Origin of the sequence: Paenibacillus terrae (assembly GCF_005217525.1) — a bacterium.
Taxonomy (GTDB): domain Bacteria; phylum Bacillota; class Bacilli; order Paenibacillales; family Paenibacillaceae; genus Paenibacillus; species Paenibacillus terrae_C.
Window position 1 is genome coordinate 12,916 of the sequence record NZ_PNXQ01000015.1, and the last position, 57,671, is coordinate 70,586.

Consider the following 57,671-nt stretch of genomic DNA (forward strand, 5'->3'; position numbering starts at 1 on the left):
TGGCTTGCTGGCAGGCATCGGGGCCCTGGCTATTCCGGGCATCGGACCCATTCTCGCTGCTGGACCTATCGCGGCTACCCTAACCGGAGCGGCTGTCGGAGCGGGAGCAGGTGGCTTGGTCGGTGGACTGGTCGGGCTGGGCATCCCTGAAGATGATGCGCGTCAATACGAGACCTACGTCGATCAGGGCAAGATTTTAGTGCTGGTGGATTACGCTGATCATCACAGGGATGTGTATGATATTTTCCGCACCAACCGTTCTCTGAATGCGGATCGTTACAGAACGTATGATAATACGGTAGCCGATACCCGGACAGATGCGTACACGGATACCAGAAGGAACCTGTAACTTTATAGCTTACGCTTACAGCAGCAGTCTCCCCGAAAGGGAAGGCTGCTGCTTTTCCATATGTATGCCCGTTGATAAACCAGAGATAAGCGAAGCTTTGCTTGGATTGTCGTTTATCCTTCTATATATTTTTACAGAATTGTCGTTATAATAGACTTATATATTTCTAGACATAACAGGAGAGTGACATGAGTCAAAAAGAGAGAATTTCCGAAGTCGCTTTGCTGAGAGGGCTGGCTTTTGCCGCCGTTGTTCTTCAGCATTCCGTCGCACATTTTGCGGTTGCGCAAGGGGCGCGCATCCAGGACGGAGTTTTGATGACACTTTTACTGCTGTGTTCTAAATTTGCAGTTCCCGTGTTTGTGTTTATCACCGGGATGGTGTTATTTTACAATTATGATGGACCCTTAAAGTATGGAACTTTTTTACGTAAAAGGTTCATGGACATCATCGTGCCTTATATCATATGGTCTCTTTTGTACGAATTGGGAAATCAGCTTGTTCAAAGCGGAGGGCATCTTCACCCGCTAGATTTTTTCCAGAAGCTTTTGAATGGGAAAAGCAGCTATCATCTGTGGTATATCGTGATGATTATCCAGTGTTATGTGCTATTTCCTGTGTTTCGTTATGCTGTCCGCCGTTTGTCAGCGTTATTACCGTCAGCATGGCGACCCGCTGCATTGGCTGGAGTCGGCGTGCTGTACATCATGCTCATGCTCGCGGTGGGGCCGATGTACCGATGGATGGATGGGCTCCGGCTTCCGGTAGTTACTTCCTGGTTCACCATCTATGCTGACCGTAATGTGATTTACTTTTTCTTTTATTTTGTGCTAGGCGCGGCAGCCGGGATGAATGTCCGGCGCTGGAATGCTTGGGTAACTAAGGCGCAAATCGTATACTGGCCGTTGTTTATTGTAATTACAGGCTACTTGCTGTATGAGATGATCGGTCTGTTTCAGACGCCGAGAGGCACGGTTCTTTCCTTTAACTACTTGTCTCTGCTGCGTCCGGTCATGGCTGTATATTGTGTCACGTCTATTTTTGTTGCTTACCGTGTGGCAACGTGGATTGCTCATAAGGGCGGACGTGCCGCGAGGTTGCTGACTGCCATCGGGACGTTGTCCTATGGAGCGTATCTGATGCACGCCTTTATGCTGCGTGTCACGTACTCTTTTGACGAGACGTTGTTTGCAGACTGGAGCCTGATTCTTCGCACGCTGGCTTCGTTCGTCCTTTGTATGGTCTTTTCCGTTGCAGGCACGTGGCTGTTGGCGCGTCTGCCTCTGGGAAAATGGATTGTGGGGCTTCGGATTCGTCCACGCCCGGCCGGAGGTCCGCCAGCCTTGCAAAAGCAAGCCTGATTCGGTAATCCCAATCACATATTTTCACAAAAAGTATCCCGAAGCCCATGTAACAAGGCCGAGGGATACTTTTATTTTCTCCATTTGTTTAATGGCATGCATGCTGTTAGACTTGGACGTGCCTTTTCATTTAAGGTGAATCTATAACATGATAGGGGTGTTGCTACATGAGTGGTCCAGATCCAGGAAGCGTTTTTCCGATGAAAAATATTAGAAGTCTGTGTTTTTTGAAAAATGTAGTGGTTAATCCACAGATCGAAATTGGGGATTATACCTATTATGACGACCAACATAATCCTCTGGATTTTGAAAAAAACGTCCTTTACCATTTTGATTTTATAGGGGATAAATTAAAAATCGGTAAGTTTTGCGCAATTGCAACCCAGGCCAAATTTATTATGAATGGTGCAAATCACAATACAAATGCATTTACCACTTTTCCTTTTGGGGCGTTTGGTGGAGAGTGGGCAGCTGGTTTACCCAATTTAAGTGGAGGTTTCAAAGGGGATACCGTGGTTGGGAACGATGTTTGGATAGGCTACAATGCTACCATTATGCCTGGAGTTCATATAGGAGATGGAGCGATCATTGCGTCCAATGCCGTAGTGACTAAAGATGTCTTGCCTTATTCTATTGTAGGGGGAAATCCGGCCCAATTAATTCGTTATCGGTTTGACGAGGAAACGATTGAACTACTCAAAACACTAGAGTGGTGGAATTGGGATATCCAAAAAATAACAGAATGTATTCCTGTTTTGACAAGTAACGATACGGATGCCTTAAAGAAATTAACTAAGTCTTCATAATCTGTAACTCTATTTTTTTAGTCCTTATTATATTATTTCAATATATGAAAAATTCATAATAGAAAAAGACAGATTCACAGACCGCCACTTCGCCAACTATCTCACAACGCTTCATTATATATCTCCCGCCAACTTCAAACAGGTCACAAGGGAGAGATTGAAAATCCCCCTATCATTAGTGTATGGGCGCTGAGTGGTTTATAATGGAAGGTAAGATATAAGAGAATGGTGTGAAGAGGAGGCCGTGAAATGGCGTTTATGATATCCCAGCGAGCTTTTATCAAAATTTATCTAATCACAATGGTGGAGAAGCATCGCGGTTATGGATATCAGATGCTTGAATCGATGAAGGATGAGTTTAGTGGTTTTGGATATGTTCCGCCTCAGAGTGAAGTCTATCGGGCGCTGCATGAACTAGTGCAGGAAGGCGTCTTTTACCGTACCAAACGGTTAAAAGGCACAGATCCTCGCGTGGATTTTCAGGAAATTGTACTCTATCATTTTACAGATGATGGGGAGGAGAAAGCGCGACTGTACAAGAAGCAGGTCAAAACCGATTTGGACCGTTGCCTGGGTATGCTGCACAAAGCGGAACAGGACAACTATTCCTGACCACGAAAGGATGAGAATGATGGGTAGAAAGCTGAAATGGGGAATTTTAGGCACTGCGGAGATTGCCAAAATTGCTGTAATTCCGGCGATTCAGCAATCCGAGCGCGGAGAAGTACTTGGAATTGCTAGTCGCAATGCGGATAAATCCGCTGAGGCCGCCCAGGAGTTCGATATTCCGAAAAGCTATGGAAGCTACGAGGAATTGTTGGCTGATCCCGAAATCGGGGCGGTGTACATCCCGTTGCCGAACCATCTGCATGAAGAGTGGACGATCAGGGCCGCGGAAGCGGGGAAGCACATTTTGTGCGAAAAACCATCCTCTCTTAGCTCAGCCGGGACAAGCCGCATGATTGAGGCATGTAAAAATGCAGGAGTCATTTTTGCAGAAGCTTTTATGTATCGCTATCATCCGAAGCATCGAAGAATTAAGGAAATCATCAATAGCGGGGAAATTGGCGACATTCGCGGCATTCATTGCACATTCACGTTCAACAATGCCGATCAGGCAGATAATGTGCGCTTCAATAAAAGCATGGGCGGTGGATCGTTGTACGATGCAGGCGTATATCCGATTTCGGCGGCCCGTATGTACTTGGACCGGGAGCCGGAGGCGGTGACAGTACATGCTTTATTTTCACCAGAGCATGACAATGTCGATATGATGGCATCCGGCCTGCTGGAATTTCCGGGCGGGGTGAACCTTACCTTCGATTGTGGCATGTGGGCAGCGGACCGTTCTAATATGGAGGTTCTGGGTAGCAAAGGGACGATTGCGATGCCTAAAATGTTCGGCTGGGAAAGGTCATCTGTCGTACCGCAAATTTTCGTCCATGTCGGCTCGGTTACACGCGAGGAAAGACTTAAAGGCTACAATTCCTTTGAGCTGCAAGCGGATGCTTTTGCCAAAGCGGTGCTTGACGGTGTTCCGTTGCCATATGAACCTGAAGACGCGGTAAGCAATATGAAGGTGATCGACGCTTGTATCGAGTCGGCCCGCAGCCGGAAACGGGTAGAGATCGGATAAACCGGATAAACGAGTCCTCAGAAAGCATAAAAAGCAGCCTGTCACAGGGACAAGCTGCTTTTTTAGATAAACGAATACCTAGGCATACAGAGAAGCATGAAGTCTTCAACGATTACATATGTTCATCGTAATCAGTGACATCGCGTTTGGCGGCTGTGGCAGGCGAGTTGGACGTACCGTATTCTTCCACCGCGTCCCACACGCATGCATCGTCAAACCGTCCTGTATTCCGCTGGCGAACTTCCGCTCAAATGGCTCATGATTATATCTCCCCTTCGTAGTCTGAATGGATCTATACATACTGTGCGTATGCTCTTTTATACCCGCTCACAGGACTGGGCAATCAGCAGAGACTTTTATTCCCCACGTAGAATGTGATATAAAAAGAATAGTGTGTTAAGGAGGGAATAACCGATGGATGAACATATGAAGCGTCGTCTGGATAAGCAAAAGCAGTTGTTTAAGCAACTGGGAATTCAACTGGACGCGCTCTCTATCCATGAAAAACAGTTTAAAAATAAAATGCGCGGCTATGATCCTGATGAGGTGGACGCCTTTCTGGATGAAGTGATAAAGGATTATGAACGCTTCTATGCGAACATAGCCGATCTGATGGACAAGTGGCAGGAGCAGCAGGCAACCATACGTGATTTGAAAAACGCACCCAAGCCTGCCGCCGATTATAACGCACTTGACCGACGCCAGTTGGAGGACATCGTTAAGCAACTGGAATATAGCGTCCGCCAGCTAAAGGTGCGAGTACGCCCTGAAAATGACTATTTTCCGGAGTAAGGTGCAGTAAGCGCTGTGTCGGTGCCTCTCATTGTGGTATGATGAAACTATGCATATGTACACAAATATTAATGAGGCACACATATAAAGGTGGTTAACATGAGTACCCATTTTTCCGTTAGTATCCATTGTCTGCTTCTTCTAGCTGAAGGAGCGCCGGAGCGGATGACTTCGACACTTGTCGCTTCCAGTATCAATACGAATCCGGTGGTTGTTAGAAGAATCATGAGCCGGCTCAAGCAAGCTGGTCTGGTTGATTCCTCACCAGGAGCACGGGGCTTTCGTCTGAGCATGTCCAGTTCAAATATTAATCTTAAAATGATATATGAAGCGACCAAAGACGACGGTCCGCTGTTCGCTATCCATAGTGACAGCAATCACAATTGCGAGGTAGGTAAGAACATCGATGCTTTGCTAGACGGATTATATACCGTAGCAGAGCAGAAAATACAGGCGTTTTTCGAGACGGTTACGCTGCGGGATCTGGAGCAGGCGCTTCAGCAGCGGGTTGAGCAGCAGAGCTCATCCGTGTAAAGACGCTGGTAAGGAGAAATGCTATGAAAATCATCGTACTTTCAGATACTCATATGCCGCACCGAGGAAAAGCGCTTCCTGGTCGGCTTGTACAGGAGCTCAAAGGCAGCGATCTCATTCTCCATGCTGGAGACTGGACGGATTGGTTCGTATATGAAAGGCTATCCGAATTTGCACCTGTGCAAGGGATTGCCGGAAACAATGATGGAGTAGACATCGTAGAGCGTCTGGGCTATCAAAAAATCGTTGAAGTCGAGGGCAGACGGATCGGCATGGTCCACGGTCACGGCTGGCGCGGCTCGACAGAGAATATCGCACTGAATACGTTTAAGGGAGAAACGCTGGATTGCCTGATTTACGGACATTCGCATATTCCAGTTGTCAAAAAGTTGGACGGCTTGCTTGTCCTCAATCCCGGATCTCCGACAGACAAGCGCGGCGAGGACGAATATTCATTTATCGTGCTGACGATTGAAGACGAGCAGATGGATGCACAGCTTGTTCTTTATCCAGATAAGCATGAATAAACCAACAACCGTTGATTAAAGGGGAAGCTATGGCTATTTTTGAATTGGAACCGATGAAGCATCATGTGTTGATCTGTAATGGAGGCACGTGTATGCGGCATGAAGGTGAAGAAGTTACACAAGCAATTCGGGATGAAATCCGTGAACAAAACGCAGAAGCTTATATTCATACGACCAGAACTCGCTGTAATGGCCGTTGTCACGATGCTGCGGTTGTGATCGTATACCCTCAAGGGGACTGGTATGGTCAGATGACGCCTGCTGCGGGTACAGAATTGGTGCAGAAGCTTGTAGCAGGAGAGAAGCTGAAACCATATCTTTTTCATGAGTGTACAGGGGAATCCAGTTCACAATAATTCAACAACAAACTATAAACAAGAACGTGAATAGAGAAAATCTTTGCGGAGATTTTCTTTTTTTTGCGTTTAATCCCTGGCCTGAAAGGTAAAAGTATACTGTGGACACCAATCCGATAGGGAGGGAAGCGAAAATGTCCCCATATGACGATGGCCTGCACCATCAGGATGTAAGAAAGGGACAAGCGGGGAAAGAACAAACGGCGGAGCCCATCATGAATCAAGGAACTGGTAATATTTAAAAAGAAATCTCTTGACCTTAAGACAAATACAATATATATTTAGTTACGAAAAGTAATTAATTTTTCTCAGGAGGTAACAAAAATGGCTAAAGATTTCTTCACAGCTCTGAAAGAAAGACGCTCCTATTACGGTATTAGCAAAGAACAAGTAATTTCCGACCAACGGATTCAAGAGATTGTAGAGGAAGCTGTTAAATATACACCTACCTCTTTCAACTCCCAAACCTCACGTGCAGTTGTACTGCTCGGTGAGCATCATGACAAACTGTGGAATATCACAGAAAATATTTTGCGCGAAGTTGTAGGCAATGAAGAGCAATTCAAATCTACTGCTGAGAAAATGAACGGCTTCCGTAGCGGTTACGGTACTGTATTGTTCTTTGAAGACAACAATGTAGTGGCTGGATTGCAACAACAATTTGAAGCTTATGCGGACAATTTCCCAATCTGGTCTAACCAATCCAGCGGCATGCTGCAATTGGTTGTATGGACAGCTTTGGAGCAAGAAGGACTGGGCGCATCCCTTCAGCATTACAATCCTTTGATTGACGAAAAAGTGAAAAATGAATGGAATATTCCTGAGCATTGGAAGTTGATTGCTGAATTGCCATTCGGTAAACCGACATTCCAACCAGGTGAAAAAGAATTCCAACCAATTGAAGAACGCGTAAAAACGTTTAAATAAGCCAGACGATGCTACAATGATTCAGGTTTGGCCTGCAAAAAGCACTGTGGATTTCCACAGTGCTTTTTGCTATTCCATTTTTAAGGAGTGAGCTTCTGGATATGTACTTTTTTCTTTTTTTGTGAAAGGGATGATTCAGGGGTTAATTCAGGCGGAAGCGGGTGATGCTACGTTTAAATTTGTATGAGAGGGTTACATAGGTGTTATTGATGAGGGAGGAAAAATATATGCCATATGATTGCATTATTGTTGGCGGAGGGATTGCCGGGCTGCAAGCGGCTATTCAATTGGGAAGATACAGCAGTCATCGGGTTCTGGTGATAGATTCGGGCTATGGTCGGTCCACGTTGTGTCATCAGTATCATAATATTTTGGGCTTTCCTGACGGGATTTCAGGTGAAGACCTGCGACGGCTTGGACGTCATGAGGCAACGAAGCTAGGAACTGAATTTGTTGAAGGTAAGGCGGTGAAAGCTGCCAAGAGAGATGAGCTTTTTGCCATTCAAGTGGAAGAGGGAACGGTGTATTCCTCAAAGACGCTGCTGCTGGCAACGGGGCTGACCGATCGCTTTCCAAAGCTGGAGGGGCTTTTGGGCTGCTTGGGCAATAGTGTGTATGTCTGCCCGGACTGTGACGGATACGAGATTCAAGATCGCAGTACGGTTGTGTTGGGAGCGGGAAAAGCCGGAGCTTCCATGGCTCTGATTTTATCGGCGCGTACGGACCACCTGATTTATGTGAACCATGATCGTTCAGAGGTGCCGGACGAGTTGATGATGAAGCTGTGCGAGAAAGGAATTGGATACAAGGAGGAGATTATTTCCAGGATCATGACCGAGGAACCGGGACATTTTGAAGGAGTTCAATTGGCTAATGGAGAGGTTGTTCGGGCAGAGCGAGGCTTTTTAGCCTTTGGAGGCAACCATGTCCATTCAGAGCTGGCCGAGCAGTTGGGCGTGCACTTGCTGGATAACAAGCATATTGAAACTCATCCACGAAGTAAAATGACCAATGTAGAGAATGTATGGGTAGCCGGAGATTTGGGAGCGCATGCTGAGCAAGCGACTGTTGCGATGGGAGAAGGAGCAATGTCAGCAATCTGGATACACAAAGTATTATCCGGTATGAAAACAAAAATATCGCAGCTCTAAGAGCTGCGGTTTACAACGGTGGACGTGTACCTGTGTGAAAATGAAGGCCGAAGCGTTCCAATTGCTCGCTCATGCCGTACTTGCGCAAAATTTCCGTTTGTTTGTTGCCAATCAGGTCAAAATGGGGATAGGGCTGACGCTGGTGAATATATTGGGGGTCCAAACCATTATGGCTGCACCATAAACGCAGCTTGTCCAAATTGGAACAACCCACCTTGGTTACGGTTGTAATACCTGGAAAGCGATCATCCAGCCAGTAATGAGTCAGATAAGCAATTTCGCCGCGACTGACCTCTCTTTTCCAGGCTGAAAGCTCCTGTCGGTTAATACCAAACGCCATCGAGTTCATCCTTCCTTGGTTTCTTCCGAAATCATGAGTGGTCGGAGGCGTACCATTATTTTCGTATTATTGCCCTGTATTACGCTTCCTAAAGGGTAACACAATAACAGGAGACCGTGTATGACGAGCTCCTGTTAGCGGTTAGAGCCATCTTTCGGCCCAGATCTCTACACCATTCAATGCATCACCGAGCTCCTTACCCTTGCGGGTCAGCGAATACTCGGTGCGCACGGGCCGCTCTGTAATGACATGGCGAAGGATCAGGCCGCTAAGTTCCAACTCTTTAATGCGTTCATTCAGCATACGTTTGCTAAGATCAGGTATAGAAACATGAATTTCACTGAATCGTTTGGGATGTTCCATCAAAGTATGGATGATGAGAGCGGTCCATTTTTTGCTGATGATCTGAAAGGACTGTTCCACCTTGCCGCACAAAAGCTTAGGCTGCCTGTCGTCGCTCATCTGAATCCCCTCAATTTCATTGGTTGTTTTAAACAGTATACTAAAAGTAACTCTGTTTACCAATAGTAACTATCTTGGCTTGTGTCAACTGTGACATTTTTAACAGTTTTTTCTCATTCCTTACGTCAATCATACCACAGAAAACGTTATCATTACAGGAAATATCGAATGTTCACGATTTCGCTAAAATTTGATTGACTTGCCCCTTATTTTGGGTGTATTATGGGTTACGTTAATTCCTCAGGTAACTTTTAATAACCTCATCTTTTATAATGGGAAGAAGGAATAATTCATGGATTCAATGACTTTTGTCTTATTTGGAGCGACAGGGGATTTGGCTAAACGTAAAATCTACCCTGCCTTGTATAATTTGTTTGTCGAAGGTAAAATTCCGGCTTCCTTTTCTGTAATTGGTATGGGGCGTCGTGAAGTGGCTGACGAACAGTTTCAAAGTAACGTAGAACAATCCATTAAGGATTTTTCCAGGCACGTGAATAATGACCGTGCACAGATGGATCAGTTCTTGAGCGCTTTCCGCTACAGTGCATTGAACGTCAATCACCCTGAAGACTATAAAAAGCTGTTGCAGCTTGCTGAGCAACGTGAAAATGACTTGGGAATTCCGGGGAACCGCATGTTTTACTTATCGGTGGCACCGGAATTTTTTGATGTGATTGCCCTCAACATCCGGGAAAGCGGTTTGGCTGATACGAAGGGCTGGAAACGGCTTATTATCGAAAAACCATTCGGACATGATCTGGAATCGGCACGTGAGCTGAATGATCGCTTAAGCAGAACGTTTGCCGAGGATGAAATTTATCGTATTGACCATTACCTGGGTAAGCCGATGGTGCAAAATCTTGAAGCCTTGAAATTTGCTAATCCATTGCTTCAGGGTGTGTGGAACAATCAATACATTGCCAATGTGCAAATTACCGCTTCCGAAACTGTAGGCGTCGAGGAACGCGCAGGATATTATGATCACTCCGGAGCTATTCGGGACATGGTGCAGAATCACATGCTGCAAGTGCTAATGATGGCGGCTATGAATAAGCCGGGGCATGTAACGGCAGATCAGGTGCGTGACGAAAAAAGTAAGGTTATGAAGGCGTTGCGTGCGCTTGATCCTTCCGATATTGCTTCCAGCGTGGTGAGAGGCCAATACACGAACGGTGAGATTAACGGAAAAGCAGTTCCTTCCTATAAAGAAGAGCCGGACATTGGACCGGACTCACAAAATGATACTTTCATTTCAGCTCGTCTGTGGATTGACAATGAGCAATGGTCAGGTGTGCCGTTCTATATTCGTACAGGTAAACGCATGAATGAAAAATCCACTCGTATCGTCGTAGAATTTAAAAAGGATAGCACAGACCCGTATGCGGCTCAAGGACAGCCATCCGAGCCGAACTTGCTTACGATTCATGTGAACCCGGATGAAAAGGTAACACTGCGTCTGAACAGTAAGGACCCGTTGAATAACGGTCAACTGGAGACGGTGCTGATGAATTACACATCAGAGGCCAAGGAAGTACCGGAAGCTTATGAGCGCCTCATCTTTGATGCGCTGCGCGGCGACTCCACCTTTTTCGCCCACTGGAATGAAGTTGAGCTTTCATGGATGTGGGTACAGCCAGTGCTGGAAGCATTTGCTCGCGGCGAAGTTCCGCTTCATACGTATGCGGCAGGCTCCTACGGTCCAGAGGCTTCTGACCAATTGTTGGAGGAACAGGGCTTTACATGGTGGCTGGATCAAAAGTCAGAACGTTCTGAAAAAGCGGTTGTTCGTTCGTAAACATGTACACATCACTACATTGAGAATATATTTTTGCTACGGCAGGAGGCCTTTACAATGCAAGTTGGATTAATCGGTTTGGGAAAAATGGGCTTGAACCTCGGAAAAAACTTGATCGATCACAAGCATGAAGTTGTCGCTTACGACGTCAATGCAGCAGCGATTCAAGAAATGAAGGATTACGGTGCTACAGGTGCTTCCACACTGGAAGAGCTTGTGCAAGCGACCCAATCCCCAAGAGTACTGTGGATTATGGTTCCCCATCAAATTGTTGATTCCGTGCTGGAGCAGCTTCAACCAATTTTGTCCAAAGGGGACATTATTATTGAAGGTGGTAACTCTCATTACAAAGAGTCGATTGCTCGTCATGCCCGTCTGAAGGAATACGGTATCAGCTTCATGGATGCCGGTACCTCCGGCGGTATGGAAGGTGCACGTAGTGGCGCTTGTTACATGATCGGCGGCGACCCGGAAGCATGGGCGTTTGTTGAGCCTATTTTCCGCGACACAGCGGTGGAAAATGGTTATCTGTATGCAGGTAAATCCGGTAGCGGACATTTTCTCAAAATGGTTCACAACGGTGTGGAATATGGTATGATGGCCTCCATTGGTGAAGGCTTTGAAGTGCTGGAGAAAAGCAGCTTTGACTTCGATTATGAGCAAGTGGCACGCGTTTGGAACAACGGTTCCGTTATTCGCTCCTGGTTGATGGGCTTGACCGAGCGTGCATTTTCCAAGGATGCAAATCTGGATGAAATTCGCGGGGTTATGCACTCTTCCGGCGAAGGTAAATGGACGGTTGAGGAGGCATTGGACATTCAGGCGGCTACTCCGGTTATTGCGTTGTCCTTGCTAATGCGTTACCGTTCTCTGGATGCAGATACGTTCAACGGGAAAGTCGTTGCCGCGCTGCGTAATGAATTTGGCGGTCATGCAGTAGAAAAGAAATAGTAACGATATAAGTTAGCATTGATCCCCGCAGCTTCAAAACTGCGGGGATATTGCTATATGTTCTTGGCGTGCACTTTTTGCTTTATGCATATTTTTCCTTGTATATCCGCACAATAGATGAAAAAGAAGGCGGAAGGATGAATAGCATATGTGCAAAAGATTTTCGTTATCGGCGGATTTGGACGAGGTAAGGGATCATTTTGGCATCCAACGGGTGATGTATTATTATAAAACGCGTTATAACATGAGCCCTACCCAGCATGTTCCCATCGTCCTGCATCAGAATGGAGAACGGGTGCTAGATGAATTTCGCTGGGGATTTATCCCCTACTGGGGCAAGGATTGTGTCAACGCCGATTTGAATACGGTACGAGTGAATCCTAGTTACCGCAAAATGGCCGAAACCCGGCGCTGTGTCATTCCTTGCAACGGCTTTTATTATTGGCGAAAGCTCGGTAAACGTATGTGTGCGGTGCGGGTGGTGTTGCCGGGACAGAAAATGTTTGCGGTCGCGGGATTGTATGAGGTATGGCAGGATAGCCGTAAGGAGCCGCTGCGTACCTGTACGATGATGACGGTGCAGGCCAATGCGGATATTCGTGAATTTGACGGCCGTATGCCCGCCATTTTGGAACCCTCGAATATGGATTCATGGCTGAACCCGTCTATTAAGAACATAGATGAGTTGCTGCCGCTGCTGTGTACGTATGAACAGGGCGATATGAGCATCTATCCGGTGACCCCGCTGGTCGCCAATGATGAACACGATAACCGCGAATGCATTCAGGAAATGGATTTGCAATGGTCCTGGATCAAGCCTTAAATGAATATGGAGAATTTTCATTCACTACAGATCATAAGCTTCCCGCCGCCTGCATAGGTATGTATTGGGGAACAAGCGTCATGATCCGGGGAGAGGGGAAACGGCCGAAGGAGTATCTCATATGGGATGGAGGCGATTGGAATGAGCAACGATACACTCATCCAACTGCTGGTGCTCATGGTGACGATCATCGGTCTGGTCCAAAACCGGTAAGTGGCAGGTTCCAGAAGGCGGGAGAATTGCCCTAGGCAATCTTCCGTTTTTTTTCGTTTTCCTTTCAAGTGCGGCAACAAGAGATTTTTTTAAAATGCTCGCAGATGGAGGGAGTTTGCGGTACAATAGATGCTAAGCTACAGGTGACAAGACACCTGAATATACGGCTATATATGATGCATTTTTAAGGGAGAGCGAATCATGAGTGAATTGGCTTCATTACCACCATCCAAAAAGCGAAAGCTGCTGTTTAGCGCAGGACTCAGTTGGCTCTTTGATGCCATGGACGTTGGGTTGCTTTCGTTCATAGCCGCAGCGCTGGCTAAGGAGTGGCATTTGGGATCAGAGCAGGTTGGTCTATTGACTGCGATGAATTCGATAGGGATGGTGTTCGGGGCCGCTTTAGCGGGGATTTTGGCTGATCGCTACGGCAGGCGTGCAATATTAGTGTGGACGCTGTTGATCTTTTCTATTGCAAGCGGCTTGTCAGCTTTGGCGACTGGGCTCGGTGTACTGTTGGTGCTGCGCTTTATTGCGGGCGTAGGCTTGGGAGGGGAATTGCCTGTAGCTTCGACGCTGGTGTCGGAATCAGTGCCGGTTCAGGAACGGGGAAAAGCGGTCGTTTTGTTGGAAAGCTTCTGGGCCGCGGGTTGGATTCTTTCAGCGCTTATTGCCTATTTTGTTATTCCAAAGTACGGCTGGCAGATGGCTTTTATTCTCGGCGCAGTACCAGCCCTGTACGCCCTTTATTTACGCAAAGCGGTAGAGGATTCACCACGATACAAGCAGCAGAGTGTCAAGCTTCCACTGCGTGAAAGACTGGCTTCCATTTGGACAGGGCCGAACCGCAAGTCCACGCTCATGCTGTGGATTTTATGGTTTACGGTTGTATTTTCCTATTACGGAATGTTTCTGTGGCTGCCAAGCATTATGTTTATGAAGGGTTTTGAACTGGTTAAAAGCTTTGAGTATGTCCTGATCATGACGCTGGCGCAATTGCCAGGATATTTTACTGCGGCATATCTGATTGAAAAGCTGGGCCGCAAATTCGTGCTGATCGTCTATTTACTGCTAACGGCGGTGTCCGCTATTTGGTTCGGTACCTCGGAAACTGCAGGAATGCTGCTGGCTGCTGGTATCTGCTTGTCCTTTTTCAATCTCGGCGCGTGGGGAGCCATGTATGCCTATACCCCGGAATTGTACCCAACAGCGGTCCGTTCTACTGGTGTGGGTATGGCGGCTGCATTTGGCCGTATTGGTGGCGTGATCGGACCTTTTCTGGTCGGAATGCTGGTCGGACAGGGCATGGCGTTGCAATCTATCTTTGTCATTTTCTTCGGAGCGATTCTGATTGGAGCGGCGGCGGTATGGTTGCTGGGGACCGAAACGAAGAATCGGGAGATCGACTAACCTTTACATTCACCTCTATAAAGATTCATAATATAAGAGAGAGGAGTGACCTGAAATGGAGCATACCTTTCTGCTCAAGGCAGACTGGAACGGGGGGCGCAACAGCGATGGCCATATTGAGGCCGGACAGCTGCGGACAGCGATTTCGATCCCGGCGGAGATGGGCGGTCCCGGTGTGGGCACCAATCCGGATGAAATGCTGCTAGGCGCTGCCGCGACCTGCTATTTGATTACATTGGCGGCGATGATGGAGCGTGCGGGTCTTCCGGTGGCTTCACTGGCACTGGAATCTGAAGGCATTGTCGATGTAACGAACAATATTTTTACATATCGTCGAATTATCCATCGTCCGCGAGTTCATTTGGCCGCCGATGCGACAGAATCGCAGATCGAACAGGCATTGCGGCTGGCAGAGCAGGCTGAGAGCTCTTGTATGATCTCGCGTGCCGTAGCGGAGAATGTGGCTTTATCTACAGAGCCCGTCGTGGATCGCGCCTCTTAGCGCTATTTAAACCAGGAGCAATCATTCCAATTGCCCATTATTTTTCTAATTTGAGGAGGACACAACCATGACAACACAACAAAAATTGCTCGTTTTCGCAGGCTCTTACGCCGAATTGGAAGGCAGCGGAGTTTATGCGTACATTTTTAATGAAGAGACAGGGGTTCTTACATTACAGAATGAGTTCTCCGGATTGAAAAATCCAACCTTCCTGAACGTGGATGTGAAGAACCGGAAGCTGTATTCTATTGGAGAAACGACTTCTGCTACAGGAGCGAAGGTGGGCGAGGCTGCTGCCTTTGAAATTGATCCGGTCAAAGGGACATTTACATTGCTTAACCGGGCGGAAAACGTTGGCGCAACAACCTGTCACATTCAGCGTGATCCATCCGATCGCTACCTGATCGTAGTCAGCTACCACGGAGGAATGGTGGGACTGGTGTCTCTAACCGAGGATGGCCGTATCGGCGAGTTGCTGGATGTTAAACAGCATGAAGGCAAGGGAGCGCATCCTGAGCGTCAGGATCGTCCGCATCCACACTCCAGCTTCTTTAGCCCTGATGGTCGTTTCCTGTTCGTACAGGACCTCGGCCTGGATCTGATCCGTGTCTACACCATTGATGACAGTAAAGGACAACTGGTGCTTCATGGCGAAACGAAAACCCATGCAGGGGCAGGCCCACGTCACTTGACGTTCCATCCGAACAGTAAATTTGCTTTTGTTATTAATGAGGTGGATTCTTCGATTACATCTTTTGCGTATGACGCAGAAGCAGGCAAGCTTACCGAGCTTGAGAGCGTACCGACTTTGCCATCTGATTTTACGGGCGAAAACACAACCGCTGAGATTGCTATTTCGGAGGATGGTGCTTATGTGTACGGCTCCAACCGTGGGCATGACAGCATCGTAGTGTTCGCTGTAGACGCTGCAACAGGCAAGCTGAGCTTGGTAGAGCATGTTTCTGCCGAAGGAGAGCATCCACGTCATTTTGCTTTGACTCCAAACGGTGATCATATACTCGTAGCTAACCGCGATACGAATAACATCGTTACGTTCAAAGTGGACAAGGCTAGTGGACGACTGACCTACACGGGACAACAAGTAACTGTCTCCAAGCCAGTATGCGTACAGCCTTTTTACTTTTCCGTATAGCAATCCGGGGCTCACTTATGTGAGTCCCTTTTGATTTTATGTAAGTCCTATTGTGGGAATCACACCATCTCTGCAACAAGAATCTGGATTTCATAGCAGGCCTCGTCTGGCTGATCTGTAAGAGTGTAATTTGCATAAACTGTTTATTTCTTCAATAGAGAGTCCGATCTGGTGAAGCTCTATGATCGTACCGAGAACTTCATATTGTAATATCGAATAATATCGGTAACCCGTTTTTTTCATCTACCTGTGAAGGTTTGAACAAATTAATCTTGTCATAATACCTCAGTGTGTCCACGGATATTCCACGAAGTTTTGCCATCTCGCTTTTATTTAGCTTCTCTTTACTCATTGGCACGCACCTTATTTCAGTTGATTAATGAATATTATCTGACATGATCTCGATCGAAACATAGAAAAAAATCTATAATTTTGTGTTAAATAAAGTTACATAAAATTAGGACAGGATCTGTTCTGGAAGGGTTTGCTGATAAAGCAGGTTTATCTTCTTCCGCAATCGGCATGTATGAGCGTGTGAAGTTTTTCGCAAATATTATGTTATATTTAATAACTTTAATGTGTGAAATTCAAGGGATCAAGGTCGTTATTTCCGCTTAAAATTCTTTTAATGTTAATTATATTGACATATTTTCCGAGTTAGTCATATAATAAGAAAAATAAACGAATTATATGTTATTAAATATAACATATGTGAAGCGAAAATCAATGAACCTAAAAATTTGCAGTGCGGGTACTTTACGTGGAGTTTACCAATTTGTTATGCCAATGAACGTGGCAAAATTCTTCTGAACTCCAGCCGATCGGTGGTGGTGAATACCTTGGAACTGGAGGATGAGCTTCGGATCGGTACCAGAGTGTATGCACGCAGCGACTTAAAGGATTTGCTCGTAAAGGCGAACGGGCAACGCTCCGGATCTTAAAAGGAGAAGGTGACTATGATGAAAGATCACATATTGGCAAAAGATTGGATAGCAGCAGTTTATTCTCAGGATATCGGAAGCGAACCGGTACCTGTTACGATTTTGGAAGAGAGGGTCGTCCTTTTCCGAACCCGGGACGGAGTTCAGGCATTTAAAGATTTATGCATACACCGGGGGGCGGCGTTGTCGCTGGGCAAAGTGGCATGTCCTTACCACGGCTGGAAGTATGATGCGGAAGGAAAATGCGTCAAAATCCCTCAGCAGCCAGCAGGACAAACCATTCCTCCTAAAGCTAAAGCAGTGGTTTATTCCTGCACGGAGCAATACGGCATCATCTGGGTGAAACTTGATGCTGGTTCCGGGAACGAAGCTCCGGTCCCCTTTTATGAGGAATATGAGGATTCAACTTTTCAAACCGTACATGCGGAGCCGTATATCCTGCATGCAACTGCGCCGAGAGTCGTTGAAAATTTTCTGGATGCAAGTCATTTGGCTTTCGTTCACGACAGACTATTGGGCGACTCTGATTTTCCTGAAATACCACATTACAGCGTTTATTGGCATGAAAACCGCTACGTTTCCGACGAAATCGCCATTTACGCTGATGCGGACGGCTCGGGAAATTACGCAACGATTTACTATACGTTTGAAATTTTGCGGCCTATGACAGCAAGACTCAAAAAAGTGAACTATGAAAACAACCAGATTCTATCCATGTTATTTACGGCGCTTCCCCACGAAGAAATAAAAACAACTGTTTTTGCACTTATTTCTAGAAATTACGCATTAGACCAGTCTGACGAATATTTTCGGGATTTTCAGAAGCGGGTGATCGAGCAGGACGCGGGAATTGTAGAAAGCCAGAAGCCGGAGGAACTTCCTCTCGACTTACAGGCGGAGCTTCATTTGAAGGCGGACCAAGTCAGCATTGCTTACCGGGGGTGGCTGAAAGAGCTGGGTGTGACCTACGGCAGCGACGTTTCGGTTGTCTCTTCAAAGAACACTAGACTATAAAATCAATTTACGGATAAGGAGAGTGCCATGATGGTACCTAAAGCTAAAAATAACCATTCTGAGGTTCAATTTCCGCGGGATTGCACGTTCACTCCGGAGGATTGGCAGGTGTTGGCCCAATATTGGTACCCGGTGGCGCAGGCAAGCGAAATCACGGATAAACCGGTTGGCGTAAAGCTGCTTGATGTGAAGCTCGTATGCTACCGTAGCAACGGCAAGTTGGTTGTCGCCCGTGACCTTTGCTTCCACCGAGGTGCTCCCCTTAGCAAGGGGTGGGTTGAAAACGGAGAAATTGTTTGCCCATATCACGGACTTCGTTACAACTGCGAGGGCAAATGCACATCAGTTCCGGCGCATCCCGACGCCAAAATTTCGCCTAAGCTGAAATTGATCACGTATCCCGTAGTAGAGCGGTACGGTCTGATCTGGACATCTCTTACGTCCAGCGACGTGCAAATTCCCGAGTTTCCGGGATGGGATGACCCGGATTACCTGAACGTGCTGCCGCCGAGCTTCGACATTGCAGGTTCAGCAGGGCGCCAGATGGAAGGCTTCCTGGATGTATCGCACTTTGCCTTTGTGCATACCGATACCTTCGGAGACCGTGATAACCCGTTTGTGCCTCAGTACACCGTCAAGCGCGAAGGCAGCGGCTTGCTTGCCGAATATTGGAGCACGGTTAGCAATTACGGCAAAGGTCAGGACAATCTGGTCCCGGAAGGCTTTAAATGGCTTCGCGAATTTCGCGTATTTCCTCCGTTCGCGGCTTCGCTTACGGTCTACTTTCCGAACGGCGGCAAGCTAATGATCCTGAACTGTGCCTGCCCAGTATCGGCCCGCTACACCCGGTTGTTTTGTCCGATTTCACGAAATTTTGATAAAGATGCATCCGTTGAAGATACCATCAAGTTCAATTTACAAGTGTTTCAGGAAGATCGAGAGATGGTAGAAGCGCAGACTCCAGAGGATTTGCCACTCGATTTGCAAGCAGAGGTCCATATTCCGGCAGATTGCACCTCTATCGCTTACCGGCAGCTTCTTAGCGAGATGGGGCTCGGCAGGTCCTATACAGCCTAAAGGAAATTCTCGAAAATTGGAAAAGTGTCACAATGGCAAAAATAACAACTGCAGAAGCATATGAAGGGGAGCAAAATGAAATTATCCTTGGATTCTATTAATCGAATGAATAGAGAGCAGTTTGTCGATGCGCTGGGATGGGTGTTCGAGCACTCGCCTTGGGTGGCGGAACGCGCATGGATATCCCGTCCTTTTTATTCTTTTGGGCAATTGTCCAGTAAATTGGAAGAAGCGGTGGAGCAATCTGCGCTTGATGAACAACTTGCCCTGCTCTGCGCTCACCCTGATCTTGCTGGCAAGCTGAAAATGACGGAGATCTCCGTTAATGAGCAGCGGGGCGCTGGCCTGAATGAGCTTTCTCCAGAGGATTATGAACAATTTAGGGCTAGCAATCAGGCCTACAAGGATAAATTCGGATTTCCTTTCATTATAGCCGTACGTGGCCTGAATACAGATTCGATTTATGCTGCCTTGGGCAAACGGCTTGGTGGCGAATGGGATAAAGAGAGAATCCTGGCCTTGAAGGAAGTATTCAAGATTGCCCAATTTCGATTAAGCGACTTGATTACGAGCCCTAACGACGGAAAATTAACTACCCACGTGCTCGATGTGTCATGCGGCACACCGGCGTCCGGAATGAAGCTCGAACTGTGGGAAATCGGCGGTGAGGAGGGACGGAGGCTGCTGCGTTCTGTCGTAACCGATGCGGACGGACGCCTGGATGCGCCTCTGCTGTCATGCGGCGAGTTGAAGGTGGGGCAGTATGAGCTGTTTTTTTACGTTGCCGAATATTTTCGGGAGAAGGGCTTGGCCGAGAAAGAGCCCCTTTTTCTGGAGTGCATTCCGATTCGTTTCGGTGTGAGTGATGCGGGCAGCCATTATCATGTTCCGCTGCTTGTAGCTCCTGGCGGCTACAGCACGTACCGGGGAAGCTGATTAATTGAAACAAAATACTGTATTTTTTGTTAAGTGGGTGCATGGATTATGACGGAGTGTCTGGAGGTTATCATACGTGGAGGCCAAGTCGTTTTGCCAGATGGGGTATATGTTCTCGATATCGGAATTAAAAATGGAAAAATCCACGTACTCCGGCAATTGCTGGAGCCATCGCAGGAATGCAAAGTCATTGATGCAAGCGGACAGTTTGTACTGCCTGGAATGATAGATGTTCATGTTCATTTCAACGAGCCGGCATTAGGTAATTGGGAAGGTTTTGTCAGTGGATCGGCATCGCTCGCTGTAGGCGGATGCACCGCCTACATTGACATGCCTCTAAATGGCCGGCCGCCTACAACTTCATTAAGCGCATTAAATCAAAAATCGGCTTTGGCCTATGGTCAGTCGTACATTGATTACGCGTTCTGGGGAGGACTTGTACCAGGAAATCTGAAATCACTAGAAGCTTTGGCAGAGGCAGGAGTTGCCGGATTCAAAGCCTTTATGTCCGACCCGGGAGGAGAAGGAGAGGACATTTTCCGGGGAGTCGATGATGTTACCTTATACGAGGGGATGCAGCGAATTGCTGCAATTGGCGGTATTCTTGCCCTTCATGCAGAAAGTGAGCCGCTGGTAGCGGGGCTTGGCGCTGAAGCACAGCATGCTGGCAAAACCGGGTTTCGCGATTATGCGGCATCACGGCCGGTACTTGCGGAATTGGAAGCCGTTCATCGTGCACTGTTTTATGCGAAGCAAACAGGTTGCGCGCTGCATTTCGTGCATATTAGCAATCTTCAAGCCGTAGAGCTGATTGATCAGGCAAAACGCACAGGCATGAATGTTACGTTGGAAACTTGTCCGCATTACTTGATGCTGACCTGTGATGATATGGGGTCCCTCGGAACCATTTCGAAATGTGCCCCGCCGCTCCGGTCCGAAGCGGAACGGGAAGAGATGTGGAAGGCAATTGCTGCCGGGAAGATAGACATGATCGCTTCGGATCATTCACCGTGTCCGACCGAGTTAAAGCGATCCGACGACTGGTTTCAAGCTTGGGGAGGCATTTCCGGAGCACAGAGCTCGATGGAACTGATTCTGGATGAAGGGCACCTGAAACGAAAGATTCCTTTACCCTTGTTATCTCGGCTGCTGTCTGAAAATCCGGCCCGCCGTTTTGGTCTATTTCCCCGCAAAGGCACGATTCAAGTAGGAATGGATGCAGATTTGACGATTTTCAACTTGAACAGTCCGTATACCTTGGCCGCGAATGATTTGTATTACCGTCATAAGCATAGTCCTTATGTTGGTAGGCAATTGAACTGCCGGGTAACTGCCACTTTATGCCGTGGTGAAGTGGTATATAGGTTGGGTGAAGGAGTTTCGCTGTCGAGAAAGGGAATGCTGCTGCATCCATTCAAACGTAAAGGGAGGGGATAGATGGTGAACAATGTCATACCACGCTTACCGCAAGAGCTGCCGGATATCAACCGATTAGCTGCTTCTATCGAAGAAACATTGCATTGGTTATCCGAATATGGTGCAGACGGCGGGGGAGGTATTACCCGGTTTCTATACTCGAATTCATGGAAACAAGCGCAAACGGCTCTAAACGACAGGATGAAGCAAGCCGGGCTTAAGGTTTACTTTGATGAAGTAGGGAACCTTTATGGACGAATTGAAGGAACGGAACCGAATCGGGGAACGATTCTGACAGGCTCCCATATAGATACCGTCATAAATGGAGGCAAATATGACGGGGCTTTCGGCATTGCCGCAGGGTTAGCAGCTCTTCAGTTTTTATTGGAACGATACGGAAGGCCGAAATGCAACCTTGAGATCGTCTCGTTCTGTGAAGAAGAAGGAAGCCGATTTCCGTTAACATACTGGGGTTCAGGTAATGTTTCAGGACGTTATTCGGTCGATCAAGTACCGGAAATATGCGACTCCGAAGGCGTTAGTCTAAGGGAAGCGATGATGTCGGCAGGATTTGGTTCCAAGGCTGGGCGCGCTGCAAAACGGGACGATATCCAAGCGTTTATCGAGCTTCATATCGAGCAGGGAAAGGTTCTTGAACGGGAAGAGAAGGGGATTGGGGTGGTCAAAGGCATTGTCGGGCAAAAGCGGTTTACGTGCGAGGTCACAGGTGAAGCAAATCATGCAGGAACGACGCCGATGGCCTTGCGGCGAGATGCGCTTGCGGGCGTATCCGAAATGGTTCAGTTGCTCGAAGGGCTGGCGCAAAGCTACGGCTCCCCGATGGTAGCGACCGTAGGAAGCTTGGAAGTGATCCCTGGTTTATCTAACGTGATTCCCGGCAAAGTCACGTTTACGCTTGATGTGCGGCATTCGGAATCTATGGAATTATCCGCTTTTTGTCAAGCCGTGAAAATAAGCTTCGAAGAAGTTGCAGCCAGACGGGGGCTTATGCTGGCTCTCAGCCAATGGATGAACGCAGAGCCGGTCATGATGGACGTAGAACTGACTCGAATGGTGGAACATATTTGTATGCATAGAAATTTGAGCTTTCTCAGCATGTTCAGCGGTGCCGGTCACGATACGCAAGTGATGCAGTCCGTCTGTCCAACCGCACTCGTATTTGTTCCTAGCCGCGGCGGCATCAGCCACTCTCCCGATGAATACACGTCCACGAAGGAGCTTGCTGCTGGTGTTTCCGTCCTAACCGATCTCTTGTATGTATTGGCCTATGACAGGGGGGAGCGCTTTGAAAACGTATCGTGATCTGTCACCGTCCCCTCGTACAATCATGACCCCCGGACCGGTGGAGGTGGATCCGCGTGTGCTGCGGGCGATGTCGTTTCCGATCTTGGGGCAGTTTGATCCAGAATTTACCGACATCATGAATGAAACGATGGACATGATTAGGGCGTTGTTCCAAACGAACAATCACTGGGCATTTTCGGTTGACGGTACATCTCGTTCCGGTATCGAAGCTGTGCTGACGAGCTTAATTGAACCGGGAGACCGTGTATTGGTTCCGATCTACGGCAGATTCGGCCATTTGTTGGTAGAAATTGCGGAACGCTGCGGAGCCGAGATCTCTACCATGGAGCAGGAATGGGGGCAAGTCTTTGATCCGGAGCAAGTGGTGAAAAGGATCCGTCAAGAGCGTCCTGATATTGTGGCGATCGTCCACGGCGAGACATCGACAGGACGTATGCAGCCGCTGAAGGAAATAGGGAAAGCTTGCCGGGAGTTGGATGTTCTTCTCGTCGTCGATGCGGTTGCGACGGTCGGTGGAACGAAGGTTGCGACGGATGAGTGGATGCTGGATGCTGTGATCGGAGGAACACAAAAGTGTCTTTCCGTTCCGGCAGGCATGGCACCTGTTACCTATAATGAGCGAGCAGAAGCGAAAATATTGAAGCGAAAACGAATCGAACGTGGGTTGCGCGATCCCCAGACGGAAACCGGTTGGAGCGGTAAAAGAATTCAAAGTAATTATCTGGATTTAAGCCAGCTTCAGGACTATTGGAGTCCAGTCCGATTAAACCATCATACCGAAGCGACTTCGATGCTGTACGCCCTGCGGGAAGGCTTGCGTCTCGTATTGGAAGAAGGGTTGGAGCAGCGTTTTGCCCGCCATCTGGAGCATGAAGCGGCATTGGTGGCTGGAATTCGTGCGATGGGATTAACGCTGTTCGGCGATCCTGGCTGCAAGATGCCGATGGTTACGTGCGTAAATATACCGGACGGTGTTGACGGCGAATCTGTTCGGACGATGCTTCTTCACGAATTCGGCATTGAAATCGCCAGCTCGTTCGGGTCGCTCAAAGGGAAAATATGGCGGATCGGCACTATGGGATATAGCTGCAATAAAAAAAATGTGTTGCACTTGCTTGGAGCACTTGAGGCTGCATTGCTCCGTCATCGCGTCCCCGTTCATATCGGAGCTGCTTCGCAGGCCGCATTGGACGTTTATAGCAGAATGGCGAATACGTATGAATAAACCGGTAATCGAAACCAAGGTCATGGTCGTCAGCCCGATCGCTCTCTCTTTCGTCTTACCGACCGCTGAAAGGAATGAGCAATCATGAGCCTAGAGGCTTTAAACGAACGAGTAATAACCGATCTTTCGTATCTCAACTTCAGGGGACCTAACTGGGTTCGCCCACTGAGCCATCCTGAGGGGCATGTCTATGACGTTGTGATCGTCGGCGGCGGACAATGCGGCTTGGGTGCAGCCTTCGGCCTTTTGCGAGAACGTGTTTCCAACATTCTCGTTATCGACGAAAACAAGGAAGGCTCCGAAGGGCCGTGGGAAACCTATGCCCGCATGGTGACGTTGAGAACACCCAAGTATTTGACCTCCATCGACCTGGGGATTTCTTCGCTGACCTTTCGCTCCTGGTGGGAGGCACAAGCCGGGCAGAAAGGCTGGGAAGAGGTGGTCAAGATTCCGCGGGGCGACTGGATGAATTACTTGCGCTGGTATCGAAAGGTCCTTGATCTGCCTGTCCTTAATGAGGTCAGGCTGAAGCTGATCGAGCCCGTGGAGGGTGGGGTTCATCGCCTGTATATCGAAGGGGCGAGAGCGCCATCTGCTCAATTGCTGTCACGCAAGGTTGTGTTGGCCACCGGTATTCAGGGCGGTGGAGAATGGTATGTTCCGCCCGTGATTGCTGATAAACTGCCGCACCACCTATATGCCCACACCTCGGAAATCATCGACTTTGATTCGCTGAAAGGCAAGAGAATCGCTATATTGGGTGGTGGGGCTTCGGCCTTTGATAATGCCAATTTCGCACTAGCGGAAGGAGTGGCTGAGGTCCATATTTTTGTCCGCCGAAAGGAACTGCCTAGGATCAACCCGATCCGTCAGATGGAATTGTCCGGCATGATTGAACGGTTTGCTACGCTGTCGGATGCCGAGAAATATGCGGTGATCGCCCATTTTTTCAAGCACAGTCAGCCGCCGACCAATGACACCTTTGAGCGTGCGGTTTCGTGGCCCGGTTTCCAATTGCATTTGGGTGCGCCATGGCTTGATGTGGAGGCTGCGGACGAAGGGGCGACAGTGACTGTGCCTCAAGGTAAATTCACCTTCGATTTTCTCGTTATCAGCACAGGTCTCCTCTCCGATCCAGCTTTGCGACCGGAGTTGAGGCTTGTCGAAAGCCACATTGCGCGCTGGGAAGACCGCTATAAGGCCCCGAAAGCGGTAGCTAATCCTTTGCTTGATGCACATCCTTATTTGAGTCCGGGCTTTGCTTTCTTGAGCCGCGATGACAAGGACCCAAAACTGCTGAATGGACTTTTTGCTTTTAACTATGCTGCTTTGGTCAGTTGCGGGCTCTCGGCTTCTGCGATTTCTGGCATGAGATTTGCTATACCCAAGCTCGCGTCGGCAGTGGCAGATCAGCTATTCCTTGATGATCGCGAAGAGATTCTGAAAGACTTCTTTGCCTATGATAAGGCTGAATTTGTTGGCGAGTGGCCGAAAAAGGCATGAACCAAGGGTTAAAACTCACACACGGCGGATACTATCGTTTTTATTGGATGAATGACCTTGAAATGAATAGCAGGAGGATGATCCCGTGAGTAATGAAAACTTAATGAATCAAGCAATCCAGTTAGCCCAGCAAAATGTTGTTTCTGGTCATGGTGGTCCATTCGGTGCCATTGTAGTTAAGGCTGGAAAAATTATCGGAAGAGGGGTTAATGAAGTTACCTCGTCCTGCGATCCTACAGCACATGCAGAAGTACAGGCTATACGAGAAGCATGTAATAATTTAAATGATTTTCAATTAAATGGTTGTGTGATCTATACAAGCTGTGAACCATGCCCGATGTGTATTGGGGCCATTTATTGGGCAAGGCCTGATGCAGTCTACTACGCATGTACAAAAGAAGAAGCAGCAATCATAGGATTTGACGACCAATTTATATATGAACAAATTGCTTTGCCTATGGAAGATCGTTCAATAATTATGAGTCAAATATACCCGCCCGAAAGTAAGCTGCCTTTTGAAACATGGAGCACATCAGTTCAAAAAATAGAATATTAATACTGATTATTGCCACCATTGATTGAAGTTCGATGGTGGCTTGTTATGGTGCATGATCGTATGAACACTTCATTAGCATGTTTTTCTGTATGTTCTTCTAATTTAAGATACGAATAATTTCGGCTGAAAAAGGGTACATATGTTATAAACAGACAATGATTAAGCAAATTCAGGACAAGCTTGCGGATTGAATATATTTTACAAGGGGAGGGATTTGCATGAAAATTATCATTACACAAAAGGAAGCCGCCGACAAAGGAATCTGGACAGAGATCATGGGCATGTTCGCTGTAACCAAAGAGGACGAGGTGTGGCAAAATGAAGAGTTTATTCTCACTGAAGAACAGGCGCGTCAGGTCGGATTGATCAAATAATAAGCCGTAAATGGGACATGTAAGCAAGTTTTAAGACCAAGTCTTAAAAAATCGTAACTTCTTTTTTATGGTTCTGATACACTTTTTAACCTTACAACGTTTATAGTAAGTGCATAAGGGTAATGAAGCTTACAGACACCGTGTACATACCCAGACGGTAAGGAGAGATCAGACATGATGAGACTAGCTTCGAAATGGACAGTATTGGCTTTAATGATGATGCTTATGACGGCGGCGGGAGCAACAGCACAAGGCTACACGCCCGTAGTACCTGCCGAAAATCAGGAGACCGTATATATAAACCAAATGGAGATGCGTAACGGACAAATCTATTTGTCGGCAGATCCAATTGAATGGTATGAAGGTAAGGCAGCAGACAAGGCGTTCCTGGAGCATGAAGGAAACACAGGGTTGGATGGAGCACCAGACGGTTACTACATCATAAACAATTCTGTGCAAAATGATGTGTATCAGGTTGCGCCAGATGCTTCGGTAGAGGTACAAATTTATGATCATACAGGTCGTATAGAAGATACAGATGTAAAATGGAACGAATCGATCCCTTTGGCACAATTTGAAAAAGATTTTGCCAAAAAAGATGTATTGGATCTCAGCCAATTTCCATACCATGTGACGTTGCGTGAGGGTAAGGTCGTTAAAATCGTGCAGCAGTTCATTCCTTAACATACAAGGTATTGCATAACAAACACGTGCTTTTCACTGGATTCATGTCAGGGGAGCACGTGTTTTTCATACGTTATAATAAAAAAGAGGATATCCTCCCACCAAGGGGCGAATATCCTCTTTTGTTCATATATATAGGATTAGAACGATTTTGCAGCTTCTGTTGCACTTTGTACAGCGGCTTCAACAATGGCTTGTGCTTGATCTGGAGCTTGGTTATGTCCTTCCAGTACAACCTTCACGATGTCTTTCACACCGAAGAAGGATAAGATGTTGCTCATGAAGTTCAAAGACATTTCAGCAGCAGCAGCAGGACCTTCGGAGTATACGCCGCCTCTTGCATTCAACAGGGCTACTTTCGTTTCAGTTACGAGACCAACTGGACCCTCAGCAGTGTATTTGAACGTTTTACCAGCTTGGTTCAGGTAGTCAATGTAAGTATGCAGTACAGCTGGAATCGTCATGTTCCAAAGCGGGAAAGCGAATACGACTTTGTCTGCTGCCAGGAATTGATCAAGGTAGCCGTTAGCTACGCCCGCCAGGCGAGCTTCTTCAGCGTTCAGCTCCAAGCCTCTAGCGGATTTGAACGTGCCGTTAATCATGTTGGCGTTCAAATAAGGAAGCTCGACGGAGAACAGGTCCAGTTCAGTGATTTCATCGGATGGATGGGAAGCTTTGTAGCTTTCCACGAAGGCGTTATACAATTTAACGGTTGCGGATTCTTCGGCTGTACGATCGTTAGCTTTGACAAATAGTACTTTAGACATGATTTATTTCCCCCTAGGTAAGTTAAGTAAGTCATTTACCTCGTAATATTACAATATAAAGATAATATCTGTCAACACTTTTATATTAAATTTATTTTAACAAGCTACTTTATTTTTTACACTATAAAATTTATGTGTTTCTTTTGCAAAATATCAGTTTTGCGGTAAAATTTAAGTATGAGCCGATTGGAAGAATGGATTCCATAGGCAAAGAATGAAATTATGTTGTCAACAGGATAGACACAACAGATGAACGAAAAAAGGTGAGTAGCTTGAAGATTGGTTTTTTTGATTCAGGATTGGGTGGAATTACGGTATTATCTGAGGCCTTCCGACGGCTGCCAAACGAAAATTTTGTATACTTGGCGGATACGCTTCATGTTCCTTACGGGACGAAAACACCGCAGGAGGTGTGCGGATACGTCAAGGCTTCGGTACAAACGATTTTAAAAGAGGATGTTAAGGCGCTGGTCATTGCCTGTAATACAGCCACGAGCATAGCGGTTGCAGAGCTGAGGAACGAATATCATATTCCGATCATTGGTATGGAGCCTGCCGTGAAGCCTGCGGTGGAGATGAATCGAGCGAATGGTAAAAGAGTGCTGGTGTTAGCCACGCCGTTGACATTAAAACAATCCGGTTATGCAGCGCTGGTATCCAGAGTTGACGATCATGGAAGTGTGGATTCGTTGCCTTTGCCCGAACTGGTGCATTATTGTGAGCAGTTAAATTTTGACCGGGCAGTAATGGCCGAATATTTTAACGGTAAGCTGGCTGCGTTCGATCTGAACTTATACGGTACAGTCGTTTTGGGATGTACACACTATCCTTTTTATAAGGAGATCTTGAAGGGGTTGCTGCCTTCCCATATTCAGCTAATCGACGGGAGTCAGGGAACGGTCAGACGATTAAAACAGGTATTGTCTGAACGCAATTTGCTGGTATCTCCGGCAAAAGCGGGTCAATCGCAGGAGGGACACATTACGTTCCTGTGTACCAGTCAGGATGAGGAATATGTCCATAAAATGGAGCGTGCGCTTGAAATTTATGCGGAGCATGAAAAGATTTCTTTTTAAAGCAGGTGCGACTGGCGAACGGATTGAATCATAGCGATGAATCCCAGCGTCAGTCGCGTAGTGAATCAGAGGCATGGATGAGGGGAGGCTTTTGATGGACGTTCAACTGATCTTAAAGGAGCTTCAGGAAGCAGGTATACTTGAAGGCCATATGCAAGAACTCAAATCCCTGACTGGAGGAACCTCAAGCGAAGTGACTGCCATCATGGACGGAATCAGGCCGCGATATGTGATCAAGCAGAATGATCCGGTGGTAGGAGTTTCGAGCTGAACAGGGAGGTGCTACAGGGATTATATTTTCGAATAGCTACCTGCATTCGGCACCACCCAAAAGATCTCGATCAATATACAGAAGCGTGGACTTATTGGCTGAACAGGGTTCGCTGAAAGGAATAGGGAATATGAGTATACAAGGATGGAATCATATTTGCTTTTCGGTGTCAGATTTGGAGAAGTCGATACATTTTTATCAAAATGTATTAGATGGAAAGCTGCTTGTCAAAGGACGTAAGCTGGCTTATCTGACTGCCTGGGCATGTGGCTGGCTCTCAATGTGGAGGAGGATATCCCGAGAAATGAAATTCATCATTCCTATACGCATGTTGCATTTTCGGTAGCGGAAGCGGATTTTGAGGATATGCTTAACAAGCTGAGAGCTTTCAATGTCACAATTTTGCCCGGGCGAGAGCGGAATGAACAGGACAAAAGGTCAGTCTATTTTACAGATCCGGACGGACATAAGTTTGAATTCCATACAGGGCAATTGCAGGATCGCCTGGAATATTATAAAAATGAGAAAAAGCACATGACTTTTTATGATTGAGTAATATGCAGGGTTCACATCTGGGAGGAATACATAAGTATGTCACTTTCGCAGGAAAACGGCTCCAAGCAAGCACAAGTTGTGAAAACGATGACAGTTTTTGCAATCACTTGGCCGATCTTTATAGAAATGCTGTTTCATATTTTGATGGGTAGTGTGGATACGTTCATGCTGAGCCATGTGTCGGACGAGGTTGTGTCGGCTGTGGGTGTGTCGAGACAACTGATTGAATTTACGATTATTTTGTTCAATCTGCTCGGTCTTGGAGTAGGTGTCATCATCGCTCAGCTATTGGGTGCACAAAAGCATGTGGATGCGAGCCGTGTTACGGCCTCTGCCCTGACCTTCAATCTGATATTCGGTTTGGCGCTGAGCTTGATGTTTATTGTGAGCCGGGATTTTCTGCTGTCCTTTTACCATATTACCCCGACGATTAAGGAAAATGCCGAGATCTATATGATGCTGGCAGGGGGTTCGCTGTTTCTCGAAGCGCTTATGCTAACCGCAGGTCCGGTGATTCGTTCACACGGTTTTACGAAAGATACGATGATCGTGGGCATTGGTATGAACATTTTGCATATTGTGGGGAATGCGTTGCTGATTTACGGCTGGTTGGGTCTGCCGCAAATGGGCGTGGCCGGAGCAGCGATTTCAACGGTAATTAGCCGCGCTGTAGCCTGTGTCTGGATTTTTATTCTGTTATACAAACGTGTAAGTGCGCCGATTCGCCTCCAGTATTATGTACAGCTTCAATGGAGCAAGCTGGTGGCCATCCTGAAAATCGGCATCCCGGCGGGACTGGAATGGTTGTCTTATCAACTCAGCCAAATGATGGTGACCCGGTTTGTTAGCTTCATGGGCACAACGGCGATTGCTACTCATTTTTATACGAATACGATAGTATACTTTTTTATGGTGTTCGGAATGGCAGTGGGTGAGGGGACGGAAATTATTGTTGCTCGCCTGATAGGTGCAGGAGATAAGGAAAAGGCGTATCACCAACTACTGCGCAGCCTGAAATGGTCGCTGGTCATTACGATTGCGGTGATCGTGGTGGTATCCTTTTTCCGGTATGAAGTGATGGCGATCTTTACGGATGAGCCGGCGATTATTCAACTGGGGGCAGCGATTTTGCTGTTCTGTATACTGCTGGAGCCAGGCCGTGTGTTCAATCATGTCGTCATTAACTCCTTGCGGGCGGCGGGGGATGTACAGTTTCCGCTGATGATGGCGATCATCTCGATGTGGGGGATCAAAATTCCGTTGGCATATGTGCTGGGCATTCATCTGGGATATGGTGTGCTTGGGGTGTGGATTGCACATGCCTGTGATGAGTGGGTACGAGGCATTTTCCACTATCTGCGCTGGAAAGGTCGGAAGTGGCAGCACAAGTCGCTGTTGTCCAAGGCTGAGCTTCAAGCGGATTCGTTGTCAGGCTGACATTTGAAGCTGTAGTTGCTCTGGCTCTTTTAACATAGGCATTCTCCATGGATATGGGGGATGTCTATGTTTTTACAAAAATAAACAAAAGGGGATGTTCAAACTTTTCAAAAATTGCTAGAATATAGTAACCTCAAACAAGAGTTTCAGTAGAGGTTTTGCAAGTTTCGGTTTTGAAAGTTTTAAAGACGGATGGTTTCCGATTGAATCCATGAAGGAGGGAATAGGATGGAACGTAAAGTGTATATCATTCCTTACCAAGTGATCAAGCAGGAGCAACAGGTGAATGAAATACCGCGAGGGGTGGAGCTGATTCAGGCCCCTGCGGTGTGGAGCCGAGCCCGAGGCCAGGGAGTGAAGGTGGCAGTACTGGATACGGGCTGTGATGCGGACCATCCTGATTTGAAGGAACGCATTATTGGTGGCCGGAACTTCACGGATGATGATGACAGTGATCCAAACATTTTCACGGATTACAACGGTCACGGTACGCATGTAGCAGGCACAATCGCGGCAGCAGAAAATGGAGATGGTGTGGTGGGTGTCGCCCCGGAGGCGGATTTGCTCATTATCAAGGTCCTGAACAAGCAAGGCTCCGGTCAATACGACTGGATCATTCAGGGCATTCATTATGCGATTGAGCAAAAGGCAGACATCATCTCGATGTCGCTTGGCGGCCCCGAGGATGTGCCTGAGCTTCATGAAGCGGTGCAGAAGGCGGTAGCGAACCAAATTTTGGTCGTCTGCGCAGCAGGTAATGAGGGAGACGGTGACGACAGAACGGACGAACTGGGCTATCCCGGCTGCTATAACGAGGTGATCAGCGTAGGCGCTGTAAACTTTGACAGACATGCTTCCGATTTCAGCAACTCCAATAATGAGGTGGATTTGGTTGCGCCGGGAGAAGATATTCTGTCTACCGTTCCGGGCGGCAAATATGCGACCTTCAGCGGTACTTCAATGGCTACCCCGCATGTAGCAGGTGCTTTGGCACTGATTAAGCAGTTGGCGAACGCGAGCTTTGAACGGAATCTCACCGAGCCGGAGCTATACGCCCAACTGATCAAACGCACCATTCCACTCGGCCATTCTGCCAAGCTGGAAGGCAACGGGCTGTTGTACTTGACGGCAGTCGAGGAGCTTTCCCGTATTTTCGACTCTCAGTGTGTAGCAGGAATACTGAGCGCAGGATCATTACATGTTAAATAAGCCGTAACTGTCGGAAGACAAGAACATGCATTTATAATAATAAGTCGCTACTTTAGCGGCTTTTTTGTTTTCATAGACGATTAGATAATTGCCTCATACAACAATGCAATGAAGCTTTGTTAATGAGAGGAAGACGATTTGGCATGTCTTAATGGTCTCAATCTGAAATACAGCGATTTATCAATCCTATTGAAATAGGGTAGAATAACTACATTAGTATGTAGTCCTTAGGCATCCGCATTTAAAGGTTCTCCAATCCGTATGGATGGGGGAATGGTAAAGAGTTGGAGGATTAGCATGGATCAAATTATTGCAAAAGCCAGTGAGCTAAGACGCACAGGACAGGCAGAGGAAGCGCGTGAGCTTCTACTAAAGGCACTGGAGCAGGAGCCCAATGATGCAGAGCTATGGTATCAGACAGCCTGGACGCATGATGCTTTAGGCCTGGAGAGGGAAGCAGTCTCTTTTTATGAAAAAAGTCTAGGTATGACGTTGTCCGCAGAATCAAGGAAAGGAGCCATTCTGGGATTAGGCAGTACATATCGTGTACTGGGAGAGTACGCCAAAGCCAAAGTCTGGCTGGAAACCGGGATGGACGAATTTTCAGATTACAGGCCCTTTCGGGTATTTTATGCGATGGTGTTATATAATCTGGGTGAATACGGGAAGGCGATGGAGGGGCTGCTCATGGAGCTGGCTGAAACGACCTCGGACTCATCGACACAAGCCTACTCACGCGCGATTCAATATTATGCCGATAAGCTAGATCAGATTGAGACGTAAGTATGAAATGATGAAAAAGACAACAGACTAACCAACATCGAGCATTTTCAGAATTGCATATTAGAAAAGATCGCAGCCGGAGAGCATCAAGCATCTCTTCCAGGCTGCGATCTTTTGGTTTCTGTATAATGTAGAATCTCATTCATAACAAATTCTATTGTACCTTGTTGAGTCATACCCTGTAATTATTGCACACCTTCAGTAACGGCGATTTCTTTCTCCAGATTTTCTCTGGACAGGTTGGCGGTCAAATAATCCGGTGTATCGGGCAGGACGAGGTGCAGATTGGATTTTTGGCAAACACGGATTGTACACTTGTCGACAACAAAATCAAAGACATGCCCGCCTCCGGTGCGTTCGTCGTTAATAAAGTGCAAATGGAACCCGGCCACTCCAATTCCCTGAGCGTAAGCAGGTGTCCAAAACCCGGTAATCACGCCGGAAGCGTCGTTAAAAGAGAACGTTGGCTGTGATTTGGTTACTTCGATAAAAGGCTTGTAAGGCTTCACCTGGTGAGGCACGGTGCGTGTCTTCACTTCACGAAAAGTGCCGTCCATACGGAAGGCGTAGAACAGATTACGACTTGGGAACAACTTTAGCAGCAGGGCTTCCAGCTCTTCACGATACATGGAACGGTCAATAGTGTATGTGAAATCTTCACGGAAAAAGGTGACTGTGGAAAAGGGAGTTGTCTCTTCCGGTTTTACACGATGGGCCGTACCGTCTGGCAGCAAGTGATAAAACTCACCATCAAACGCAATCATCTCACCATTCAGTTGATCAAAGGTACCGAGCCCGAAATCCCCGTGCTTTTGCAGTTCCTTGAAGGAAACGACTCCGTCATAAAGACCATCCAATAAAGCGAGCATCGTGGACGTTTGGTAAATATCATGATCAGCTTCTTGCTTTGTTTCCAGTTCTGCAATGGTCATGGCAATACACTTCCTTTTGTGATTGGATGCATTTATTTTCTTTTATTTTCAATAATAAACGTAAATTTTCAGTAAATAACATGAACAACTCAAAAAACTCATGAAAAAACGTTAAACTTCATTTATTGTCACGAAGTCGTCACGATTGGGTAACAGTGAAGTCAGTTTAACTGATTGGGCAGCAGTTTACGTCCCAACTGGACATTATCCTGATAATCAATCGGAATATCGACGACCACGGGGCCATCGGTATGTAGTGCCTGTTGCAATACGCTTTCCAGTTCTTCAGGGGAATGTACACGCAATCCGGTTGCCCCGAAGCTTTCGGCATATTTCACGACATCTACATCCCCGAATTCTACGCCGGAGGTTCTGCCATATTTAATCTGTTGTTGAAAAGCGACCATGTCGTAGGCACCGTCTCTCCATACGATGTGCACCAGTGGGGAGTTGAGACGTACGGCGGTTTCAAGTTCCATGGATGAGAAAAGAAATCCTCCGTCGCCGGAAATGGAAACGACTTTTTGACCAGGATTGACGAGAGTGGCAGCAATGCCCCAGGGAAGAGCTACACCTAGCGTCTGCATCCCGTTACTGAACAGAAGGCGACGCGGCTCATATGAGCGGAAATACCGAGCCATCCAAATGTAGTGCGAACCAACATCACAGGTGACTGTGACATGATCATCAATCAGGCTGCGCAGCGTACGAATGAATTGCAATGGATGAATCAGATAGTCGTGCTTGCGAGCAGGGACGGCAGCTTGCTCATTTAGATCGTGGCGGAGACGGTTCAGTTGGGCGCATGAGGTTTCAGACAGCTTTAATGCAGGCAATTCTTCTGCGAGACTCCGCACGATCAGAGCTATATTACCGATCAGTTCGTAATCCGGTTGATAATCATGGTCGATATCCGCCTGATGATCATCGAGATGAATGAGGGTTCGGTTTGCAGGAATGTTCCAGTTTTTCGGATCGTATTCAATGGGGTCATAGCCAATGGTCAGCACCAGATCTGCGGCTCCAAGGAGCATGTCACCCGGCTGATTGTGGAACAAGCCCACTCGGCCAAAATAGTGGTCCTCCAGTTCGCGGGAAATGGCTCCGGCAGCCTGGAAGGTTTCGACGACAGGCAGATCTGTGTTCTGAATGAGTGCGCGGATGGCTGCTGTAGCTTCGGGAGTGCTGGCTTTCATACCGAGTAAAAGAACAGGCAGCTTGGCATGGCTGATTTGGCCTGCTACTTGTTTGATAAGCCCGGCTGGTGCGGTTCCAAGCTGTGGAAGGGAAAGCTTCTCAATGGCGGTTACTTCGGATGACGAAGTCAACACGTCCTGCGGTAGACTGACAAAGGTTGCTCCAGGCTGTGCTGAGGTCGCAATCCGAAATGCGTTGGTAATGGCTTCTGGCACACTATCCGGATGCTCCACTTCCACACTGTATTTGGTGATAGGCTCGAATAACCCGGCGTTATCCATGGATTGGTGGGTGCGCTTCAAACGTTCGGATCTTGGAACTGCACCAGCGAGAGCGACGACGGGATCACTTTCCGCATTTGCGGTGACAAGTCCTGTAGCCAAATTCGACGCACCGGGGCCGGAAGTAACGAGACATACGCCCGGTTTACCAGTTAGGCGACCGACGGCTGCTGCCATAAAGGCGGCATTTTGCTCGTGACGGCATACGATCAGCTCCGGGCCGCGTTCTTGAAGGACATCGAAAACCGAGTCGATCTTGGCACCTGGAATACCAAAAATGTGTGTTACACCTTGTTTAATCAAGCAATCGACAACGAGGTCGGCTCCTTTTGTAGCGGTTTTAGCATGGATAGCTTGCACTTTTGTACTCAACGCGATCACCTTTTCTTTGGAATATGATTATGAAATACTTTCAATGTAAAACATTGGTTGCATATGACAATTATAATACAATAACTGGTATTTTCAAGAAGAATATTTTCTGAAAAAGATTGAAAAATAAAAAAACGTTTTCAAATATCGGTTTAAGAGGGTGGATTGAAAAATATATATACTTGGTAATTAAGGGTTTGAAAACCATTTTCACGCCGAAAAATAAGTGAGGGTCATTGTTATTGAAAATGACAAGATGAAGGGGAAGAGGCTTGTGCCGGATCAGCTCGTTTGAAACACGAGTCTGTGCAGACTGGGTTATAGTCTGAAATAAAGGTGGACGGAGAAAACAGATCAGTCGAAGTTGAGGCAGGTATGGTTTTTGTTCCTCCTCATGATAAAAATCACTTTCCTCTGCAAAGGATAGCGGTTACAATGTAATTGTTGTTAACGTAAACATTAAATTTAAGAAGAAGTAATCAACGATGATTCGACATGCAGGTTTCATTTTATAGCGGTATCATCCGATATAGAAGGTAACCTTTGTGCGTTGTAGAATCTATTACTGAATAGCAGCAAAATTGAATTCATTTTTGTTCACGTTAACAATTACTAAGAAACATGATTATAGAAGGGAAGAATGAGCCATGACCAAAGCATTTTTAGACGACAACTTTTTGTTGAGCAATCCGACGGCTGAAATTTTGTATCATCAGTATGCCGAGGATCTGCCGATTATTGACTATCACTGTCATTTAAGTCCACAGGAAATTTACGAAAATAAAACGTTCAAAAACATTACGGAAGCTTGGCTGTACGGAGATCATTACAAGTGGAGACTCATGCGGGCCAATGGAGTGGAGGAGCGCCTGATTACCGGAGATGCGGAAGACTATGACAAATTTTTGGCTTGGGCCAAAACCGTACCTACACTGATCGGCAACCCGCTATATCATTGGACGCATTTGGAGCTTCAGCGCTTTTTTGGTGTCCATGAGCTGCTGAACGAACAGAATGCATCTGTGATTTGGGAAAAGGTGAACCAAAAGCTGCAAGGGAAGGGCTTTGGGGCACGTGATCTGATTGTGAATTCAAAGGTAACCGTTGTATGCACTACGGATGATCCGACGGACCATCTCGAATATCATAAGCAAATTGGCAAACTGGCCGATTTTCCGGTGGCTGTACTGCCAAGCTTCCGCCCGGACAAAGCGCTGGAGATCAATCGTGAGACATTCCAGCCTTGGGTGGCTCGATTGGGTGAAGTGAGCGGACTGGATGTTTCCGGTCTGGAAGGATTTTTGAACGCGCTGGCGAGCCGGGTGCGTCACTTCCATGCTGTCGGAGGACGGGTGTCCGATCATGCGCTGGATACAGTCGTTTATGAAGAAACGACACGTGAGGAAGCGGCAGCGATATACAGCAAGGCGCTGGAGGAAGGCCATGTAACCCCAATAGAAGAGGCGAAATATAAATCGTACGTCCTGGTATTCCTTGGGAAACAGTATGCAGAGCATGGCTGGGCAATGCAGTATCATATTCACGCGTTGCGTAACAATAACACTGCCATGTTCCGTCGTTTGGGACCGGATACAGGCTACGATGCTGTAAATGACGGCTCCATCGCCGGCCCGCTGGCGGCATTGCTGGACGCGCAGGAGCAGGCAGGAGGATTGCCGCGAACGATTTTGTATTCGCTTAATTCAGTTGATTATCCAGTGCTGGCAAGTCTCGCGGGCTGCTTCCAATCCGGCGGAACTGTGGGGAAAATCCAGTTTGGCACTGCATGGTGGTATAACGATCATATCGAAGGCATGCAGGAGCAGATGAAGCTGCTGGCTAACTACGGAGTGCTGTCTCGCTTTATCGGTATGCTAACGGATTCTCGTAGCTTCCTGTCCTACACACGCCACGAATATTTCCGACGTATACTGTGTGATCTGATCGGAACCTGGGTTCAGGAGGGCAAGGCGCCTGAGGATCTGGATCTGCTCGGAGCCATGGTACAAAATATTTGCTACAACAATGCCAAGCAATATTTTAATTTTCCGACAGCGGTTCACAGCAAATGATGATATACAGAATGAACTTGTAAATTCATATTTCAATAGATGCCCTTGCCTAGAGTATTTTCAAGCTCCGGGTAAGGGGGATTGAAAACAGAATACGTATCATTAAGTATGTGAAAATAATTACAAAGATAGAGGAGTGAGCAGGGTATGGGAGTGCCTATCGTTCAGGAGAGCATCCAAACTGACAACAAGACAGGTGAGCAAATCAGCCTGAAAGAAAAGATTTCTTACGGTATGGGTGACTTTGGAAACGGGTTCATGTTTGATTTAGGACAGTTGTACCTGTTGAAATTCTTTACGGATGTAGCAGGTGTTTCAGCAGGAGCAGCCGCAGGCATTTTTCTGGTCAGCAAGCTGTTTGCTGCCATCTGCGATCCTATTGTCGGGTCCTTTGTCGATTATCGCAAGCATATTGGTCCACGCGGGAAATTCAGACCCTTTCTTATCGTTGGAAGCGTTCTCCTTGCAATTCTTACGGTTCTAACCTTTATTTCACCGAACATTTCACCAACTGGCAAGCTCATTTATGCCTATGCATCTTATATGATCTGGGGAATTGGCTACTCTATTGTAAATATTCCGTATGGTTCACTGGGTGCGGCTATTACGCAGGATACCATTCAGCGGGCTTCGTTATCATCCTTCCGTCAGGCAGGCTCACTGGGCGCTTTATTCGTAACCAGTGTCATCGTTATGCCGCTTATTTTGCTGTTTCCCAACCATCATGTGGGGTATCCTGTTGTGATGGGAATCATGTCACTTATTGGTGTGATCGCTTTCATGATATGTTATTGGGGAACGAAGGAGCGTATTGTCAGTCAGTCGGGACCCAAGGAAAAACTCTCTTTTGGTGTGATCGTGCATACCTTTACGACGAACAAGCCTCTGCTGGTACTCGTTTTGATGACGATTTTTACCATTTCCGCGTACAATATCAAGTCCGCGCTGCTGATCTATTTTGCCGAATATAATTTGGGGCATGTAGAATTAATGGCTTATATGAATTTTATTATTATCGGTTCGTCGTTGCTGGGTGTGTTGTTCTTGCCCAAACTGGTGCGGCGCTTCGGTAAACGAAAAACAGCCATGCTTGGGATGCTGGTCAGTGTCATTGCCGACTCTATGAACTTCTTTATGCCATCGAATGTATATATTTTCACCATTCTGGCCAGTATTTCGTTCATTGGTATTAGCATTCCTAACGGGGTTACGTGGGCCTTTGTATCCGATATCATTGACTACGGTGAATGGTCATCCGGGGAGCGGAAAGAAGGGATTACCTACTCGTTGTTTAATTTCTCACGTAAATTGGCTCAATCCTTATCCGGCTTTCTTTCCGGTATTGGGCTGGCGCTTATCGGGTATGTCCCGAATGTGGTTCAAACCTCTGGAACGCTGCTCGGAATTAAGGCGCTGCTGTGTCTCTATCCTGCTGTTGCCCTGCTCATTGCTATGCTGGTAATCGGTAAAATGTACAAGCTGACAGACAGCAGACATGCAGAAATGGTTCAAGAGCTACAGCGTCGACATGCTGATAACCGCGTATAATTTGTGAAAGTCTTCTTTTCCGGGCGGCTCTTGTGGTATGGTGGGTATATAATTTTTTAGAGCCTCAGTAAAGAAAGGATACGTATATGGCAGCTACCATTAAAGACATTGCCAAATTGGCGAATGTTTCCCATACGACCGTCTCCCGGGCGCTCAACAATAGCCCACTGATCAAAGAAGATACCAAGCGCAAAATTATGGAGCTGGCGGAGCAACTCAATTACATTCCTAATTTTAACGCCAAAAGCCTTGTCCTCCAGCGCTCGCATACGATTGGTCTGTTTTTCACCAGTATTTCAGAAGGCACCAGCTCCAGCTTTTTTGCGGACACCATCCGTGGAGTGAATCATGTCATTGGGGTGGATTACAATCTGTTTGTGCGAGGGATTGACGATTACGCCGATTTTTCGGCCATTCACCGCAAGCGTTTTGATGGCATCATCCTGATGAGTCAGAGCGAGGCGGACAACCCGTTTATTTATCATGTGCTCGGTCAGGGCATTCCGCTCGTCGTGCTGAATCGGCAAGTGCCCGGGGCAGGCATTGTGAATGTCATTTCGAACGATAAGGAAGGATCCTATGCAGCAGTTTCTTTTCTCATTGAAAGCGGTCATGAACGCATCGCGATCATTGAAGGGGTAGAAGGCTTTAAGTCCACCCAGCAACGGCGCGAGGGCTTCATGAATGCGCTGATTGACAGCGGCAAGCCGATTCGGCACGAATACATCATGCATGGCCATTATGACACCGAAAGTGGAAGCCAAGCGATGAAGCAGTTGCTTTCCTTGGAGGAACCACCGACGGCGGTGTTTTGCTCTAACGATGATATGGCTATCGGGGCGATGAACGCAGTATTCGAGCACGGCTTAAAAGTACCGGACGACATCTCTGTCATTGGCTTTGACGATATCGGCTTTTCGATGTATACGACCCCGCCGTTAACGACGGTCAAAAGACCGATTGAGCAGATTAGCGCACGTGGAGCCGCATGTATTTTGGAACGAATCCAGTCACCGTCAAACGAGGGCGAACTCATATTTATGGAAACCGCGCTCATGAAGCGGAAATCGACAGCAGACAGGTAGCGTTAAGCTTGATTTTATTGGAAAAGGGCAGACCAAAAAGGGCAGGTTCAGTGCATGACGCGCTGTTCCTGCCCCTTTTTTATTAAAATATGTGCAAGTGTGGCGGCTTTTATCGTAAAAGATTGGTTTTCGCCAGTTCAATAATTTCGTCACCGCGCCCATTCAGCACAGCTTTCATCATCCACAGTGTAAAACCTTCAGCCTGTTTGAGATTAATCTTGGGTGGCATGGATAGCTCCTGACGATTGACCACTACATCCACCACCACAGGACCATCGTGAGCCAATGCCTGTTGAATCGCGTCCTCCAGCATCGCCGGATCTTCGACTCGAATTCCCTTGAGACCCATGGCTTCCGCTACAGCGCCAAAATCAGGATTCACCAGCTCGGTGCCGTTTTCCAGAAAGCCGGCTGCTTTCATTTCCAGTTCAACAAAACCGAGGGCGCCGTTATTGAAAACAATGACTTTTACAGGTAACTGATGCTGTTTCAGGGTAAGCAGATCGCCCATCAGCATCGTCAATCCGCCATCACCAGATAGAGCAATTACCTGTCGGTCAGGCTCAGTGGCTTGTGCCCCAATCGCTTGCGGCAATGCACTTGCCATCGTTCCGTGATTGAAGGAGCCGATCAGTCGGCGTTGGCCGTTCATTTGTAAATAACGTGCTGCCCACACGGTAGGCGTACCCACATCACAGGTGAAAATGGCATTTTCATGTGCGGCATCACTGACGACCTTGGTGAGATATTGTGGATGGATTGGTGTATGACCGGGTTTACCAACCGCCAGTTCATCCAGTTCCTGACGCACCTTGGTATAGTGGGAGACGGTTTTTTCCAAATGCTTGGAATCATGCTCTGTCGTTAAATGAGGAAGCAGCATTTCCAACGTTGCTTGTACATCCCCGCACAGCCCATACGTTAAAGGAGTGCGTCTGCCGAGGTGGGCAGGCTCAATATCCACTTGCAGCACAACTGCATTTTCGGGATAAAACTGTCTGTAAGGAAAGTCTGTTCCGAGCATAAGCAGGACGTCACAATCCATCATTGCATGGTACCCGGAAGAATACCCGATCAGCCCCGTCAAGCCTGCATAATAAGGATTGTTATACTCCAGATATTCCTTGCCCCGAAGGGCAGCAACCATAGGGGATTTCAACTTGTCGCACAGTTGCATGAGCAATTCGTGGGATTTCGCACAGCCGGAGCCGCATAACAAAGTGATTCGTTTGCCTTGATTCAGGTACTCGGCCAGCCGGGAAATTTCCGAAGCTGACGGATGCACCACAGGTGCAGTGAGATGGTAGACATGTTCAGGAATAGGCGCCTTTTCCGCTGCTAAAGCTGCCACATCCCCGGGAAGAACAATGACGGAGACACCTGAACGTGAAACGGCCTGTTGTATAGCCATCGTAACGGTTCTTGGAATTTGTCGTGGAGTCGTAATGACCTCACAGAAGTGGCTGCATTCCCCGAAAAGATGCTCAGGATGTGTAGCCTGGAAATATTCGCTTCCAATTTCGTCGCTTGGAATGTGGGCCGCAATAGCGAGTACAGGTACCCGATTGCGGTGACAATCATATAATCCGTTAATAAGATGTAGATTTCCGGGACCACTGCTGCCAGCGCACACTGCAATGCTGCCGGTAAGATCAGCATCAGCCCCGGCTGCAAAGGCTGCCACTTCTTCGTGCCGCACATGAATCCATTCAATTTGACCGTCGCTTCGAATGGAATCGACCATATTATTTAAGGAATCTCCAACGATACCATAAATTCGCTTGACCCCTGCATTGATTAAAACTTCTACAATAGTATCTGCGATTGTCTTCATAGATGTTCCTCCTGCCTAGTAAGTAACGTTATCCTGCCCGTGCTATCTTGCATCTATTCTAATTAGCCTTAACCGTCCTAGCTCAGGTGCGAAACAGCGGGAAGATAATCATAGATCCGCGAAAGGTTGCATAGTTTATATGTTAACGTGTTCATATTATTGTCATTAATATTTTGAAAAACCAAAAATGTTGAGAAAACTATTTTGTTAACGTGTGCATTGTGATAAAATGTTGTTGAAATCATTAAGGTAATAATGGGAGGTTACTCCGGATGAAACAAGTAGATGAACTAGACCAACTAAACAGAAAAAGCTTCATTGTATCAAGTCCTTTTCCTGAAAGGGTGCTGCAATTTGGGGAAGGCAATTTCCTGCGTGCTTTTGTAGATTGGCAATTCGATAAAATGAATAAGCAGGCAGAGTGGAATACAGGTGTCGTTATTGTACAGCCACAGGCAGGAGGCATGGTGGAGAAGCTCAACGAGCAGGGTGGCCTGTATACGGTTATTCTCGAAGGGATGAAGGATGGGCAGGCCGTGAAGGAGCATACTGTTGTGGAATGCGTCACCCGAGGGCTTAACCCGTACGGCCCAGATTGGTCAGAATATGAGGCACTGATCCAAAAACCGGAGCTGCGCTTTGTCGTATCGAACACGACAGAAGCAGGAATTGCTTACGGACCGGAGGATCGGCTGGAAGATCGCCCGCAAAAGAGCTTTCCAGGTAAGCTGGCTGCTTTGCTCTATAAGCGCTTTCAATTTTTCAATGGAGATCCAAGCAAGGGCCTGGTAATCATTCCATGCGAGCTGATCGACCGCAATGGAGATGCGCTCAAGGAAATTGTATTGAAATATGTAGATCAGTGGAAGCTTGGAGCTGAGTTTACATCCTGGCTGGAGGAAGCGAATACGTTCTGCAACAGCCTCGTGGATCGGATTGTGCCGGGTTATCCCAAGGACCGGATCACAGAGATTCAAGCAGAGTTGGGGTATAAGGACAGCCTGATCGTTGTCGGTGAACAGTATCACCTGTGGGTCATCGAAGGACCACAATGGCTCAAGGAAGAATTACCTGCTCATCTGGCTGGACTGAACGTACTGATCGTCGACGATATGGCGCCATACCGTACACGCAAGGTGCGTATTTTGAACGGGGCACATACGGCGCTTACGCCTGTCGCTTATTTATATGGTTTGGATACGGTAGGGCAGGCGGTCGAGCATGATGTCGTGGGTGCTTTTATCCAGTCACTCATTCGAGAAGAAGTGATTCCAACGCTGGATTCCCCAGCAGCGGAATTGAATGTATACGCCGATGATGTCATTGAACGGTTTCATAATCCGTATGTGAGTCATTATGTCATGAGCATTGCACTGAATTCCATATCCAAGTTCAAGACACGTAATTTGCCTTCCTTGCTTCAATATGTGGAGCAACATAAGGAATTACCTGTAAAAACGGTATTTTCGCTGGCATCCTTATTCGTATTTTACGGGGGAAAGAGAGACGGCGAACCGATTGCCTTGGCAGACGAAGCGGAAGTGTTGACCGCATTTGGCGAGCTGTGGAGCGGATATAACGGAACACTTGCCGGAGCGAAGCAATTAACGGCACAGATACTGAGCAAGCATACCTGGTGGGGGCAAGACCTGAACGAGATTGCAGGATTGGCTGAACAGACGGCACAGCATGTGTATGAGATTACAAGCAGGGGAATGAAGGATACGCTGGATTCTCTAACCGGGAACAGCGTACCCAGAGCATAAGCAAGGAGGAGACTGGAATGCTGGAATTCATTCAAATTCATGATCAAGATAACGTGGCTGTTGCTTTACGTGATTACAAGCAGGGCGAGACGCTGGCGTGGGGAACGCATGGAGAACAGCGCGTGATGTTGGCTGAGGATGTGGCGCGTGGGCATAAAATTGCATTGCAGAACATTCCTGAAGGTGGAAATGTGCTGAAATACGGATATCCGATCGGCCATGCCATTCAGCCCATTCAGGCAGGGCAGCATGTGCATACGCATAATACGAAGACGAATCTGACGGGCGTGGAGGAGTACTCTTACAAGCCTAAGCCAGCGCCTCATTTATATGAACAGGAAAGTCGTACGTTTCAGGGTTATCGCCGAAAGGACGGCCGCGTGGGGATTCGCAATGAGTTGTGGATTGTGCCAACGGTCGGTTGTGTGAACGGGATTGCCGAGCTTATTTTAAACCGTTTCAAGCAGGAAGCAGGCGATATTTCGCCTTTTGAAAATGCACTTGTGCTCAAGCATAACTACGGCTGTTCCCAGTTGGGAGACGATCATGCATATACGCGCACGATTTTGATTGATGCGGTGAAGCATTCCAATGCGGGTGGCGTGCTGGTTCTTGGCTTAGGCTGCGAGAACAATGAAATGAAGGAGTTTAAGGAAGCCATCGGGGAATATGACCCGGAACGGGTGAAGTTTTTACTTTCCCAGGAAGTATCGGATGAAGTGGAGGAAGGGGTACGGCTGCTTCATGAAATTTATGCGGCCGTGCAGGAAGATCGGCGGGAGCCCGTGCCTTTAGCTGAGCTGAATATCGGGCTGAAATGCGGCGGCTCTGACGGCCTGTCCGGTATTACCGCCAATCCGCTGCTCGGTCGGCTGTCGGATTATATGGCTGCGCAGGGCGGAACGACGGTACTCACTGAGGTGCCGGAAATGTTCGGCGCGGAGACGATTCTTATGGAACGTGCGGCAGACGAGGAAGTATTCGGCAAAATCGTGCATCTGATTAACGATTTCAAGCAATATTTTCTGGATTACAAGCAGCCGGTATACGAAAATCCGTCGCCGGGCAACAAAGCAGGAGGCATCACGACACTGGAAGATAAATCGTTGGGCTGTACGCAAAAGTCCGGCTCTTCTACGGTCACCGATGTCATTCAGTACGGGGAGCGTCTCAAAACCAAGGGACTCAACCTGCTCAGCGCACCGGGGAACGATCTGGTTGCTTCTTCGGCGCTTGCGGCAGCGGGCTGCCAGCTCGTTATTTTCACAACTGGACGCGGTACGCCTTTCGGTTCCTTCGTTCCGACGATGAAGGTTTCGACCAACTCGCCGCTTTATAAGGCCAAACCCCATTGGATCGACTACAATGCAGGTTCACTGGTGGAGGATGTTAGTATGGAGGATGCGCTCCGCAGCTTTGTGGATTACATTGTCGATGTAGCCAGCGGAACCTGGGTGAACAACGAGAAGAACAATTTCAGAGAGCTGGCTATTTTTAAAAACGGTGTTACGTTGTAATCCTTTACAACGAGTGGGGAGGCGGAAGAATTCTGTCTCCCTTTTGGTGTTTGTTTGTCTCTTAATAAATATGCTAGACTTACTGGAAAAGTTAACTTAATGAAATTTTACGAGTACGGGGGGATATGAAGTGCAGAATGAAATTGTTGCTTATCGGGAAGAAAATCATGATCAGCTCGTAGATATTTGGCATCGGGCTGTACGTCAGACTCACACATTTTTGACGGAAGAAGACATTCAATTTTACCATCATATCGTGCGAAATGGTGCACTAAGAGAAGTTGAGATTTGGATGGAGTGGAACGAAAACCAAGATCCAATAGGGTTTATCGGACTGGACGGGATTAAAATAGAGATGTTATTCGTTGACCCTAAGCGACACGGACAGGGCACAGGCAGCCGCTTAATCCGGCATGCTGAAAAAATAAAAGGCAAACGTCTCAAAGTGGACGTTAATGAGCAAAACGAACATGCACATGCTTTCTACAAACATTATGGCTTTGTACAAACAGGGCGATCCGCACTGGACGGATCAGGGCGAGCATTCCCTTTACTTCATTTGGAGAAAAACAAATGAACGATTGAAGTTTACCAAATCCGTAAATCCCGTTTACCTCTGCGTAAATGGGATTTTTTCTCATAAAAAGCTTGCGACATAGTTGATTTTATGATATAACTTAATTAAGTAATAATTACGTAATTAAGTTATTTTATCATTAAATCATATCATGAACGGCATTCAGTTCATTCTTTGGTTTGGTGAACTTTCTATTTCGTGAATATGATAAGTCGGACAAGGAGGTGGGGAGGGTGGATGAACTTGTTCACTCCGACATCACAGATTTAGATACACTTGTTAATATGATTAAGCTGTCATTTTCGTTTAACGACGGAGCCAATATGATTGCATTATGTGATCATCTGTACGACCGTGCCAGCCAGAAGTATCAGGAGTTACAGTTCTACAAAGCACACAAGAAACCCGTACAACCCATACATACCAGACGTCCACTAGTATATTACTATGGATACAGTCATCTGATGAAAGGAATGGCCTTCCAGAAACAGGGCAAATATGATGAAGCCCGAGATTGCATCGAAAAGTATGCCGAATTGGGCTGGTTCAATGGTCTTGATCCTCACGGGGAAGCGGAAGTCGAGTATTATCGCCATGCAGCTAAAGCCAATCAGTATGCTCTTGATATTTTGTCAGGCTGTTTCGAAGTGTTGCAGGAATATGTTCAATTTCTTCAGGACAATCCAGAAGAACTGTTACCGGGGCTTCTTTCCATCGTGGAGGGGGCATCCAGGCACGACTATTCTTTAGAGACTGTGCTAGAGCCCTTTGTTGAACAAATTGACGATTTCAAATATCTCGAAGAGCCTGTGAATGTGTCTTATTATTTTCGCTTTTGCTATCAACTGTCTCTCTATTACATCAAGCAGCAGCAGTTCACGGTTGCGCTGGACTATATTTTGCAATCCCTCATGCTGTCAGATACCCTGGGTATGGAACATGAGCATGAGTTCAGGAAGTGTACCGCCATATTTGAGATTTTCAGATCCCAAGCTACGGCAACACAGCAAGACCAATATATAACTATTTTAAAAGGAGTGTTAAAGGATGAAAAAATTGATTTCACAGCCTCTGTCGCTCAGTCTGTTTAGCTTGCTGGTGTTTGTTACAAGTCATGACCTCATTTCCGTGTTTTATCATGGAGCAAATCATTAATTGGACAGAAGTAAGTAGAAAAAGTTCTCCAGCAAGTAGATATTTGATGTAAAAGTATGCCAAATAGCAAGTAAGCTCATTAGGAATCGGGCTTGCTTGCTATTTGGCGCCGTTATATGAAGACTAAGCAGTTGTAGGCTTACGCAGAGCACCCTGCTCTGATGGATGCAATGAAATTTTCAACTGCTGGTAGGTCGGGAATGTTTCTTCTAAAAGGTACGGTGCACTTTTGAATGCCGCATCCAATGCCTGTAGAAAAGAACCGACGAACTGCTCTGGAGAAAAGTAAATGCTTTGCCCGATCATGTGAATGTGAAGCTCATTATGATCCCGGTTGCTCACCGAAAGCAATAATCCCTTGCCCTGAAAACCCGTTTCGATTGCACGTACTTTATTTATGCTTGAGAGCAGCATTTCTGTTTTCAACGCACGACCCTGTTCCTCTATAAACACGGAAATCAGGCGTTTATTCGTCACGATCATAATTTGGTTCCCTCGAAACGTATGGGTAAGATGCACAAAATCTTTATACACGCCAATCGTCTGCTCATGGGGAGAGATGATCCCCAAACGTACAAACTCAGCCAAGTCGGCGGCATCAGGCTCCTGATGATTTTTAATCCGTTTCTTGATACTGAACTGAAGGGTCAGAATACCAAAGATGGCTGCAACAAAAGGAATCAGCCCGCCGCTAAGCACAGTGAAATTCAGAACAATAAAAACTCCTAACAAGCATTGCACCCAGGTGATATAACGCAACTTTTGCTGAACGGTACGACGATAGTAGCGGAAGCGTTTTCCCGGTTGGTATTCCACAGAAAATTTCGTCATCCCGCGCATAAGCATTAAGCTATAGATACATAAAATAGTAGCTCCAACTGTAATGAGAGCCAAGAGCCACTCTTGAGCAACTATGCCAATTAAGGCGCACAGCCCGCACAGGATGATCCCCGCCCAGCAGGCAACTCTTTTAATGCGAATCTGTTTTTGAATCGAACGAACTAATTCATCCATTTTTCTTAATCCTCCTGATCTAGATGTATAGGTAATGTTTGGAATAACATGTGGTCTTATCGTACCATTGGATAGTCTTTTTCGTAAATTAATAGATTGTAAAAAATTCGCAACAGGCCAAAAATATTCTGCGACTCGGAATGCTGCTACCTGAACTTTAGACACCAAAATCAAAAAAATCGGTACTACTCATGAACAGCAGAAGCCTCTAAAATAAGAAATGTAAGTGCTTACATTATAGAGAAGGGAGGTCTGTCGTATGAGTACAGAATGGAGGCCGCGACAACAGCCGCCTAGCCAACCCGGAAAAGGGAGAGTACTGGCTCGTAAATGGGTGCAACAAAGACATTTGCAGACCATGGCGCTGTTAGGTGTGGTATGGATGATTATTTTTCATTACATTCCGATGTACGGCATTCTGATTGCCTTCAAGCATTTTGACATCATTGGCACCATATCAAGCGCACCTTGGGCGGGATTGGAGCATTTTCGGGCCTTTCTGGAGGATGATAACTTTTGGTATGTTGTCAAAAATACGCTGGGCATCAGTCTGCTCAAGCTGGCAATCGGGTTCCCGTTGCCCATTTTATTTGCTTTGTTCCTGAACGAAATCCGGTCTACGCGGTTTAAAAAGTCCATTCAGACCATTTCGTATCTTCCTCATTTTTTATCATGGGTTATTCTTGGCGGGATCTTAACGACGTGGCTGGCAGATACCGGGATGATCAATCATCTGTTGCTGGCTTGGGGCTGGATCGAACAGCCAATCAGTTATTTGGCGGAGCCGAGCTACTTTTGGGCCATTGTCGTCAGCTCGGATATCTGGAAGGAGCTTGGATGGTCGGCCATTATTTATTTGGCAGCCATGGCGGGTGTATCGACGGATATGTATGAAGCGGCGACCATTGACGGAGCTGGACGGTTTCAGAAAATGTGGTACGTCACGCTTCCTGCGATCAAGGGCACGATATCCATTTTGTTTATTTTGGCGGTCAGCGGGATATTGAACTCTAACTTTGACCAGATTCTCGTATTACGTAACTCACTGAATGAAAGCGCAAGTAATGTTGTGGATATTTATGTATATCAGGTGGGCATACAGCAGGGGCGCTTCTCATATTCGACCGCAGTGGGGTTGCTGAAATCGGTTCTTGCTCTTATTTTGCTGATGATCGCCAATTCGGTCACCAAGCGGATTAATAATACATCCCTATTCTGAAGGAGGACGGCTGCATGCAGCTATTGCAACGCAAAACGACAGGCGAAGCGATATTCGATGTCGTGAACAGCGTCTTCATGCTGATCATATGTTTTGTAACGTTGTATCCGGTGTGGTACGTGCTGGTGAACTCCTTTAACGAAGGAGCAGACGCCATGCGGGGTGGTATTTACTGGTGGCCGAGAGTATTTAGTCTGGGCAGCTATCAGGCCGTGTTTGCGAACAACGGTATTATGACCGCGATGGGGGTGACCATTACCAAGACGGTAATCGGCACGATTGTACATGTGTTTTTTACCGCCATGATTGCATATGCATATTCCCGTAGGGAGCTGATTGGGCGCAAGCTGTATATGCTGATCGGTACGATAACCCTGTTTTTCGGCGGGGGATTGATTCCGACGTATTTGCTGATACGTGATCTCGGGCTGTTGGACAGCTTTTGGGTGTATATTATTCCGGCGATGTTCAGCTTTTTTGATCTTATAATTTTTATGGCTTTTTTCCGGGAGCTGCCGGATGCATTGGAGGAAGCGGCGAAAATAGACGGGGCGAACGATTTCAGTATCTTTTGCCGGATTGTGCTTCCCGTATCCATGCCCGTGGTAGCGACGATTGCGCTTTTTCATGGGGTGTACCAGTGGAACGATTATTTTACCGGAATGATCTATATCAATAATACGGACCTTCAGCCGATTCAGACGTATTTGTACCGTGTTGTTGCCCAATCCAGCTCTAATCAGATGATGTCTGCTGCACCGGGGATTGTTGCCCAGTCCGTCACTTCGCAGTCGATCAAGCTGGCGACGATGGTCGTGACGACACTACCGATTGTACTGGTATATCCTTTTCTGCAAAAATATTTCGTCAAGGGTCTGATGATCGGCTCGATCAAAGGATAGCACATCATCCAAGGGGGAGATTTATGATGAACATTCGCAAATGGCAGAAGGGGCTGCTGGCTGCCGCTCTGCTGGCGGGTTCGCTCGCAGCATGTACGTCCGGAGGAGGCGGAGCTGTCACGGAATTGAAGGACGAGATGACAAAGGCTACGGCAGATGCGCCGGGATGGAAGGCGGATACGGAGCCGATTACGTTTGACTGGTATTTGAACTTTTCCTGGTTCCCGAACAAGTGGGGCACGGATGAGACCTCGAGGTATGTTACGCAGAAAACCGGGGTCAGCGTCAATTTTATCGTACCGGCAGGGAATGAAAATGAGAAGCTTAATACCATGCTGGCCTCGGGCAAGCTGCCTGATTTTGTGACGCTCGGTTGGGGAGAGGATGCAGTCAAAAAAATGATCGAGGGCAAAATGGTGCTTCCACTCAACAAGCTGGCTGAGAAATACGATCCGTATTTGATTAAAATGGCTGACCCGGCGAAAATGTCCTGGTATCAGCAACCGGACGGAAATGTATACGGCTATCCCAACGCTTCCTCTTCACCGCAGGATTATCAAAAATACGGGCAAAATTTTGTTTCTAACCAGACGTTTATGGTGCGGAAGGACATGTATGAGGCGATTGGTAAGCCGGATATGAGAACACCGGAAGGATTTTTGAAAGCGCTTCAAAAATCGAAAGAGAAATTTCCTGATGTGAACGGTCAGCCGCTGATCCCGATCGGGTTTCACGAATTTACGGACAACGGGAATTACTCTTTTGAAGACTATTTACTCAATTTTCTAGCCATTCCTCATGAAAAGGACGGAAAGCTGTACGACCGCCGTTCAGACGAAGAATATATTCGGTGGCTCAAAACCTTCCGTCAAGCGAATGAGCAGGGGCTGATCGCCAAGGATGTATTTATCGACAAGCGTCCGCAAATGGAGGAAAAGGTAGCACAGGGCCGGTATTTTGCTATGCTGTATCAGCGCTCCGACTTTGCTGGACAACAGGCTACATTGTATGCGAAGGACCCGAACTCCGTCTATATCGCGGTCGATGGGCCTTCGAACAGCAAGCTGGATCCGCCTGCGCTGGCTGGACCGGGTATTTCTGGCTGGACGGTAACGCTCATTTCCAAGGATGTCAAAGACAAGGAGCGGGCTATTGAATTCCTGACCTACCTGATTAGCGAGGAAGGGAACCGTGACCTGTACCTCGGGGAGCAGGGGAAGCTGTGGGAGACGGTTAACGGTAAGCCAGCCTTCAAGCCGGAGGTGCTGGAGCAGATGAACAAGGACCGCGCTACTTTTGATAAAAAATATGGTGCTGCCTTCACCTTCTGGATGCTGATGGACACGAATATGAATTTGCAGTGGGCGCCGCCCAGCGTGGATCCATACAAGCAGCCGGAGGATTGGACGAAGGGCAAGACAAAAGGCTTCTCCCAATACGACAACATCAAACCGACCGGAACATCGGCAGAGGGCATTGCGTCAGGACGGATAGACCAAATCTGGGGCAAGGCATTGCCAAAGCTGCTGCTGGCTTCCTCGGATGAAGAATTCGACCAATTGTTTGCCCGCTTTTTGGAAGATCGCAGAAAAGCCGGATATGACAAGGTCATGGCTTATCAGCAAAAGGCCTATGAAGAAAACCTCAAGAAAATAGAGCAGTTCACCAAATGATCTGATTTATTGAACCTAAGGATGTGATTTCATGCCAAGCCGCAGACGTCCACGAATAAAAAGACCGCTGCTCCGCGAAGTATGGCGGTGGCTGACGGATACGGCGGATCGGCTTGGTGGCTGCTCTCTTCAAGTCAAGCTCATTGTCGCATATATCGCCGTTATTTTAATCCCGGTTGTATTATTCTCGCTATATACCTTTCACCAGCTATACGAGAACACCATGCAAGAGATTACCGCCCAAAATCAGTATGTGCTGGATACAGAGCTGGCCCATATTCACAGCAATATGGAAATTATGGAGCGAACCGCACAGCTTGCGATTTCAGATCGCAACGTACTCCGTTATTTGACTGAGGAACGTGAAATGAGCAGTGATGAGCTGGTGCAATTCAACATGAACGTGTTTCCGAATTTGCAGCATTTGCTGTACAGCAATCCCAATGTGGCGAATATTCGGCTGTATACGAGCAATCCACACGTACGCGAAATATGGCCGATGATTTTCAACGAGTCACGATTACCTATGGTTTCCTGGCTGAAAACGGCTCAACATCAGCAAGGAAAAATCTGGTGGGAAATGTATCAGGGACCGAAAAGCTTGCTTCGAGGGCAAGCACGACAGGAAAGCGAAACGGTGCAGTATATGGCTTTGCTGCGTGAAATTCAGGCTGTAGGAAGTGCTGGAGAAAGACACGCGGGTTTGGTGGAGACGAACATGAGGCTGGAGTTATTTTCGCCCAGAGTATTTGATACTCCGCAAGATAACCGTGCATCGTCACAAATGCTCATATGGGGCGGCAGCGATTCCAGCCCATGGAACAGCGGCAAGCCCATGTCTTTTAACGATATAGCAACAGCCTCCCCTCTATCCGATGCGCTTCCCATACCTGAGTCCAATTTGCGCCATCTGTTTCAGTCCCGCGTTCAGGGACCGGGTGGTGCTTTTGATTTTACTTATGAAAATAAGCCTTATCTCGGTCTGTACCGTTCTATAGAAGGGCTGGACGCTTATCTGCTAAACGTGGTAGCGCTGGACCGTTCGCTGGGTGATCTCCGTCAGAAGCGCAATGCTATGCTGCTTATTATTTGTGTACTGATTTTGTTGATGTCACTTATTTCCTACACCTTGCACGCTTTTATCCTCAAACAGCTTCATACACTGCGGGAATCCATGAAGAAGGTACAGCAGGACGGAGACTTTCAGCTTCGGATTCCCGTGTATGGACGTGGAGAGGTGGCGGAGCTGGCCCTGTATTTCCGCAGTCTGCTGAGTCAGATTAACGGGCTTATTGCTGAGGCAGTACACAAGCAGGCTGCTGCTCAGGAGGCTGAATTGCAAGCACTCAAGCATCAAATTGATTCCCATTTTCTTTATAATACGCTGGAAAATTTAAAAATGATGGCAGAGCTGGAGCGTCAGTATCCGTTGTCGGATGCCTTGACCTCTCTTGGCTCGATGATGCGTTACAATCTCCAATGGTCCGGTCCATATGTTGCGCTGCGGGACGAAATCCGCCATATTCAGCATTATGTGGCTATTATGAACATTCGCCATGACAACCAAATTGGTCTGGAGGTTCATCTGCCGCCAGCGTATATGGAGCAGGAAGTGCTGAAAATGTCGCTACAGCCTGTGGTGGAAAATGCCATCAAGCACGGCTGGAGTGCATTACACAATGAAATGGATGGATGGGAACAGCCTGAACGGACATTCAGCATTACCATAGAAGCCTGCATGATGCAGGAACGATTTGAGCTGCGCATTCGGGATAATGGAGCAGGGATACTCGAGGAGAGAAGACAAGACATTATGTCAGGTCTGGGACAAAAAGATATGGATTCTCGTGAGCCGGGAGTGAATGGAGGGATCGGTTTGCGCAATGTGCATCGTCGCCTGAGTATGCATTATGGCGTCGGGTACGGCATCCGACTGGACAGTATCCTCGGACAATCGACGACAGTGACCCTGATTTTGCCCAGACGTCACATGATGAGCGGGGTGGACAATGGCGACTAGACTATTGATTGCGGATGACGAAAAGAACATTCGAATGGGCCTTCAGGCCATGATTGAACGGGAATTTTCCGGCTTATATGAATGTGCACTAGTCAAGGACGGAAGAGAGGCTTGGCAGCATGTACAGCACTATTCACCTGAGCTGGTCATTACGGATATCCGTATGCCTGTCATGGATGGCATTATGCTGATGCAGCATATCCGCGAGCTGGAGCCGGGACGCAGGCCTATGGTGATCATTCTCAGTGGATATGACGAGTTCCAGTATGCAAGAGAAGCGATTCGCTGCGGAGCACGGGAGTATTTGCTCAAGCCGATTGTCAGGGAGGAGCTGTTCGGTGCGCTGGCAACCTTGAACGAGGAATTGGAGCAGCACGCAGGTCAGGACAGACTGGAACAGAGGAACCCTATCATAAACGATAATATTGTCGGAGTGGAGAAGGATAGACGGGCCGGAAGTATGGATGGTGCTAGTGTCACCGCCGATAGAAGCGGTAGTATGACGCGAGCTATCCAATACATCCATGCTCATTACAGCGAGGATTTGAATATGGCGGTAGTATCCAATTCGGTATCGTTGAATTACACGTATTTTAGTCAGGCGTTCAAAGCCTATACAGGCATGAGCTTTGTTCAATATGTAAAAAAATTGCGCATTGCAGAGGCCAAGAAACTGCTGGGGTGTCAAGGCGGCAAGATTTATGAAATTGCAGCTGCCGTAGGCTTTGACAATGCAAAGCATTTTAACAAGGTATTTCGTGAGCTGGAAGGGACGACGCCGCAGCAGTTTCGAGTGAGGAAGCTTACGGGTAATTAGAAGTAAGGATGCGGAAAACTTCACTGCCTTTTTACCCTTATCCTGATATAATAAAAATAAGTATAACCATGCCTTCAAACAGAGTTTTTTACACGAATCAGATGAATCGCCGGACGGAAGGGGAGAGCATATGGTTATTTATGAAACGGACCAAGCTTATATGATGACGACGCAGCATGACCATGCCCATATTTCAGGGGAGCTGGCTTCACAGTGGGAAGAAAGTGCCTTTAAGAATCGTCGGCACAAGCAGGATTTTGTATATGCAGCTCGGGAGCATGACCGGGGGTGGATTGAGTTGGACGCCGCTCCTTTTTGGAATGATCAGGTATCTGCACCCTATACATTTATTGATTTTCCACTCCATCCACGTTTTGTGTTCTATCGTCTCGGGATTGATGAAGTCGAGCAAGTGAATTCCTATGCCGCGCTGCTATGCAGCCTGATGTACAAGGAGCTAGTCGGACGGACTGAGCATAAGGATGCTCAGGACAAGCAAGTGGCGTGTGCTTATCTGGAGGCAGAGGAGCAGCGTCGGCACAGGCTCAAGCAGGAGATGTCATTTGGTGTAACCTTTGACCATCAAGTGCGGACGGATGTACGCAGAATGTTGTTCTGCGACGAATTGAGCCTGTTTTTGTGTAGTCGGGAGCCGGGTACACCTACTGCGGATTATGAATGGTTCGCTGACGGCTTGAGCTTTCCGGCAGTTCGCCATGAAAGCGAGCGAGTACGGGTCGAGTGGCTGTCCGATCAGACTGTAGGCCTTTCCTTTTTCCCTTTTAAAGGCAAGGTGAGAATAACCCATACCTTCAAAAAGGTAGATAAAGAGCAAATTCGTACAGCAGGTCTTTTACAGGCCTATCGTTCCTCCGAATGGATGCATCGAACCTTTACCGTCGAACATATTTTGGAAGTAGAAGAACATCAGGAGAATGTCTGACCGTCTTCAAATACTGCTTCGAACGGGCATTGTGTTCGTGGATGCAGAGGAAGCCAGAGCAGAGCCCCCCTGAATGACTATTCAGAGAGGCTCTCTTTTTTCTTGGATTAAAGCTTTACCATTTTGTAGATGTTCTCGCGCGGTTGATCAAGGTCTGTGCCTTGTTCAATACCTTATTGCGGGCCCCTTTATTTTTCATCAGATACGCAACACCCATTCCCAATGCCGCTATGACCCATTTTTTATTCTTCATGATTCATGCCTCCTTATGCTCATGTTGTCATACACAAACGATTTAAAATCATCCAAAATGTGAAATGATGAACGGGATTTCACGATTTAGTGCTTCATTACGCCCGTTCCGCATAACTATGATTTTACCCTTTCCATCAAATCTTACCCGTTCCTTCGTCCATGAAACGATTACGACTGCCTATTCACGTTTAATGGATATTATTAAGTATCCTGCCGCAATTGCTTCAGATGCACATGACAGGGAGGTCTTTGTTATGAGAAAGAAGGAAGTAGTTGCCATGCTGCTCGCTGGCGGACAAGGCAAAAGACTCAAAGGACTGACCCGTACACTTGCCAAACCGGCTGTATTTTTTGGAGGAACCTACCGCATCATTGATTTTCCCCTCAGCAATTGCACTCATTCCGGCATTGATACCGTAGGCGTGCTGACCCAATATGAACCGCTGGTGCTTCATTCCTACATCGGCGTAGGCAGCGACTGGGATTTGGACCGCCTGGATGGGGGAGTTTTTGTTTTGCCTCCCCACGAGAAGGAGAATGGAAACAACTGGTATCGAGGTACGGCGGATGCTATTTATCGGAATCTGCATTTTTTGGATCAGTATGACCCGGAGCATGTACTCATTTTGTCAGGAGATCACATTTATAAAATGGATTACAGTCGCATGCTCGACTATCACAAGGAAAAGGGAGCAGATTGCACCATTTCCGTCATCGACGTCACGATTCAGGAAGCCAAAAGATTCGGGATTCTGAACGTCGATGATGATTTGAAAATTTACGACTTTGAGGAGAAGCCGGAGCAGCCGAAAAGCACGCTGGCCTCCATGGGCATTTATTTGTTCAAATGGGAGGTGTTGCGCCGATATCTGCTGGAGAGCGCGAGTGATTCTGAATCCTCGCATGATTTTGGCAAGGATATCATTCCGTTGCTGCTCCAGCATGGGCGGTCGCTGTATGCGTATCCGTTTGCCGGGTACTGGAAGGATGTAGGCACCATTCAGAGCTTGTGGGAGTCCAACATGGATCTGCTGGCTCAGGACCCGCCGCTGGATCTGAATGACTCTTTCTGGCGTATCTATACCCGTAGCCCTAATCAACCGGCTCAGTATATCACCCAACGGGCGATTCTGAAAAACAGCATCGTGAATGAAGGCTGCGTGGTGGATGGGGAGGTCAGGCATTCTGTGCTATTTTATGGAGTTGAGGTAGGTGAGGGGAGTGTTATTACTGATTCTGTCATTATGCCGAACG

At 47.3% G+C, this 57,671-nt stretch carries 57 protein-coding genes and 2 pseudogenes (1 of these 59 running past the window's edge); 48 read left to right on the forward strand and 11 right to left on the reverse strand.

Going from position 1 to position 57,671, the window contains the following annotated elements:
- The 5 genes and pseudogenes from C1I60_RS25770 to C1I60_RS17245 form a co-directional block, all read left to right on the forward strand.
- Positions 1-349, forward strand: a pseudogene (locus tag C1I60_RS25770) (general stress protein); the annotation flags it as partial.
- A gap of 188 nt (positions 350-537) precedes the next feature.
- A complete protein-coding gene (locus C1I60_RS17230) occupies positions 538-1,710 on the forward strand; it encodes an acyltransferase (protein ID WP_137062842.1) in 1,173 nt (390 codons plus the stop codon).
- Positions 1,711-1,877: 167 nt separating this feature from the next.
- On the forward strand, positions 1,878-2,516 hold the full coding sequence (locus C1I60_RS17235) for a CatB-related O-acetyltransferase (RefSeq protein WP_137062843.1): 639 nt from the start codon (positions 1,878-1,880) through the stop codon (positions 2,514-2,516).
- Between the two features lie 249 nt (positions 2,517-2,765).
- Positions 2,766-3,128 carry a replication termination protein gene (locus tag C1I60_RS17240; protein ID WP_014281229.1) on the forward strand — a complete coding sequence of 121 codons (363 nt, stop codon included), beginning with the start codon at positions 2,766-2,768 and terminating at the stop codon, positions 3,126-3,128.
- A 19-nt stretch (positions 3,129-3,147) separates the two neighbouring features.
- Positions 3,148-4,152, forward strand: coding sequence for a Gfo/Idh/MocA family protein (locus C1I60_RS17245; protein WP_137062844.1), 1,005 nt, complete (start codon positions 3,148-3,150; stop codon positions 4,150-4,152).
- A 105-nt stretch (positions 4,153-4,257) separates the two neighbouring features.
- On the opposite strand, the gene C1I60_RS17250 is transcribed toward C1I60_RS17245, so the two are convergent.
- Positions 4,258-4,452 (reverse strand): hypothetical protein, encoded by a 195-nt coding sequence (locus C1I60_RS17250; protein ID WP_170970836.1) that lies wholly within the window; start codon positions 4,450-4,452, stop codon positions 4,258-4,260.
- Between the two features lie 114 nt (positions 4,453-4,566).
- On the opposite strand from C1I60_RS17250, the gene C1I60_RS17255 reads away from it, so the two are divergent.
- The 6 genes from C1I60_RS17255 (at position 4,567) to C1I60_RS17280 (ending at position 8,439) form a co-directional block, all read left to right on the forward strand.
- A complete protein-coding gene (locus C1I60_RS17255) occupies positions 4,567-4,944 on the forward strand; it encodes a DivIVA domain-containing protein (RefSeq protein WP_014281231.1) in 378 nt (125 codons plus the stop codon).
- Between the two features lie 99 nt (positions 4,945-5,043).
- Positions 5,044-5,478: an Rrf2 family transcriptional regulator gene (locus C1I60_RS17260; RefSeq protein ID WP_137062845.1), complete on the forward strand. Its 435-nt coding sequence runs from the start codon at positions 5,044-5,046 to the stop codon at positions 5,476-5,478.
- 23 nt (positions 5,479-5,501) lie between these two features.
- The gene (locus C1I60_RS17265) at positions 5,502-6,005 is read left to right on the forward strand and encodes a metallophosphoesterase family protein (RefSeq protein ID WP_137062846.1); all 504 of its coding nucleotides are present in this window, start codon (positions 5,502-5,504) and stop codon (positions 6,003-6,005) included.
- A gap of 29 nt (positions 6,006-6,034) precedes the next feature.
- On the forward strand, positions 6,035-6,361 hold the full coding sequence (locus C1I60_RS17270; RefSeq protein ID WP_137062847.1) for a (2Fe-2S) ferredoxin domain-containing protein: 327 nt from the start codon (positions 6,035-6,037) through the stop codon (positions 6,359-6,361).
- A gap of 324 nt (positions 6,362-6,685) precedes the next feature.
- Complete coding sequence (locus C1I60_RS17275; RefSeq protein ID WP_137062848.1) at positions 6,686-7,288, forward strand: nitroreductase family protein; 603 nt, start codon at positions 6,686-6,688, stop codon at positions 7,286-7,288.
- Between the two features lie 227 nt (positions 7,289-7,515).
- Positions 7,516-8,439 carry an NAD(P)/FAD-dependent oxidoreductase gene (locus tag C1I60_RS17280; protein WP_137062849.1) on the forward strand — a complete coding sequence of 308 codons (924 nt, stop codon included), beginning with the start codon at positions 7,516-7,518 and terminating at the stop codon, positions 8,437-8,439.
- A gap of 10 nt (positions 8,440-8,449) precedes the next feature.
- On the opposite strand, the gene C1I60_RS17285 is transcribed toward C1I60_RS17280, so the two are convergent.
- Positions 8,450-8,779 (reverse strand): hypothetical protein, encoded by a 330-nt coding sequence (locus C1I60_RS17285; protein ID WP_137062850.1) that lies wholly within the window; start codon positions 8,777-8,779, stop codon positions 8,450-8,452.
- A gap of 141 nt (positions 8,780-8,920) precedes the next feature.
- The gene (locus C1I60_RS17290) at positions 8,921-9,241 is read right to left on the reverse strand and encodes a winged helix-turn-helix transcriptional regulator (protein ID WP_137062851.1); all 321 of its coding nucleotides are present in this window, start codon (positions 9,239-9,241) and stop codon (positions 8,921-8,923) included.
- Between the two features lie 292 nt (positions 9,242-9,533).
- Between C1I60_RS17290 and zwf the strand changes: the two genes are divergently transcribed.
- The 7 genes from zwf to C1I60_RS17325 all read left to right on the forward strand — a co-directional run bounded on the left by zwf (position 9,534) and on the right by C1I60_RS17325 (position 16,088).
- On the forward strand, positions 9,534-11,036 hold the full coding sequence (zwf, locus tag C1I60_RS17295; protein ID WP_137062852.1) for a glucose-6-phosphate dehydrogenase: 1,503 nt from the start codon (positions 9,534-9,536) through the stop codon (positions 11,034-11,036).
- A gap of 57 nt (positions 11,037-11,093) precedes the next feature.
- The gene (gene gnd / locus C1I60_RS17300) at positions 11,094-11,987 is read left to right on the forward strand and encodes a phosphogluconate dehydrogenase (NAD(+)-dependent, decarboxylating) (protein ID WP_137062853.1); all 894 of its coding nucleotides are present in this window, start codon (positions 11,094-11,096) and stop codon (positions 11,985-11,987) included.
- A gap of 148 nt (positions 11,988-12,135) precedes the next feature.
- Positions 12,136-12,810: an SOS response-associated peptidase gene (locus C1I60_RS17305; protein ID WP_137062854.1), complete on the forward strand. Its 675-nt coding sequence runs from the start codon at positions 12,136-12,138 to the stop codon at positions 12,808-12,810.
- Positions 12,789-13,058 carry a hypothetical protein gene (locus tag C1I60_RS17310; RefSeq protein ID WP_137062855.1) on the forward strand — a complete coding sequence of 90 codons (270 nt, stop codon included), beginning with the start codon at positions 12,789-12,791 and terminating at the stop codon, positions 13,056-13,058. The genes C1I60_RS17305 and C1I60_RS17310 overlap by 22 nt, the downstream gene beginning before the upstream one ends.
- Before the next feature lie 166 nt (positions 13,059-13,224).
- Positions 13,225-14,433: an MFS transporter gene (locus C1I60_RS17315; protein ID WP_137062856.1), complete on the forward strand. Its 1,209-nt coding sequence runs from the start codon at positions 13,225-13,227 to the stop codon at positions 14,431-14,433.
- Between the two features lie 55 nt (positions 14,434-14,488).
- Positions 14,489-14,935 (forward strand): OsmC family protein, encoded by a 447-nt coding sequence (locus tag C1I60_RS17320; RefSeq protein ID WP_137062857.1) that lies wholly within the window; start codon positions 14,489-14,491, stop codon positions 14,933-14,935.
- A 67-nt stretch (positions 14,936-15,002) separates the two neighbouring features.
- Positions 15,003-16,088: a lactonase family protein gene (locus C1I60_RS17325; protein WP_137062858.1), complete on the forward strand. Its 1,086-nt coding sequence runs from the start codon at positions 15,003-15,005 to the stop codon at positions 16,086-16,088.
- A gap of 90 nt (positions 16,089-16,178) precedes the next feature.
- Here C1I60_RS17325 and C1I60_RS26340 read toward each other — a convergent pair whose 3' ends face one another.
- Both C1I60_RS26340 and C1I60_RS26345 read right to left on the reverse strand, forming a co-directional pair.
- Positions 16,179-16,331, reverse strand: a complete 153-nt coding sequence (locus tag C1I60_RS26340; RefSeq protein ID WP_212734481.1) for a MerR family transcriptional regulator — start codon at positions 16,329-16,331, stop codon at positions 16,179-16,181.
- Positions 16,288-16,440, reverse strand: a complete 153-nt coding sequence (locus C1I60_RS26345) for a MerR family DNA-binding transcriptional regulator (RefSeq protein WP_212734482.1) — start codon at positions 16,438-16,440, stop codon at positions 16,288-16,290. The genes C1I60_RS26340 and C1I60_RS26345 overlap by 44 nt, the downstream gene beginning before the upstream one ends.
- 604 nt (positions 16,441-17,044) lie before the next feature.
- On the opposite strand from C1I60_RS26345, the gene C1I60_RS17335 reads away from it, so the two are divergent.
- From C1I60_RS17335 to C1I60_RS17375, 10 genes are all read left to right on the forward strand, one after another.
- Positions 17,045-18,043, forward strand: a complete 999-nt coding sequence (locus C1I60_RS17335) for a Rieske 2Fe-2S domain-containing protein (RefSeq protein WP_137062859.1) — start codon at positions 17,045-17,047, stop codon at positions 18,041-18,043.
- Positions 18,044-18,073: 30 nt separating this feature from the next.
- Complete coding sequence (locus C1I60_RS17340; RefSeq protein ID WP_137062928.1) at positions 18,074-19,120, forward strand: aromatic ring-hydroxylating dioxygenase subunit alpha; 1,047 nt, start codon at positions 18,074-18,076, stop codon at positions 19,118-19,120.
- Between the two features lie 75 nt (positions 19,121-19,195).
- Positions 19,196-20,056, forward strand: coding sequence for a 2-oxo-4-hydroxy-4-carboxy-5-ureidoimidazoline decarboxylase (uraD, locus tag C1I60_RS26350; RefSeq protein ID WP_170970837.1), 861 nt, complete (start codon positions 19,196-19,198; stop codon positions 20,054-20,056).
- Positions 20,057-20,104: 48 nt separating this feature from the next.
- A complete protein-coding gene (locus C1I60_RS17350) occupies positions 20,105-21,493 on the forward strand; it encodes an allantoinase (RefSeq protein ID WP_137062929.1) in 1,389 nt (462 codons plus the stop codon).
- A 3-nt stretch (positions 21,494-21,496) separates the two neighbouring features.
- Entirely contained in the window at positions 21,497-22,795 is a 1,299-nt protein-coding gene (gene allC / locus C1I60_RS17355) for an allantoate deiminase (protein ID WP_252361760.1), read from the forward strand.
- A complete protein-coding gene (locus C1I60_RS17360) occupies positions 22,779-24,023 on the forward strand; it encodes a pyridoxal-phosphate-dependent aminotransferase family protein (RefSeq protein ID WP_137062862.1) in 1,245 nt (414 codons plus the stop codon). The genes allC and C1I60_RS17360 overlap by 17 nt, the downstream gene beginning before the upstream one ends.
- Positions 24,024-24,107: 84 nt before the next feature.
- The gene (locus tag C1I60_RS17365) at positions 24,108-25,526 is read left to right on the forward strand and encodes an NAD(P)-binding domain-containing protein (RefSeq protein WP_137062863.1); all 1,419 of its coding nucleotides are present in this window, start codon (positions 24,108-24,110) and stop codon (positions 25,524-25,526) included.
- A 103-nt stretch (positions 25,527-25,629) separates the two neighbouring features.
- The gene (locus C1I60_RS17370; protein WP_137062930.1) at positions 25,630-26,082 is read left to right on the forward strand and encodes a nucleoside deaminase; all 453 of its coding nucleotides are present in this window, start codon (positions 25,630-25,632) and stop codon (positions 26,080-26,082) included.
- A 218-nt stretch (positions 26,083-26,300) separates the two neighbouring features.
- On the forward strand, positions 26,301-26,456 hold the full coding sequence (locus C1I60_RS24565) for a hypothetical protein (protein WP_170970838.1): 156 nt from the start codon (positions 26,301-26,303) through the stop codon (positions 26,454-26,456).
- 174 nt (positions 26,457-26,630) lie between these two features.
- Complete coding sequence (locus tag C1I60_RS17375; protein WP_137062864.1) at positions 26,631-27,140, forward strand: hypothetical protein; 510 nt, start codon at positions 26,631-26,633, stop codon at positions 27,138-27,140.
- A gap of 140 nt (positions 27,141-27,280) precedes the next feature.
- Here the strand turns inward: C1I60_RS17375 and C1I60_RS17380 are convergent, their stop codons facing one another.
- Complete coding sequence (locus tag C1I60_RS17380; RefSeq protein WP_137062865.1) at positions 27,281-27,907, reverse strand: FMN-dependent NADH-azoreductase; 627 nt, start codon at positions 27,905-27,907, stop codon at positions 27,281-27,283.
- Between the two features lie 272 nt (positions 27,908-28,179).
- Between C1I60_RS17380 and murI the strand changes: the two genes are divergently transcribed.
- The 6 genes and pseudogenes from murI to C1I60_RS17410 all read left to right on the forward strand — a co-directional run bounded on the left by murI (position 28,180) and on the right by C1I60_RS17410 (position 33,238).
- A complete protein-coding gene (gene murI / locus C1I60_RS17385) occupies positions 28,180-28,983 on the forward strand; it encodes a glutamate racemase (RefSeq protein WP_137062931.1) in 804 nt (267 codons plus the stop codon).
- Between the two features lie 94 nt (positions 28,984-29,077).
- Positions 29,078-29,254 carry a hypothetical protein gene (locus C1I60_RS25775; protein ID WP_252361761.1) on the forward strand — a complete coding sequence of 59 codons (177 nt, stop codon included), beginning with the start codon at positions 29,078-29,080 and terminating at the stop codon, positions 29,252-29,254.
- Positions 29,255-29,384: 130 nt separating this feature from the next.
- Positions 29,385-29,806: pseudogene (gene fosB / locus C1I60_RS17395) on the forward strand (metallothiol transferase FosB).
- A gap of 39 nt (positions 29,807-29,845) precedes the next feature.
- Entirely contained in the window at positions 29,846-31,246 is a 1,401-nt protein-coding gene (locus C1I60_RS17400; RefSeq protein ID WP_137062866.1) for an MATE family efflux transporter, read from the forward strand.
- Positions 31,247-31,474: 228 nt separating this feature from the next.
- Complete coding sequence (locus C1I60_RS17405) at positions 31,475-32,455, forward strand: S8 family peptidase (RefSeq protein ID WP_137062867.1); 981 nt, start codon at positions 31,475-31,477, stop codon at positions 32,453-32,455.
- Positions 32,456-32,752: 297 nt separating this feature from the next.
- Positions 32,753-33,238 carry a tetratricopeptide repeat protein gene (locus C1I60_RS17410; protein ID WP_137062868.1) on the forward strand — a complete coding sequence of 162 codons (486 nt, stop codon included), beginning with the start codon at positions 32,753-32,755 and terminating at the stop codon, positions 33,236-33,238.
- Between the two features lie 185 nt (positions 33,239-33,423).
- Here the strand turns inward: C1I60_RS17410 and budA are convergent, their stop codons facing one another.
- Together budA and alsS are read right to left on the reverse strand one after the other, a co-directional pair.
- Positions 33,424-34,170, reverse strand: coding sequence for an acetolactate decarboxylase (gene budA / locus C1I60_RS17415; RefSeq protein ID WP_137062869.1), 747 nt, complete (start codon positions 34,168-34,170; stop codon positions 33,424-33,426).
- Between the two features lie 161 nt (positions 34,171-34,331).
- Positions 34,332-36,029: an acetolactate synthase AlsS gene (gene alsS / locus C1I60_RS17420; RefSeq protein ID WP_170970839.1), complete on the reverse strand. Its 1,698-nt coding sequence runs from the start codon at positions 36,027-36,029 to the stop codon at positions 34,332-34,334.
- A gap of 638 nt (positions 36,030-36,667) precedes the next feature.
- On the opposite strand from alsS, the gene uxaC reads away from it, so the two are divergent.
- The 3 genes from uxaC (at position 36,668) to C1I60_RS17435 (ending at position 40,725) form a co-directional block, all read left to right on the forward strand.
- On the forward strand, positions 36,668-38,092 hold the full coding sequence (uxaC, locus tag C1I60_RS17425; RefSeq protein WP_137062871.1) for a glucuronate isomerase: 1,425 nt from the start codon (positions 36,668-36,670) through the stop codon (positions 38,090-38,092).
- 147 nt (positions 38,093-38,239) lie between these two features.
- Entirely contained in the window at positions 38,240-39,640 is a 1,401-nt protein-coding gene (locus C1I60_RS17430; protein WP_137062872.1) for a glycoside-pentoside-hexuronide (GPH):cation symporter, read from the forward strand.
- Positions 39,641-39,726: 86 nt separating this feature from the next.
- Entirely contained in the window at positions 39,727-40,725 is a 999-nt protein-coding gene (locus C1I60_RS17435) for a LacI family DNA-binding transcriptional regulator (RefSeq protein ID WP_137062873.1), read from the forward strand.
- Between the two features lie 109 nt (positions 40,726-40,834).
- Here the strand turns inward: C1I60_RS17435 and poxB are convergent, their stop codons facing one another.
- Positions 40,835-42,559, reverse strand: a complete 1,725-nt coding sequence (poxB, locus tag C1I60_RS17440; protein WP_137062874.1) for a ubiquinone-dependent pyruvate dehydrogenase — start codon at positions 42,557-42,559, stop codon at positions 40,835-40,837.
- 272 nt (positions 42,560-42,831) lie between these two features.
- Between poxB and C1I60_RS17445 the strand changes: the two genes are divergently transcribed.
- The 4 genes from C1I60_RS17445 (at position 42,832) to C1I60_RS17460 (ending at position 47,510) form a co-directional block, all read left to right on the forward strand.
- Positions 42,832-44,325 (forward strand): tagaturonate reductase, encoded by a 1,494-nt coding sequence (locus tag C1I60_RS17445; protein WP_137062875.1) that lies wholly within the window; start codon positions 42,832-42,834, stop codon positions 44,323-44,325.
- Between the two features lie 17 nt (positions 44,326-44,342).
- Entirely contained in the window at positions 44,343-45,842 is a 1,500-nt protein-coding gene (locus C1I60_RS17450; protein WP_137062876.1) for a UxaA family hydrolase, read from the forward strand.
- Between the two features lie 130 nt (positions 45,843-45,972).
- Entirely contained in the window at positions 45,973-46,419 is a 447-nt protein-coding gene (locus C1I60_RS17455) for an acetyltransferase (RefSeq protein WP_137062877.1), read from the forward strand.
- Positions 46,420-46,652: 233 nt separating this feature from the next.
- Entirely contained in the window at positions 46,653-47,510 is an 858-nt protein-coding gene (locus C1I60_RS17460) for a DNA-binding protein (protein WP_137062878.1), read from the forward strand.
- Between the two features lie 187 nt (positions 47,511-47,697).
- Here C1I60_RS17460 and C1I60_RS17465 read toward each other — a convergent pair whose 3' ends face one another.
- Positions 47,698-48,588, reverse strand: coding sequence for a hypothetical protein (locus C1I60_RS17465; protein WP_137062879.1), 891 nt, complete (start codon positions 48,586-48,588; stop codon positions 47,698-47,700).
- Positions 48,589-48,847: 259 nt separating this feature from the next.
- On the opposite strand from C1I60_RS17465, the gene C1I60_RS17470 reads away from it, so the two are divergent.
- From C1I60_RS17470 to C1I60_RS17495, 6 genes are all read left to right on the forward strand, one after another.
- A complete protein-coding gene (locus tag C1I60_RS17470) occupies positions 48,848-49,807 on the forward strand; it encodes an ABC transporter permease (RefSeq protein ID WP_137062880.1) in 960 nt (319 codons plus the stop codon).
- 14 nt (positions 49,808-49,821) lie between these two features.
- Complete coding sequence (locus C1I60_RS17475; RefSeq protein ID WP_137062881.1) at positions 49,822-50,709, forward strand: carbohydrate ABC transporter permease; 888 nt, start codon at positions 49,822-49,824, stop codon at positions 50,707-50,709.
- Positions 50,710-50,735: 26 nt separating this feature from the next.
- Positions 50,736-52,382: a type 2 periplasmic-binding domain-containing protein gene (locus C1I60_RS17480; RefSeq protein WP_137062882.1), complete on the forward strand. Its 1,647-nt coding sequence runs from the start codon at positions 50,736-50,738 to the stop codon at positions 52,380-52,382.
- 31 nt (positions 52,383-52,413) lie between these two features.
- Positions 52,414-54,402, forward strand: a complete 1,989-nt coding sequence (locus C1I60_RS17485; protein WP_137062883.1) for a sensor histidine kinase — start codon at positions 52,414-52,416, stop codon at positions 54,400-54,402.
- Positions 54,392-55,219, forward strand: coding sequence for a response regulator transcription factor (locus tag C1I60_RS17490; RefSeq protein WP_137062884.1), 828 nt, complete (start codon positions 54,392-54,394; stop codon positions 55,217-55,219). Before C1I60_RS17485 ends, C1I60_RS17490 begins: the two co-directional genes overlap by 11 nt.
- A gap of 130 nt (positions 55,220-55,349) precedes the next feature.
- Positions 55,350-56,162 carry a DUF3891 family protein gene (locus tag C1I60_RS17495; protein WP_137062885.1) on the forward strand — a complete coding sequence of 271 codons (813 nt, stop codon included), beginning with the start codon at positions 55,350-55,352 and terminating at the stop codon, positions 56,160-56,162.
- Positions 56,163-56,277: 115 nt separating this feature from the next.
- On the opposite strand, the gene C1I60_RS24570 is transcribed toward C1I60_RS17495, so the two are convergent.
- Positions 56,278-56,415, reverse strand: coding sequence for a hypothetical protein (locus tag C1I60_RS24570; RefSeq protein ID WP_170970840.1), 138 nt, complete (start codon positions 56,413-56,415; stop codon positions 56,278-56,280).
- Positions 56,416-56,671: 256 nt separating this feature from the next.
- Between C1I60_RS24570 and C1I60_RS17500 the strand changes: the two genes are divergently transcribed.
- Positions 56,672-57,671, forward strand: the 5' portion of a protein-coding gene (locus C1I60_RS17500; protein WP_137062886.1) for a glucose-1-phosphate adenylyltransferase. The gene runs 146 nt beyond the window's last position; 1,000 of the gene's 1,146 nt are visible here — the first part of the coding sequence; it begins with the start codon at positions 56,672-56,674; its stop codon lies off the right edge, out of view.

What these genes read in the sequence shown, in the direction of transcription:
- C1I60_RS17230 (WP_137062842.1), top strand. Translation starts at nt 538, where the DNA reads ATGAGTCAAAAAGAGAGAATTTCCGAAGTCGCTTTGCTGAGAGGGCTG.
- C1I60_RS17235 (WP_137062843.1), top strand. Translation starts at nt 1,878, where the DNA reads ATGAGTGGTCCAGATCCAGGAAGCGTTTTTCCGATGAAAAATATTAGA.
- C1I60_RS17240 (WP_014281229.1), top strand. Translation starts at nt 2,766, where the DNA reads ATGGCGTTTATGATATCCCAGCGAGCTTTTATCAAAATTTATCTAATC.
- C1I60_RS17245 (WP_137062844.1), top strand. Translation starts at nt 3,148, where the DNA reads ATGGGTAGAAAGCTGAAATGGGGAATTTTAGGCACTGCGGAGATTGCC.
- C1I60_RS17250 (WP_170970836.1), bottom strand. Translation starts at nt 4,452, where the DNA reads ATGTATAGATCCATTCAGACTACGAAGGGGAGATATAATCATGAGCCA.
- C1I60_RS17255 (WP_014281231.1), top strand. Translation starts at nt 4,567, where the DNA reads ATGGATGAACATATGAAGCGTCGTCTGGATAAGCAAAAGCAGTTGTTT.
- C1I60_RS17260 (WP_137062845.1), top strand. Translation starts at nt 5,044, where the DNA reads ATGAGTACCCATTTTTCCGTTAGTATCCATTGTCTGCTTCTTCTAGCT.
- C1I60_RS17265 (WP_137062846.1), top strand. Translation starts at nt 5,502, where the DNA reads ATGAAAATCATCGTACTTTCAGATACTCATATGCCGCACCGAGGAAAA.
- C1I60_RS17270 (WP_137062847.1), top strand. Translation starts at nt 6,035, where the DNA reads ATGGCTATTTTTGAATTGGAACCGATGAAGCATCATGTGTTGATCTGT.
- C1I60_RS17275 (WP_137062848.1), top strand. Translation starts at nt 6,686, where the DNA reads ATGGCTAAAGATTTCTTCACAGCTCTGAAAGAAAGACGCTCCTATTAC.
- C1I60_RS17280 (WP_137062849.1), top strand. Translation starts at nt 7,516, where the DNA reads ATGCCATATGATTGCATTATTGTTGGCGGAGGGATTGCCGGGCTGCAA.
- C1I60_RS17285 (WP_137062850.1), bottom strand. Translation starts at nt 8,779, where the DNA reads ATGGCGTTTGGTATTAACCGACAGGAGCTTTCAGCCTGGAAAAGAGAG.
- C1I60_RS17290 (WP_137062851.1), bottom strand. Translation starts at nt 9,241, where the DNA reads ATGAGCGACGACAGGCAGCCTAAGCTTTTGTGCGGCAAGGTGGAACAG.
- zwf (WP_137062852.1), top strand. Translation starts at nt 9,534, where the DNA reads ATGGATTCAATGACTTTTGTCTTATTTGGAGCGACAGGGGATTTGGCT.
- gnd (WP_137062853.1), top strand. Translation starts at nt 11,094, where the DNA reads ATGCAAGTTGGATTAATCGGTTTGGGAAAAATGGGCTTGAACCTCGGA.
- C1I60_RS17305 (WP_137062854.1), top strand. Translation starts at nt 12,136, where the DNA reads ATGTGCAAAAGATTTTCGTTATCGGCGGATTTGGACGAGGTAAGGGAT.
- C1I60_RS17310 (WP_137062855.1), top strand. Translation starts at nt 12,789, where the DNA reads ATGGTCCTGGATCAAGCCTTAAATGAATATGGAGAATTTTCATTCACT.
- C1I60_RS17315 (WP_137062856.1), top strand. Translation starts at nt 13,225, where the DNA reads ATGAGTGAATTGGCTTCATTACCACCATCCAAAAAGCGAAAGCTGCTG.
- C1I60_RS17320 (WP_137062857.1), top strand. Translation starts at nt 14,489, where the DNA reads ATGGAGCATACCTTTCTGCTCAAGGCAGACTGGAACGGGGGGCGCAAC.
- C1I60_RS17325 (WP_137062858.1), top strand. Translation starts at nt 15,003, where the DNA reads ATGACAACACAACAAAAATTGCTCGTTTTCGCAGGCTCTTACGCCGAA.
- C1I60_RS26340 (WP_212734481.1), bottom strand. Translation starts at nt 16,331, where the DNA reads ATGAAAAAAACGGGTTACCGATATTATTCGATATTACAATATGAAGTT.
- C1I60_RS26345 (WP_212734482.1), bottom strand. Translation starts at nt 16,440, where the DNA reads ATGAGTAAAGAGAAGCTAAATAAAAGCGAGATGGCAAAACTTCGTGGA.
- C1I60_RS17335 (WP_137062859.1), top strand. Translation starts at nt 17,045, where the DNA reads ATGATGAAAGATCACATATTGGCAAAAGATTGGATAGCAGCAGTTTAT.
- C1I60_RS17340 (WP_137062928.1), top strand. Translation starts at nt 18,074, where the DNA reads ATGGTACCTAAAGCTAAAAATAACCATTCTGAGGTTCAATTTCCGCGG.
- uraD (WP_170970837.1), top strand. Translation starts at nt 19,196, where the DNA reads ATGAAATTATCCTTGGATTCTATTAATCGAATGAATAGAGAGCAGTTT.
- C1I60_RS17350 (WP_137062929.1), top strand. Translation starts at nt 20,105, where the DNA reads ATGACGGAGTGTCTGGAGGTTATCATACGTGGAGGCCAAGTCGTTTTG.
- C1I60_RS17365 (WP_137062863.1), top strand. Translation starts at nt 24,108, where the DNA reads ATGAGCCTAGAGGCTTTAAACGAACGAGTAATAACCGATCTTTCGTAT.
- C1I60_RS17370 (WP_137062930.1), top strand. Translation starts at nt 25,630, where the DNA reads ATGAATCAAGCAATCCAGTTAGCCCAGCAAAATGTTGTTTCTGGTCAT.
- C1I60_RS24565 (WP_170970838.1), top strand. Translation starts at nt 26,301, where the DNA reads ATGAAAATTATCATTACACAAAAGGAAGCCGCCGACAAAGGAATCTGG.
- C1I60_RS17375 (WP_137062864.1), top strand. Translation starts at nt 26,631, where the DNA reads ATGATGAGACTAGCTTCGAAATGGACAGTATTGGCTTTAATGATGATG.
- C1I60_RS17380 (WP_137062865.1), bottom strand. Translation starts at nt 27,907, where the DNA reads ATGTCTAAAGTACTATTTGTCAAAGCTAACGATCGTACAGCCGAAGAA.
- C1I60_RS25775 (WP_252361761.1), top strand. Translation starts at nt 29,078, where the DNA reads ATGGACGTTCAACTGATCTTAAAGGAGCTTCAGGAAGCAGGTATACTT.
- C1I60_RS17400 (WP_137062866.1), top strand. Translation starts at nt 29,846, where the DNA reads ATGTCACTTTCGCAGGAAAACGGCTCCAAGCAAGCACAAGTTGTGAAA.
- C1I60_RS17405 (WP_137062867.1), top strand. Translation starts at nt 31,475, where the DNA reads ATGGAACGTAAAGTGTATATCATTCCTTACCAAGTGATCAAGCAGGAG.
- C1I60_RS17410 (WP_137062868.1), top strand. Translation starts at nt 32,753, where the DNA reads ATGGATCAAATTATTGCAAAAGCCAGTGAGCTAAGACGCACAGGACAG.
- budA (WP_137062869.1), bottom strand. Translation starts at nt 34,170, where the DNA reads ATGACCATTGCAGAACTGGAAACAAAGCAAGAAGCTGATCATGATATT.
- uxaC (WP_137062871.1), top strand. Translation starts at nt 36,668, where the DNA reads ATGACCAAAGCATTTTTAGACGACAACTTTTTGTTGAGCAATCCGACG.
- C1I60_RS17430 (WP_137062872.1), top strand. Translation starts at nt 38,240, where the DNA reads ATGGGAGTGCCTATCGTTCAGGAGAGCATCCAAACTGACAACAAGACA.
- C1I60_RS17435 (WP_137062873.1), top strand. Translation starts at nt 39,727, where the DNA reads ATGGCAGCTACCATTAAAGACATTGCCAAATTGGCGAATGTTTCCCAT.
- poxB (WP_137062874.1), bottom strand. Translation starts at nt 42,559, where the DNA reads ATGAAGACAATCGCAGATACTATTGTAGAAGTTTTAATCAATGCAGGG.
- C1I60_RS17445 (WP_137062875.1), top strand. Translation starts at nt 42,832, where the DNA reads ATGAAACAAGTAGATGAACTAGACCAACTAAACAGAAAAAGCTTCATT.
- C1I60_RS17450 (WP_137062876.1), top strand. Translation starts at nt 44,343, where the DNA reads ATGCTGGAATTCATTCAAATTCATGATCAAGATAACGTGGCTGTTGCT.
- C1I60_RS17465 (WP_137062879.1), bottom strand. Translation starts at nt 48,588, where the DNA reads ATGGATGAATTAGTTCGTTCGATTCAAAAACAGATTCGCATTAAAAGA.
- C1I60_RS17470 (WP_137062880.1), top strand. Translation starts at nt 48,848, where the DNA reads ATGAGTACAGAATGGAGGCCGCGACAACAGCCGCCTAGCCAACCCGGA.
- C1I60_RS17475 (WP_137062881.1), top strand. Translation starts at nt 49,822, where the DNA reads ATGCAGCTATTGCAACGCAAAACGACAGGCGAAGCGATATTCGATGTC.
- C1I60_RS17480 (WP_137062882.1), top strand. Translation starts at nt 50,736, where the DNA reads ATGAACATTCGCAAATGGCAGAAGGGGCTGCTGGCTGCCGCTCTGCTG.
- C1I60_RS17485 (WP_137062883.1), top strand. Translation starts at nt 52,414, where the DNA reads ATGCCAAGCCGCAGACGTCCACGAATAAAAAGACCGCTGCTCCGCGAA.
- C1I60_RS17490 (WP_137062884.1), top strand. Translation starts at nt 54,392, where the DNA reads ATGGCGACTAGACTATTGATTGCGGATGACGAAAAGAACATTCGAATG.
- C1I60_RS17495 (WP_137062885.1), top strand. Translation starts at nt 55,350, where the DNA reads ATGGTTATTTATGAAACGGACCAAGCTTATATGATGACGACGCAGCAT.
- C1I60_RS24570 (WP_170970840.1), bottom strand. Translation starts at nt 56,415, where the DNA reads ATGAAGAATAAAAAATGGGTCATAGCGGCATTGGGAATGGGTGTTGCG.